The following is a 57,671-nucleotide window of genomic DNA, read 5'->3' on the forward strand; positions in this document are numbered from 1 at the left end:
TTCTTAAAAACCGATTGATCAATAAAATCAAAGAAGCTCAGTCCTGTCAGCGGTGTCGGCCGGTTGTCCAGTAAGGCATCGACCTGCTCGTTTGCAAGTTTGATTGTCCCTTTCCGGTCCGTGATAATCAAAGGAACCGGGGCTGCGTTAAAGAGCTTTTCATACATTGATTCCAGCATCATTGCAATTTAAGAATTGCCGTGGGTTTGGGCAATGCGGCCATCGTCCTGATGTGTTTCATCCGTTCCGGGATTCACCATCGTTGGGCATCTGCAATGTTCACCGGGCATTATTTCAATTCCATCAGTTTACGGGTGGCAGTTTTTTTTGATAACGGACAGCGGTCGCCCGATAGGATTGACGTCCTTAGTTTCATTTCGAAGTGAAAAGGCGACAGCTTTATTCGTTGCGTACTGCCGGGCCGGCTGGGCTGCGTAACGGCGGGCTATTGTGGGCACGGATGACTGTTGGCAGCGGTGCTGTTCCGTTTTATTTTCAGCTCAGCGCAGGGGGCGGCCGGAAAGAACGTTTATCTTTAAAGAGATCTTTAATCCGCCCCGTTGAACAAAACGGCCGTGCCCGGAAACGCTTGTTGTGGCTTGTATTTTTTTAACCTTAAATCAATAGAGCTATGCGCACGCTATTAAAGGTCACTATGGACACCAACGCCGGTAACGCCGCGCTCGCCGACGGTTCGCTGCAACGGATCATCGAGCAGACAATCGATCGCCTGAATCCCGAGTGTGCCTTCTTCTACCCCGACCATGGCTATCGCGCCTGCTTCATGGTCTTCGATCTGAAAGATGCTTCTGATATCCCTTCCATCGCCGAGCCGCTGTTTACCAAACTGGGGGCCCAGGTGGATTTCTGCCCCGTGATGAACCGGGATGACCTGCAAAAAGGGCTGAAGGCCGCTTACAGCTCGCGGCTGGAAACCGCCTCATTATAACCGTCCAACGTTCCATCAAGAGGGCCGCGCTCCACCCGGGCGCGGCCCTTCTTTTATCGTCTTCTGTTGTACGATAAGGTTTGTCGCGAAGCGGCAACGCCAAAGCGGCGTCGCCTTCCGGCACCGGCCTGCAAAAGCCGAGGCCTTACAGGGACGCTTCAAGGCGGAGCAGGTCTTCCATCGAGTCTTTCAGCTGTCCCGACGCGTCGTCAAAGAGGTCGTCTTTTGCCTTCTTGGAATGCTTGGCGTGATTGGATTCCTTGATCGTCCTTCGGATCGGGTCGAGCGCTTCGAAGTAGCCGGCGATCACCGGCTCCAGCTGCGGGTTGGACTCGAGCTGCCGCAGGACGTCTTCGTATTCGTCCACGATGCTGTTGATCTCTTTTACGTTGTCGGCATTATGCCGGCGCGGCACCCGCTCGAGGAGGTCGCGCACCTTCTGGAAACTTTCGTTCATGGGTGATGATTGAAGTGCTATAAAGCTACGGCGCGCCCGCTGCGGAAGTTCGCCTTTGATCTGGCATATCGCGGCAGCCTTCACCAGTGCAATAAAAAGGCCGGCACTGGTGGTGCCGGCCTTTTTGTCTTTATCGGGTTTGCTTATTCTTTTACGAGGCGGATGGTCTGCCCGCTGTTGTCGTCGAAGCGGATGCCGAGGTAGTACACACCGGCCGCCAGCGGGGCTGTGGGCAGGGTGAGCGTCTGGCTGCCGGCGCCGAGGGCCTGGCTGCTGCTCCATACGATGCGGCCGCTGCCGTCGTGCAGGGTGAGCGCCGCGCGGGTGGCCGCGGGCACCTGCAACTGCAGGCTGGCGTTGCCACGCACCGGGTTGGCAGCGAGGCGGATGCTTCCGTTACCTGCATCGTCGTTGAGGCGTATCCCGTTCGTGTAGGTGTAGCGGCCGTCGAGGTCCACCTGGCGGATGCGGTAGTAGTGCGTGCCCTGCACGCCGTTGTTGCTGTAGCTATAGTTGCGCAGCGTGCTGCTGTAGCCCGCCGCGGCCACCGTGCCGATAACGCGGAAGCTGCGCCCGTCGCTGCTCTCTTCGATCTCGAAGCGATCGCTGTTGCTTTCGGAGGCCGTGCTCCAGCTAAGCGCGTCGTTGCCGCCGCGGCGCTGGCCGGTGAAAGAAATAAAGGTGACGGGGAGCACCGCGTTGTTCATCCGCACCGAGAAGGGCGAAAAGGAAGTGAAGCCCGTACGGGTTACTGAATAGGGGTCGGTGCCCGAGGCGCTGAGGCCTGCGCTGCCATACTCCCAGGCGCCTCCGGTATAGTGGGCGAGGCGGCAGGTGCTGCGCGAGAAGTTGGGCAGCTCGAGGGAGGCAGGCCACTGGAGCGTTACGGCGGCGTTGGAGCCGCCAGCCACTTTTTCGTCGATGATCCAGCTGGCATTGACTGCGTAGTTGGTCAGCGCCGTGCCGGTTTCGCCGTTGTTGTAAGTGGATCCCAGCACCCGCACGCTGATGGAGTCGGCCGTGGAGCCGGCGGCAAAGGCTACCGTGGCCGGGATATAGCTGGACGCGGTACCCACCGGGAAGAACTTGCTGGCGCTGGCCGCGAGCGGCTGGCGCAGCACACCGCTGCCGATGGCTACGATATACTTCGCGGCACTATAGTTGGTGATGCTGCCGGGAAGGATGTCGTTGCTGCCCAGTACCAGCTTGCCGGCGGTGAAGTCGAGTACGCCGTTCACTTTCACCAGCGTGCCGAGGCTGACGTTGCTCACGTTGTTGATGGTAATGTTGTTGAAGGCATCCGTGGCGGATACCGTCTGCGGGCCGGCGCCGTTGAAGGCGATGGTGCCGGTGCCCGGTGTGAAGGTGCCGCCGGTCTGCGTCCAGTTGCCGCCCACAAGGTGGGTGAAGTTGCCCGCCGTGAAGGTGCCTGCTGAGAGCAGCACATTCTTCTGGATGGTAAGCGCGGCGCTGGTGGTTTTGGTGCCGGCGTTGATCTCGAGGTTGCCGTAAATGGCCGTCGGCGTAAGTGCCTGCGTGCCGCTGCCGTAGTACTCGACGGTGCTGAGACTGTCGAGAGCAAATACATCGTAGCCGGGCAACGCGTTGGTGCCGCCGATGCGAAGGCGTGCATTGTCGGAGATCGACAGCACGTTGTTTGGCGCGTTCGAGGCGTCGGGGGTGATGGTGTTGGCGCTGAGGTCGAGCGTGCCAGCCGAGATGGTCACCGATTGTGAGCCGGTGATGGGCTTCAGCAGGCTGACGGTGGCATTGGTCTTGGCTACTTCGAAGTCGATAAGAGCCAGCGTCGCCGGTGTGCCGGTAAGGTTGGCGGCCGTGCTGCCGGTCATCACAAAGGAGGCGGTGTTGGCGTCGATGGTACCGTTCATATTCATGTGGCGGCTCACGTTGAATTCGGAGCTGATCACGAGCGCCGTGCCGGTGTTGACCGTAACGTCGTAGAAGGTGGTGTTGGGGCTGCCCACGATCTGGGGCGCCGAACCGTTGAAGATGAAGTGGGAGGTGCCGGGGTTGATGCGGCCGTTGCTTTCCAGGTCGCCGCTGAGCGTGTAGGTGTTGGCGCCTGCGTTGAACACCGCCGTGTCGGCCACGGTAAACGTGCCCAGCACGGTCGACCAGTTGGCGGAGGGGCTGACGCCGTTGGAGTTGCCGATAGATACGTTGGTCAGCTTCGTGGGCGTGCCGTTCACCGTGAGGGCGCCGGTGCCGCTGAAGGTAACGGTGCCGTCGCTGCTGAAGGTGTTGCCGGTAGTATTGGCGCCGAGGCTGACGGTAGCGCTGCTGCGGGGCGCGAACACGAGGCCGCCGGTGCTCGTCACCACACCGTTGTTGGTGAAGTTACCCAGGATCGTATGCGTGGAGGCGCCGCCGTTGAAGGTGGCTCCGGAGCCGATGTTGAGTGCCACTACAACGAGCCAGTTAACGCTCGGTGAGATGCCTGCAGTGTTGTTGATGTTGAGCGTGGCATAGGTGGGCGTGGTGGTGGAGTTGAGTACCGGCGCTACCGAGCCGTTGAAGTTGATGATGCCGGTGGAGGTGGAGTTGATGGCATTCAGCAGCTGGATCGTCTGCACCTGCGTGCCCATGAAGGTGGTGGTGCCGGAGCTGGTAAGCGAGCCGCTGTTGGTGAGGTTGCCGTAAAGCACGGCGGTGCCGCCGCCCGCGTCATAGGAGCCGCCGGATACAATGGTAAGTGAACCGTTATAGGTGATGTTGGTATTGTTGATGACACTGTAGGAGCCGTATACAGTGAGCTTGTTGAAGGTGGTGGTGCCGGTGATGGTCTTGCCGGTGCCGGTGGCCAGCACGGCGCCCGTGGAAGGCGTGAAGGTGCCGTTGTTTACCCAGTTGCCGGCGATGGTGAGGTTATGCTGGTAGCCGTCGAGGTTGGCGCCGCTGTTGATGGTGAGGTCGCCGCCGACGGTGGCGGGCGCCGCCAGCGTTTTAACGCCACCGTTGCTCATTACGAGGTGACCATAGGTGATGCCGCCCACGTTCTGGGCGATCGTACCGTTGTAGGTTGTGGTGCTCGTTGCACCGAAGGTGTAGTAGGTATAGTTCGCCGGGAAGATGCTTCCGCCTACGAGCAGCGACGCGCCGTTATCGAGCTGGAAGGTGCCGCCGATGGTGTTTCGGTTGGCGGTAAAGGAGCCCAGGTTTACCGTACCGGCATTGATGATAAAGTCGCTGTTGAGCGTGATGTTGCCGGTGAGCGTCAGGGTGCCGGAGCTTTTGTTGACGATGATCTTGTTGAACGCTGTCGCCGAAAGGTTTTGTGCCCCCGTGCCGTTAAAGGTGGCGGCGCCGCCGTTGGGGAGGTAGGTGCCGTTGTTGTTCCAGTTGCCGCCCACGGTGATGGTGGTGCGGTTGGTGGCGAAGGCACCGGCGTCGATGGTGACGTCGCCCGCGATGACGGTAGGACCGGAGAAGTCGAAGGTGCCGCTTTTTACGCTCAGGTTGCCCGATACGGTGGTAGTGGCCAGCGGGTTGGTGGTAGCCGTGGCTGCCGTTTTGTCGATCACCAGCTGGTTGTACGTAACACCGCCTACCGACTGGAAGTTGCCACCGTTGTACGTCACCGTGCCGCTGCCCGCGGAGAAGGTGCCGCTGGTATAGGTGAAGTCGCCGCCGATCTTGAGGTTGCCCGCGCCGCTGAAGGTTACGTTGGCGCCGCCGCTTTGTGTGAGCGAGCCGGTGAGGGCCACGGTGCCCGTGCCGATATTGAGGTTGATGGCATGGCCGCTGGTGCCGTCGCTGAGTACAAGGCCGCCGTTCACCGTCAGGTTCTGCCCGCCGGTGTTGATGCTGTGTGTGGCGTTGGCGGACCAGGTGCCGCTGATATTACCCTGCGTGGTGAGCGAGCCGCCCGTGCCGAGGGTGAGCGTGGCCGATTGTGCGCTGCCGAACTGGATGCTTTTGGCCACCGCCGCATTGGTAACCAGGGGGTGATTGCTGCCATAGGCTACGGTGCCGATCTGCACGATGTCGTTGGCGGTGGGAACGGCATTGCCACCACCGGAGGAGCTCCAGTTGCCGGCTGTATTCCAGTCGTTGGTGCCGGCGGCCGCGGTCCAGGTGAGGATGGTAGACGTGGTGGAGAGTGTCCAGGTGCCGGCCACTTCGGGCGTGGCAACGGTCTGCTCGGCGTAGTTGCTCGTCGTATTGTTTCCCGAAGCGCCTTTGTCGGTCCAGCTGCTGCCGTTATAGCGATACAGTTTCAGGAGGCTTTCGTCGTTGCCGTTCTTTTCCGCGTCTTCATAATGCAGCCGCAGCAGGGCGGAAGTATAAGTGCCCGCGGCCAGCGAGATGGTATAGGAACGGTTGATCGCCGCACCGTTGGGAAAAGAGGAAACGGAGCCCTGGTTCACCACCACCGTTACACCCGTGATGCCGGAAGCACCGGTAAAGTTGATGTAGTTGTCGGGGCCTTCGAAGGCATAATTGGTGCCCGGATTAAAAGCATGATTGCGCTCGATGGTGCCGTAGATCAGGCCGCTGCCGGTGCGTGCCGAGGTGATGGTGACCTTGCTGGTGCCGGTGCGCAGGATGCCGTTGGTCATGTTCAGCGTCGGGGTCGTGACGTTGTTCGACAGGAACACCGAGTTGGTGTTGCTGCTTTTGTTGATGGTGAGTGTCGCGAAGGTGGTGGCGCCGGTAATGGTGGCATCATTCGCACCCGCGAACGCGATGGTGCTCGTGCCTGCGTTGAAAGTGCCGTTATTGTTCCAGTTGCCTTTTATCGAATCGGTGAATGTACCCGCTGCGAAGGTAGTGCCCGAGGCGATCGTAAGGTCAGTTTTGGTGATGAACGCTCCGGAAGCGGTCTTGGTGTTGCCGCCCGACAGCACGAGGTTGTCGTAGGTGACGCCGGTCACGTTCTGAGCACCGGTGCTGTTATAGGTAACCGTAGTCGGCGTGGTGGTGGTGGCGTTGAAGGTGGCGCCTGCCGGAACCGACAGGGCACCGCCGATACCCAGCGACGAGTTGGCCGCCAGCTGGAGCGAGGAGGTGCTGCCGAGCGTTACATTGAACAGGCTGGTGCTGCCGTTGAACAGCGTGGTGCCGCTGAAGGTGGCCGTGCCGGCGCTTGCGCTGAGGCTGCCGGTAACCTCGAGCGTGTTGGTAATGGTGAAATTGCTGGCAGTGCTGAGGCTGCCGGTGGCCGAGAGCGTGGCAAAGGAAATCGCACCGCTACCCGAGATCGTTTTGCCGGCGCCGTTCATGACCAGGATACCCGAGGTGGTAAGGCCGCCGCTCACCGCGAGGTTGCCGGCCAGTGTCATAGCGCCGGCGGTAGTGCCGGTGCCATTCACGGTAAGGTTGTTCAGTGTAAGACCCGTACCCGAGATGGACTTGCCGGTTCCGGTCATGACAATGGTGCCGCCGGTGTGCGTAAACACACCCGAGCCGCTTGTGCTCAGGTTGCCCGCCACGTTGATGGTTGCCACCGCGGTGTTGGTGCCGGAAGCGAGGATCGCCAGGTTGTTGAAGTTGAACACACCGCTGCCGCTTACCGTGGCACCCGCTCCCGCGAGGTTGAACGTGCCGGCGCCGCCGTTGATGGTGCCGTCGTTAACGAGGTTGTTGCCTGTTTGTAAGGTATAGGTGGAGGCGGAGGCATAGCCCGCGAGCGTGGTGCCGGCAGAGAGGGTCGTGAGGCCGGAGACGGTGAAGTTGGCCGCGCTTTGCTGGGCGGTTACCGAGCCGTTCAGGGTGAGGGCGCCGGCCACTGTGGTGGCGCTTGCCGGCAGCGTTTTAATGCCGCTGCCCGACAGAATCAGGTTGCCGTAGGAGAGGTTGCCATAGGTAGCGCCGCCGGCAACGGTCTGGTTGCCTGCCGCATTGTATTCTACGGTGCTGGTGAGGGCAAGGGAATAGGTAAGGAAGTTGAGCGGGAAATTAGATGTGCCGCCTGCTTTGAGGGTAGCCCCGTTAGAGACGGAAAAGGTGCCGGCGCCCGAAGCATTCCGGTTGAGTGTATTGACGCCGAGGTCGAGTGTGCCGGCGGTGACGTAAACGCTGCCGTAGGAGGAGCTGGCCGAGGATATCGTGGTACTGGCAGCCAGGGTTTTGGTGCCCGACCCGCTGATGCGGAGGATGGAATAGCTGAGGGCAGCCACATTCTGGCTGGCGCTGGCGCTGTAGTCTACGGTGCTGCCGGCGGCAAGCGTAACGGTGCCGGCGTAATTGTCGCCAAAGTTGGCGGCGTTCACCTTCAGGATGCCGGTCGATTTAAGCGCCAGTGTCGTGGGTGTGGGCTGCTGCGCCGTGCCGATGGTTACGCCGGCGGCAGGGTTGAGTGTGCCCGAAACGGAAAAGGTGTTGGTGGGTGCGAAGTTGCTGTTCACGGTCACCACGCTGTTGGCGTTGACAGTGATCTTGCGGAAGGTGCTGGCTACCGTGGTGAAGGTCTGCGCCGTGCCCGCAAAAATGATGTTCGCCGAGGTGCTGGTAGGTGTGTAGGTGCCGTTGATGGTGACGTTGCCGGTAACCGAGATGGATACCTTACCCTGGCTGATCACGCCGGCGCCGCCGCCGGCCGCGTTGTTAACAAGAAGGTTGCCCGAGATAGTCAGGTTGCGCGACAGCGTCAGCGTGCAGGGCTTGGCGCCGCCGAGTGTGAGGCCGGCGCAGGCCGCCGTGGTGCTGATCTTGGGCTGAAAGCTCCCGGTGAAGTTGGCGTCGCCGAGGATAGCGGCCTTGGTAGAGGAGGGAACGCCGTTAGTCCAGTTGGCGGAATTCGACCAGCTGGTGCTTGCGGTGCCTTTCCAGCTGGTTTGGCCGAAGGCGGAAACGAGGGCGAGGCAGAAGCCGGCAAGCAATAAGACTTTTTTCATAAGGGCAGTTTCGATGTTGAGGCGCTTTCGCATAAAGAATCGGGTGTAAAACTATTTCGGCCCGGAACGGTCTTAGCTGTAAATCGGTGAAAGCACTTATTCTGTCCCTAAACTACCCGAAAATGGCTATGGGAATACCGCGCATCCCGTCAGTTTACGCCGCAATGCCTATTTTAGACGGACGAGTCCATTTATATTATGTCGCAGCCCCGTGCCACCATCCGTCTCTTCGACTTTACCATGATCGTGATCTCGCTGGTGATCGGCATGGGCATTTTCCGGACGCCCGTCAACGTCGCCCGCGACGCGCCTTCGGTGGGCGCTTTTTTCCTGGTATGGGTCGCCGGCGGGCTTGTGGCGCTTTTCGGGGCGCTCACCTACGCCGAGATCGGATCGCGGCTCCCGGTGACGGGTGGCTACTATAAGGTGTTTTCCTACGCCTACCACCCGTCAATCGCCTTCGCCATCAACTGTGTCATCCTGGTTTCCAATGCCGCTTCGCTGGCCGGCGTGGCCCTCATCGGCGGCGAATACATTTCAGCGGTGCTCCTGCCGCTGTTTTTCGGCCCGGGTTACGTGGCGCCGGCGGGCACCGTCAAGGGCCTGCAGATGGGCGTGGCTTTCGGGGCCATCGCGCTCTTTTATGGTATCAACCTGCTGGGCCTCAAGCTGAGCGCGCGTACGCAAAGCGCGCTGATGATCATCAAGATCGTGCTCATCCTGCTGCTCATCACGCCGCTCTTTCTCGGTGGCCCGCCCCCGGGGCCGGCTACGGCGGCGGTGCGGCAGGTGCTGAGTCCCACCATGAACGATTACCTGCTGGCATTCGGCTCCGGCCTCGTAGCGGTGTCGTTTACCTATGGCGGCTACCAGCAAACCATCAACTTCGGCGCGGAGGTGCGCCACCCGGCGCGCAACCTGCCCCGCGGCATATTTATCGGCATCTTCACCATCATCGCCCTTTACCTCGCCATCAACTATGCCTACGTGCATGTGATCGGCTTCGACAACCTGAAGTCGATGGCGCGGATGGAGCAAAGTCCCAATATCGCCGCCATCATGGCGGCCCGCGTCTTCGGGCCGCAGGCGGAGCGGATCCTGTCGGGATTCCTGTTCCTGAGCGTGCTGGCCTACGTCAATGCGCTGCTGCTGAGCAACCCCCGCGTCATGTATGCCATGGCCGAAGACGGCATCCTGCCGGCGGCCTTCCTGCGCCGCCACCCGCGGACCGGTGTACTTACGGTTCCGCTTACTATCTTTGCCGCTCTTTGCATGGTCATCGTGTTCTGGGCGGAAGAGTTTGACAAGACCCTGAGCTTTTCCATCTTTCTCGATTGCTTTGGAATGATCCTTTCGGCCGGTTCCATTTTTCTCCTTCGGCCGCGCACCCAACACCTCAACGAAACAGGCATTTTTAAAATGAAGTGGTATCCGCTGCAACCGGTCCTGTTCATTTTAGCGTATACATTCGTAGCCATCAGCCTGCTGGTGCAGCAAACGGATGTAGCGGTGAAAGGACTGGGCGTTTTGTGTGGCTTTATCCTGCTTTATTTCCTGTTATTGAAAAAAAACCGTCGCACGGATGACCGAAGAACTGAATCAGCCCCAACAACAGCCTGAGCCCAGGCGCCGCCGCCATTCCTCCCGCAGCCGCCATTCGGGGCGGTCGGGGAGCTCGGGCCGCCGTCGCTCTTCTTCCTCCCGCTCCAGCTCCAAAAGCAAGATCACATTCGGACAGGTCCTGCTGCTGGTCTGGAGCGTGGTATCGATGTTCGCGTTTATCTACCTGCTGGAAGACGAGCAGCAGGCCCCGCTTGGCATCGCCGTTTTGCTGGGCCTGGCCACCCTCGTCGGGCTGCTCCTCTTCTTCCGTACCATCCCAAAGAAAAAATAAACCATGGACCTGTCGCAGATCCTCAACGAGCTGGGCGAGGAGCGCTCCGGGTATTTCAATGCCGTGGCGCCGCCGATCGTGCAAACGAGCAACTTCGCTTTCGATACCGTGGAAGACCTGCGCCGAGCCTTTGCCGACGAGATGGGCAGCTATATCTACTCGCGCGGCCTCAACCCCACCACCGACATTCTCCGCCGCAAGCTCGCCGCCCTCGACGGCGCCGGAGATGCGCTTGTCTTCGCAAACGGCGCCGCGGCCATCTACGCAGGCGTGGTGCCGCATGTAAAGGCAGGCGACCACGTCATCTCCGTGCGCAGCCCCTACTCCTGGGCACAGCGCACCTTCGACCAGATTCTGCCGCGCTGGAATATCAGCACCACCTATGTTGATGGTACCGACATCCGCCAGTTCGAGGAGGCGCTCCGGCCCAACACGAGCTTTATCTACCTCGAGTCGCCCAACTCCTGGAATTTCGCCATCCAGCCACTCGCCGAAGTAGCCGCGCTGGCGCGGAGCCGCGGCATCGTCACCCTGATCGACAACAGTTACTGCACCCCGCTGCACCAGCGCCCCCACGAGCTGGGCATCGACCTGTGCATGCAAACGGCCACCAAGTATATCGGTGGTCACAGCGATACCCTCGGCGGCGTGCTCACCGGTACCCCGGAACGCATCCGCCGCATCTTTGAGCTCGACTACCTGGCCGTCGGCTCGGGCATCGCGCCCTTTAACGCCTGGCTGCTGCTCCGTGGCCTCCGCACCCTGCCGGCACGCCTCGAGCGCATTGCCCGCACGGCGCAGGAGGTGATCGCCTGGCTGAAGCAACACCCGAAAGTGGCGCGGGTGCTCTATCCCCTCGACCCCGGCTTCCCGCAATACGAGCTTGCCCGCACACAAATGAGCGGTGCCGGCGGCCTGTTTACGATCACGCTGAAAGGCGGCAACCCCGAGCGCATCACCCGTTTTTGCGAAGCGCTGCAGCATTTCCTGATGGCTGTGAGCTGGGGCGGCTACGAGTCGCTGGTGCTGCCCAAATGCGCCGGCATCGATCCTGCCGCCTTCGATCCTGCCAACGAAGAACACCAGTACATCCGCCTCTACTGCGGGCTTGAGGATGCGGCCTACCTGATCAAGGACCTGGAGCAGGCACTTGAAAGGTTTTAAGGTTTTGGGGTTGGTTTCGCAATCCATCTAACCCTAACCTCAGAACCATAGAACCTCGGAACCCCAGAACCTCCAAAACGCCTATTTTTACGCTTATGAAAAGACCGATGAGCTGCCTGTTGGCGCTCCTGCTGGTGCTGTCGGCAGGTGCCCAGGAGAAATGGGACCTGCGCCGCTGCGTGGATTATGCGCTGGCGAATAATATTTCCGTAAAGCAGCAGGATGTTCAGGCGCGGCTCGCACGTCTTACTTACGACCAGGCGAAGCTCTCCCAGTATCCCAGCCTGAACCTTCAGAGCAATCTCGGCTACAACTTCGGGCGAAGCATCAACATCGCCACCAACCAGTTCACCGACGTTTCGTTTTTTTCAAACAACATTTCCCTGCAGACCGATGTCGAAGTGTTCAACTTCTTTTCGAAACGCAACGGTATTGCTTCTTATCGCTACGACTCGGAGGCCTACGCGGCGCTTACCGAGAAAGTGAAGAACGACGTCGCGCTCAATGTGGCACTGGCGTACCTGCAGGTGTTGCTGGCGCGCCAGCAGGTAGGCATCCTGCGCCTGAAGCAGGCCCAGTCGGAAGCGCAGTTGTCGGCAACGCGCAAGCAGGTGGATGCCGGCGTGCTTCCCGAGTTCAATGCCCTGCAGGTGGAAGCCCAGGTGGCGCGCGACAGCGCCAACGTGGTGAACCAGAAGACCGCCGAGATACAGGCGCTTTTCAGCCTGAAAGCCCTGCTGGCCCTCGACGCAGCCCAGCCCTTTGATGTGGCTACGCCGCCCGTTGAGCTCATCCCCGTGGAGCCGATCGGCAACCTGCAGCCGCAGCTTGTGTATGAGTCGGCGCTGCAAAACCTGCCCCAGCAGCGCTACAACCACCTGCGCATCCAGGCCGGCCGCTACGCGGTGGCAGCAGCCCGCGGCGCGATGTATCCCCGCCTTTCCTTCGGCGCCGGGCTGCAAACCCGCTACTCGAGCGCCCAGCAGCAGGCCGACTTCCTCGGCGATTCCTCGAAGACAATCGTGCCCATCGGCTTTGTGCAGACAACCAACCAGGCCGTACTCCGCGAGGTGACGCAACCCAATTTCAGCTCACCTTACACGCCCGGGTATTTCTCCCAGTTCAATAACAATATGAGCCGCTTCGTGGGCTTCACGGTAACGGTTCCGATCTTCAACGGTGGCCAGCAGCGTACCGCCTGGAAGCGGGCGCAGCTGAACCTGCAGACCTCCACGCTGGCGCAGCAGGCCGACAGCCTGACGCTGAAGCAGGACATTTACAAGGCACACGCCGATGCGCTTAATGCACAGGAGAAATTCAATGCCGCCAATAAGGCGCTTGAGATGAACCAGCGCGCGCTCGACCTCGCCTCGAAGCGTTACAATATAGGCCTGCTTTCCACGCTCGAGCTTTTGCTGGCGCAGACCAGCCTCACCACCTCCCAACTGGAACGCGCCTCGGCGCAGTTCGAATACGTGTTCCGGATGAAGCTGCTCGAATTCTACAAAGGACAGGGCCTCAAATTATGATGTACGATGTCTGATGTCAGATATCCGAATTAATACGAACCAAACCATGGTACAAACGAACGTAACAACTACGACCACGACTACCCGCAAAAAGAACAGCACCCTGAAGTGGCTGCTGATCGGCAGCGGCGTGCTGCTGCTCATCATCGTGCTGGCCAAGGTGGCCGGCGGCAACAAGGAAGAGGGGACACGCGTGGCGGTGGAGAAGACCGTTACCCGCAACATCACCGAGACGGTGAATGCGAGCGGCAAGATCTATCCCGAGGTGGAGGTAAAGGTGAGCCCCGATATTTCGGGTGAGATCACCGAGCTCAATGTGCAAGAGGGCGACAGCGTCGTGCGCGGCCAGGTGCTGGCCCGCATCTTCGCGGATATCTACTCTGCCCAGCGCGACCAGGCAGCGGCGCAGGTAGCACAGTCGCAGGCGCAGGTGGCGAATAGCTCCGCGGCCATCGCGGCGCAAAAGGCGCAGCTCGATCTCGATCGCGCCAACTACAACCGCAATAAGCAATTGTATGACGAAAAAGTGATCTCGAAATCGGAGCTGGAGCAGTTTGAGACGAAGCTTCGCTCTTCCGAGTCGCAATACAATGCCGCGCTGCAGGGCATCCGCGCCGGCCAGGCCGGGGTGCAGGGATCGCGCACGCAGCTGTCCATGGCCAACAAAAACCTGAACCGCGCCACCATCGTGGCCCCGATGAGCGGCATTGTATCGCAGCTCAATGTAAAAAAGGGCGAGCGCGTGGTGGGAACGGCGCAGATGGCCGGTACCGAAATGCTGCGCGTAGCCAATATGCATTCGCTCGAGGTACGCGTGGATGTGGGCGAGAACGACGTGGTAAAAGTGCATAATGGTGATTCGGCCGATGTGATGGTAGATGCCTACAATACCCGCAAATTCCACGGCATCGTTACCCAGATTGCCGCTTCCACCAACAAGACCGGCGGCGCAGCCGCGGGCGCCACCAACGACGTCACGAACTACGAAGTGCACATCCGCCTTGATCCCGCTTCTTATGCCGACCTGCTGGACCCGGCACGCCCGCGCGCCTTCCCGTTCCGCCCCGGTATGAATGCCTCGGCCGATATCAAGACGCGCCGCCGCAGCAACGTGCTGGCCGTGCCCATCACCGCTGTGGCCGCCCGTGTTAAAGGCAGCGACAAAAACCTCGACGACAAGAAGAAAGAAAACAAAAAGGAAGAAGACGCAGGCATCGACCAGGTCGAGGCACCGGCAAGCTCCGATGAAGTGGAGGAAGTTGTGTTTGTGGTAAAGGCCGACAAGACCGTGGAAAAGCGCGTGGTGAAAACCGGTATCCAGGATATCAACTACATTGAAGTACTCAGCGGCCTCAAGGCCGGCGAGCAGGTGGTGACGGCGCCTTTCAACGCCATCAGCAAATCGCTCAAGGATAAGGAAAAGGTAGCCATCGTAGACAAGGAAAAATTGTTCGAAAACAAAAAATAAGGCAGGCGAAGCATGCGTGAAGGGATGAAATACGGCGTGATCGGGAGCGGCAGCTGGGCCACGGCCCTGGTGAAGATCTTAACCGACAACGGGAATACAATTAACTGGTGGGTGCGCAACGACAAGCAGGGCGACTATATCCGCAAGCGGCGGCATAACCCGCAGTACCTGCCCACGGCCTACCTCGACGTGTCGAAGCTCCACGTGGCGCTCGACGTCAACGAGGTGGTGCGCGCTTCCGATATACTCGTGATGGCTGTGCCTTCGGCCTATGTGCGCGAGGTGCTGGAGCAGATCGACAAGGGGAGCCTCCGCGACAAAAAGATCGTGTCGGCCATGAAGGGGATCGTGCCCGGCCCCGACGTGCTGCTCAACGAATACCTGGAGCAGGAGTTTGGCCTGCCCATCCACAACTACTTCGCGGTGCTGGGCCCCTGCCATGCCGAGGAAGTGGCGGCGGAAAAGCTGTCCTACCTCACTTTTTCGGGCCTCGACGACACCCTGACGGCGCAGATTGCAACGGATTTCCAAACGCCTTACATCAATACCGTTACCAACCACGACATCCTGGGCGTGCAATACGCGGCGGTGCTCAAGAATATTTACGCACTCGGCGCGGGCATCGCGCATGGCCTCGAGTACGGCGATAACTTCCTCAGTGTTTACATCGCCAACAGTGCCGACGAAATGGCGAGCTTCCTGCAGAAGGCGGGCATCGAGCACATCGAGGTGGGTAAGCACAATACCGCCAACCCCGTTACGCATAAAAAAGACATCAACTACGCCGCGTCGGTTTACCTCGGCGACCTGCTGGTGACGTGCTATTCGCTGTACAGCCGTAACCGCACCTTCGGCAATATGATCGGCAAGGGATATACGGTGCAGTCGGCGCAGCTGGAAATGAATATGGTGGCCGAAGGCTACAACGCCTGCAAGTGCATGCACCACATCAACGAGCGTATCGGCGCCGATATGCCCATCGCGAGCACTATTTACCGTATTCTCTGGGAGCGGCTGGCGCCCGGCAAAGGCTTCGAGGAGATCGAGGCCGTGCTGGTGTAATGTTCCTTTGGTTTTCAGTAGCCTCAGGTAAACAGCTCCGCCGCCAGCCCGTCGGCACGCAGCATGCCCTCATCGGTGAGCGCGAATCCGGAACCGGTCTTTTTTACGAGGCCTTCCCGTAGAAATACGTTCAGCTGTTTTTCAATGCCCGAAGTTTCTCCGGCCGTGGCCTGCTCCTGCACGCGTGCAAGGTCGATGCCTTCCAGCGTTCGCAGCGAAATCATCAGGTATTCGTTGAGGCGCTGGTTGCGGGTAAGCGTTTCCGCCTCGGCGGGCAGGCTGCCTTCGGAAAGCGCGCGGATATAGGTGTTGTTGTTGGCGATGTTCCAGGATCGCTCGCGGCCATTGTAGCTGTGCGCCGACGGGCCGAGACCCAGGTAGGGGATACCCTTCCAATAGGCGGAATTGTGTTGGCTGCGGTACCCCGGCTTCGCGAAGTTGGACACCTCGTAATGTTCGTAGCCCCGCTCTTTCAGCCATTGCATCAGCAGCAGAAACTGCCTGGCCTGCTTGTCGTTGTCGACGTCCGTTTTTTCGCTCCGCGCAATCTGCTTGTGCAGCGGTGTGCGCTCTTCCACGGTGAGCGCGTAGCAGGAGAGGTGCGGGATGCCATAGCCCGTGGCGATGTCGACATTCGTTTTCCAGCCTTCGTCGGAGAGGAGCGGGGAGCCGTAAATGAGGTCGATGGTCATGTTGGAAAAGCCGGCAGCGAGGCTTTGCTCGATGCAGGACCGGGCATGCGCGGCACTATGGGCGCGGTTCATCCAGCGCAGTTCTTCTTCGAAGAAAGACTGCACCCCGATGGAAAGCCGGTTGACGCCCGAGCGTTTCCAGGCGGCAAGGCGGGCGGGGTCGATGTCGTCGGGGTTGGCTTCGAGGGTTATCTCGGCATCGGCTGTGATGGGGTAGTGGCGGCGAAGCGACTCCAGGATCGTATCGAGCTCGCGCTCCGAGAGCAGGCTCGGTGTGCCGCCGCCGAAGTATATGGTTTCCACCGGCGCCCCTTCGAGGTAGGGAGCGCGCAGCTCCGCCTCCCGCACCAGCGCATCCACCAGCTCCGGCTTATATCTTAAGGAAGTGGTAAAATGGAAGTTGCAATAGTGGCAGGCCTGCCTGCAAAAGGGGATATGCAAATAAATTCCGGCCAAAGGCGTTCGGGATTAAATATTTTTACAAACGTGCGGACGAAGGTACAGCAAACCATTGCGGGCATCCTGTTAATGCTGGTGGCAGGCGTTGCCCATGGCCAGTTTGCGATGCGCTACCGCGTCGTGGATTCAGCCGCGCACAACGCCCTGCCGCCGCTGGAAGCCCGCTTCACCGGCCGCAACGCGGCGCTTAATTACCTGGCACGCCTGCCGGAAAGCCTGCAGGCACAGGGTTATGTCAGCGCTTCGGTCGACAGTCTCGCACTCGATTCATCGTTTGCCGCGGTAAGCCTCTTCCTGGGGAGCCGCTACCAGTGGGCCCGTATTTATACAAGTGCCGGCGACGAAGATCTCTTCACCGCACTTCGCTGGAATGCCCGCTCTTTTGAGCGGCAGCCCGTGGACTTTGCCCGCCTCCATGCCCTGCAGGAACGGCTCCTGGCCCGCCTCGACGAGACCGGCTACCCCTTTGCCCGCGTAGGCCTCGACTCCATCAGCATCGACGGCGTCACGGTGGCGGCCCGCCTCCACATCGACCGGGGGATGCTCTATGCCATTGACTCTATCCGCGTCTATGGCGACCTGCGCATCTCCAACGAGCTCCTGCAAAAACACCTTAACCTGCCCAATGGGACACCGTACAGCAAGTCGAAGCTCCAGTCGGTTGACAAGCGGCTTGCGGAGCTGCCCTACCTGCAGGTGGAGCGGCCGTCGGACCTTACCATGCTCAACACCGGCTCGGTGCTGAACGTCTATCTCAAAAACAAAAAGAACAACCAGGTCAATGCCCTCGTAGGCTTCCTGCCCAACCCGGACGCGAATGCCACGAAGAAGCTGCTGGTGACCGGCGAGGCCAACCTGCTGCTGCGCAATGCCCTCGGCGGCGGCGAAAGCCTCGGCCTCAACTGGCAGCAGCTGCAGCAAAGCTCGCCGCGCCTGCACCTGCTCTTCGAGCAGCCCTATTTCCTGCGCAGCCCCATCGGCATCGCTGTTGACTTCGAGATGTTCCGCAAAGACACCACCTTTCTCAACCTGATCTTCGATGTGGCCGCCCGCTACCGGAGCGGAAACGGCATTGCTTCGGTTTTTTTCCAGCGGCGCTCCACGGTGGTCAATGGCATCAGCGAAGCGGCACTGCTGTCCACGCGCCGCCTGCCGGCCGAGGCCAACGTGCGCTCCAATAACCTGGGCGTAGGCTATGAATGGAACGGCACCGACTACCGGCCCAACCCGCGGCGGGGCACGGCCTGGCGCGCCAGCGGCTCGGCGGGGATCAAGAACATCCGGCAGAATGCGGCCATCCTCGCACTGAAAGACCCGAACGATCCTTCCTTTTCCTTTGCCCGGCTTTACGACACGGTGCAGCAGCGCACCTACCAGTTCCGCGCTTCCGGGGCCATCGAGCATTTCATTCCCGTAGGCCGGCAGGGCACCTTCCGCACGGCACTCTCCGCCGGCGCCTTTTTCAGCGGCAACGTCTTCCGCAACGAGCTTTTCCAGGTGGGCGGCTACAAGCTGCTTCGTGGCTTCGACGAGGAAAGCGAATACCTCCAGCATTTCGCGGTGGGCACGGTGGAATACCGCATCCTGCTCGACCAGAACTCCAATTTTTTCACCTTTCTCGATGCCGCCTGGGGACACCAGCCCGCGCCCGTGAACGCCGATCGATTTTACCTGGGAACAGGCCTCGGGATCTCTTTTGAAACGAAGGCCGGCGTGTTCAACCTGGCGCTGGCCCTCGGCCGCCGCGACGATATCCCTTTCAACCTGAGAAGAAGCAAGGTGCATATCGGGTTTGTGAGCTATTTCTAATGCGTGAATCGGGAATCGTGAATGCTTACGTCTGACAAAAGAATGTGCCGCCAAAAAGCGGACGCTCTTTGTTGCCGCGCATTGCGGATTCACGTTTCACGATTCACGATTGACGATTACATTTGTGCATCCATGAAAAGCTGTCGCGTATTCTTAGTTCTGCTCCTGGTGCTTTCCGGCCTCGTGGTCGGGGCTCAGCGCGACAGCAGCCCGGTACGCGCCCGCACCGACAGTTCGATCAACGCACTTCGCGGCGGCACTGCCGGGGTCTTGTTGCCCGGCGATACCGTCCGCCGCGATACGTTTTTATTTCCGCCCTTGCGGATTGTACCGCGCCGTTTCGACAGCCTCGCCGAGGCGGCGCATCCCTTCCTGCGCTTTCGCGGCGGGGTGCGGCTGCGCGAATCGGTGCACCGCCCGGAGGGTAAGGAAGCAATTTTTTACAGCACCATGGGGCTGCTTCTCCTGTTTGCACTGGCCCGCAACGTATTTGCACGTTACCTGCAGGACCTTTTCCGGATCTTTTTCCACGCCAACCTGAAGCAGCGGCAGGCAAAGGAGGGGTTGCCGCAATCGCCGTTGCCATCGATCTTCCTCAATTTTCTCTTTGTGCTCAGCGGGGCGCTCTTTGCGGTGCTGCTGATTCAGCATTTCGGGCTCGGTACGCGTATCCCCTTCTGGCAGCTGCTCGGCTATGTCGCGGCCGCGCTGGCCGTCATCTACCTGGCCAAGTTCCTGGTGCTGCTGGTGGTGGGCTGGGTGTTCCGGGTGCCGGTGGCGGCCGAGTCGTACCTGTTTATCATTTTTACCGCCAACAAGATTATCGGGATGGTGCTGCTGCCATTTATTGTGTTGCTGGCCTTCAGCTCGGGTGGTCTCAGCACGGTCGCGCTTACGTTGAGTCTCATCCTCTTAGGTGGTATTTATGCGTACCGCTATTTCCTTTCCTGGGTTACCGTACAGCGCCTGGTGCGGCTTGGCTTTTTTCATTTCGTTCTTTACTTCCTGGCCTTTGAACTCGCCCCGTTGCTGCTGATTAACAAACTGTTGTTCCGCTTTTTAGGGTAAATACGTACCTTCGCCGTACTTTAGGTAACCTACTTTATGGTAAAACACGAGGTTTCAAAGGCTGGTGCGAAGGCCAACAACGGAATGCGCATCCTGATCACCCAGCCGCGGCCGGAAAGCGAAAAATCGCCCTATTTTGAGCTTGGCCGCAAATACGGCGTCGAGCTTGACTTCCAGCCCTTCATCCAGCTTGAGCCCATCTCTGCCAAGGAGTTCCGCAAGCAGAAGATCGACATCGCGGCCCACAGCGCGGTGATCCTGACGAGCCGGAACGCCATCGACCACTTCTTCCGCACCTGCGAGGAAATGCGGATCGCGGTGTCGCAGGATACCAAGTACTTCTGCATCACCGAAGCGGTGGCCCTCTACCTCCAGAAATTCATCCTCTACCGCAAGCGCAAGGTCTTTTATGGCGCCGACGGCTCCAACAAGAGCCTGCTCGACGTTATCAACAAGCACAAAAGCAACGAAAAGTTCCTGTATGTATGCTCCGAAAACCAGCAGGATTCGGAGATCACCGGTTGGCTGAAGACCAATGGCTGCGACTTTTCGCTCGCCTTTATGTACCGTACGGTAAGCCGCGACGTAAAGGAATTGCTGAGCTCCACGTCCTTCGACGTGATCTGTTTCTTTACGCCCAGCGCCGTTAAAAGCCTTTTCGACAACCAGCCGGGCTTCAAGCAGAACGGCACGGTCATCGGGGCCTTTGGCTCCAATACCTCGAAAGCGGTGGAAGAGTCGGGGCTGACCCTCGGGATCAAAGCTCCGCAGCCACAGGCGCCCTCCATGGTAGCGGCGCTCGAACAGTTCCTGGCAGGATCGCTGAAAAAGAAATAAAGCAGGCGGGACCGTAAGGTCCCGTTTTCATTTCAACTCTGATTTTGCCCGTTTCAACGGGTTTGGTGTTAATATTTTTCGGGGAAAATGCAATATTCGCCATGGCGGCCCGTTAAAGACGGTACGACAAAAGAGGCTTGCAAATGCAAAAAATTAGTTGTAACCTTGTCCCGTCAATTTTCACAAAAGCTTATATTTGCCCAATACCCTCGTGTATGACAATGAAAAACCAATACTTGGCTCTTATGGCCGCGGCCTCTTTCGCAATGGCCGGATGTGGCGCCGGGAAAAAAAGCGGCGGACCGCTGCCGAATGACGGCCAGGTCCACGGCGTAGCGATGGGAACACGCTATACGCTGCCCAAACCTCCCGGAATGGTCTACATCCCCCAGGGGACCTTCCACATGGGTCCTTCCGACGAAGATCCCGCCTACGCATTCAGCGCCCGTAACCGATCCGTATCCATCAGTGGCTTCTGGATGGACGCCACGGAAGTTACCAACAACATGTACCGCCAGTTTGCCTACTGGGTTCGTGACTCCATCGTAGCCAAGAAAATGGGCTACGTGAAGAGCGGCACCGACGGCAACGAGTACGTTGACTGGGCGAAAATGAAAACCTTCAAATGGGGTGATCCCAAGGTTGCCGAGCAACTCGGTCAGACCGACATCATCCTCTCCCCCGAAGACCGCATCAACGGGAAGAAGGAAATCGACGCCACCAAAATCGTTTACCACTCCGAGACCTTCGACTACGGCGAGGCCACCAAGCGTGAGAACGCCGGCAAGCCCCGCTCGCAGTTCATCGTAAAGAAGGACGTTCGCGTTTACCCCGACACCCTGGTGTGGATCCGCGACTTCTCCTACTCGTACAACGAGCCGATGGCGAAGCGTTATTTCTCGCACCCGGCCTTCGGCAACTACCCGCTGGTAGGTGTCAGCTGGAAGCAGGCAACCGCCTTCTGCGAGTGGCGCACCCATTACCTCAACTCCTTCCTCGAGTCGAAGAAGCGGGCGCAGGAGTCCGACTTCCGCCTGCCTACCGAAGCCCAGTGGGAATATGCTTCCCGCGGCGGCCGCTCGCAGTCGATGTTCCCCTGGGGTAACTACTATCTCCGTAACAAAAAAGGCTGTCTCCTGGCCAACTTCAAGCCGGGTCGTGGTAACTACCCCGAAGACGGCGGTTTCTACACCGTACGTGCCGATGCTTACTGGCCCAACGATTTCGGCCTGTATAATATGTCGGGCAACGTAGCCGAGTGGACTTCCTCCATTTACTACGAGGGCGGCTACACCTTCCAGCACGATATGAACCCCGACGTTCGTTTCAATGCAAAGGACACCGATCCCCCGAAGATGAAGCGTAAGGTGATCCGCGGTGGTTCCTGGAAAGACGTAGGTTACTACCTGCAAACTTCCACCCGCACGTACGAGTACCAGGATTCTGCAAAATCCTACATCGGCTTCCGCAGCGTAATCGACCTGCCGGCTCAGCAAGGCCGTGGCCGTAAATAATCCCATCAGTTTTTTTCAAACTCATTCAATAAACAGGAGGTGGCTTTCGTTAGTAAAGCCGCCTCCTGTTTCAACACGCTCTACTAACTTTTTAACCAACCATTTCTAAACGTTCAATTTTATGGCAGCTGCTATCCCCCCTAAAGTAAGCAAGTACGTTGACGTAGTCGTTTCAATCGCTGCGGCACTTGTAATCTATGGTGCCCTCCAAAAGATCCTGCACTCTCCCACAGCCGACCTCTGGCTGAAGATCGGTCTGTACACGGAAGCCGTGGTATTCCTTATCTACGGTGTCCTCTATATTATTTATCCCGCGGTTGGTGACGCGTCGCACAGCGAAGAGCTGCTGGTGGAGACTTCCGCCGGTACCAAGGCTGCCCCCGGTACCGTTCACGCGCTTGACAAGGCAATGGCCCAGGCCGACATCACGCCCCAGAACCTCAACCTGCTGGGCGAGAACTTCAAGAAGCTGAACACGACCCTGACGAATATGAACCAGATCGCCGACGTAGTAAAGGTTACCGGCGACTACACTACCCGCACCGCCGAAGTTACCCAGGCCCTCTCCAAAGTGAAGGATGCCTACCTCGGCGCCGCCAACTCCGTAAGCGCGTTCAACCAGTCGACCGAAGGCGCCAAGGTGTTCAACGAGCAGATGCAGGTGCTGACGAAGAACCTCTCTTCGCTCAACACGATGTACGAGCTGGAGCTGAAAGCCGGCAACAACAACATCCAGGCCCTGAATGGTTACTATGCAAAACTGGCTGAAAACGCCAAGTCGATGACCAACAGCGCTGAAGACGCCAAGAAGGTTCAGGAGCAGATCGGCGCCCTGGCCGGCAACCTGACCCGCCTCAACACGGTGTACGGCAACATGCTGAGCGCCATGCAGGGTCGTTAATCGCCGACCGCAGAAAACCTAATTCAGAACCGACTTTTAAATATTTGACCCGATATGGCACTACCTAAAGAGCCACGGCAAAAGATGATCAACCTGATGTACCTGGTGCTGACAGCCCTGCTTGCACTGAACGTCTCGGCTGAGATTCTGAACGCTTTCCGAACTGTAGACAACAGTTTACAAAAGACAAATGCGACCGTCAATGCATCGACGGAGCAGATCATCGCTTCCCTGCAGGAGAAGATCAGCGATCCTTCTTCGCGTGCCAAAGCAGAAATCTGGCTGCCCAAAGCCCAGAACGCCCAGGCTATGTCGAAGGATATGTTCAACTACATCCAGCAGCTGCGCGCCAAGATCCTCACAGCAGCCGACTTCGATCCTAAGCGCATCAAAGACGGCAAGCCCGATTCTTCCTTCCGCGCAGATAACCTCGATATCGCTACCCGCATCATGGTGGAAGAAGGCGAAGGCAAAAAGCTTTTTGCCAAGCTGAGAGAGTACCGTGACCGCCTGCTGGCCATCGACCCGTTGATCGCCAAAGAATTCGCAAACAGCCTCCAGATCGACCTGAACATGCCGGTAACGCAGGACAAGTCGAACAAGACCCTGGAAGCCGCTTATTTCCACATGGTTCCCACGGTGGCTGCCATCACGATCCTGAGCAAGTTCCAGAATGACGTTAAGACTTCAGAGAACAAGGTGGTTGCTTTCTGCCACGAGCAGGTAGGTAAAGTAACGGTTCGTTACGACACCTTTGCTGCCATCGTTGGCCAGAACACCAACTATGTGATGCCGGGCCAGGAAATTGAGATCAATGCGGGTGTAGGTGCGTTTTCGAAAGCTGCCGCCCCCCAGATCACGATCAACGGCCAGGGTGCTCCGCTCGGCGCTGACGGCCAGGCTACCCTCAAGGTTGCCGGCGGCGGCCTGGGCAAGCACAGCGTGCCCGTTGTGATCCGTTTCCAGGATCAGGATGGTAAAATGCAGACCGTAACAAAGAACATTGAATACACCGTGGGCCAGGCAAATGCCTCGATCGCCCTCGACAAGATGAACGTTCTGTATATCGGTGTAGACAACCCGGTAACCATTGCCGCCTCGGGTGGTGGTGACGACCGCATCTCTGCTTCGATCTCAAACGGCTCGATCACCAAGGTTTCTGCTGGCAAGTACAACGTTCGCGTAAACAACCAGTCGGACGATACCAAAATCACCGTAACCGTTGACGGTAAAGTGGCCGGTATCTCTTCCTTCCGTGTTCGTAACATTCCCGACCCGATCGCGCAGGTGGGTAGCTATCCTTCCGGTGAAAACGTAAACGCCGGCGCCTTCAAGGCCCAGGCCGGTGTTGCCGCTTACATCAAGGACTTCCCCTTCGATATCAAGTACCAGGTAACTTCTTTCACACTCACCGCCGACAATGCCGAAGGTGACATTGAGGAAGCTCCCTGCACGGGCAACACCTGGAGCCCCAAAGCACAATCCATCATCCGCGGCCTCGCTGCCGGGCGTACGGTAACCATCGACGGTATCCGTGCCATCGGACCTGACGGCCGTACCCGCAAGCTGCCTTCACTCGTTTACTACATTAAATAACCGTTGAATATGAAAAACCTTGTCATTAAGGGTGGTTTATTCCTGATGCTGTTTACGCTGGCCTTCAACCAGGCCGACGCGCAGCGTTCGGGTCGCAAGCGCGCCACTACGCCTGCTGCCGGTTCCGGCAATACGCAGTCGGCAAGCGGCGACGTTCAGGAAAACACGAATGTGGCCAAGCCCCCGTCGGGTTACAACCCTTACGGCAATATTCCGATCGTCGTCGATTCTACCGGCAACTCGGACACCGCTACGAAAAAGTCAATGCGCAACGACAACGCCTACGACAAGACGGCACTGAACGAGCGTACCCCGCTGAGCTACGAGCACCTGCGCTGGGACGATGCCCTTTTCGCCGAGAAAGTTTGGCGCGAGCTGGACCTCCGCGAGAAGATGAACCAGAGCTTCCGCTTCGATGGCACAGAGGATAATGGCTCGCAGCTGTTCATCAACATCCTGCTGAAGGCTGTGAACAGCGGCCAGATCACCGCTTTCGAAGACGACCGCTTCACGACACCGAAAACCCTCGCCGACCTGTCGCAGCTCACTATGGGCTCCGCCGATACGGCAGCTGTAACCGACATCAACGATCCCTCCAAGATCGTTCGGTATACCGTTACGCGGGCCTCTTTCGATGCCAAAAGTGTCAATAAGCTCCGTATGAAAGAGGAGTGGGTGTTCGACCGCGAAGCCAGCCGCATGTTCGTGCGGATCCTCGGTATCGCCCCGCTGAAGACTTCATACGATCCGAGCGGTAAAGAGCGCGGCCAGTCGGTCATGTTCTGGGTATACTATCCCGACCTTCGCCCCCTGCTTGCCCGCTATGAAGTGTACAACCCCAAGAACATGGGCGCCAGCCGCATGACCTGGGAAGAGCTTTTCGAAGCCCGCATGTTCAGCTCCTACATCACCAAATCCACGCTCGACAACCCCGGTAACAAGAACATCCGCCAGATGATCAAGGACCCGATCCTGGCGCTGCTGGAAGGTGACAATGTAAAAGAACGCATCTTCAACTACGAGCAGGATCTCTGGTCGTACTAAGAAGACCGCATCATATCAAAAGCCCCGACGGTAACGCCGGGGCTTTTTCGTGCAGGCATATGCGCAGAAAAAAGCAAAATATTTCCGGTCCTTTACGAAAAAATATCGGAAAAATTATTGTACTTTTACCTCGGTTTTTCATAGGATATTGGATTTTAAAACGGGGCCGGATTTCCATCCAGCCCTTTTCTTTTGCCCAAAGCGCAGCAAAGAGAAAGAACGCTGATCCCGGAGGCGGGATACGCAGATTGGTTATGATTTACGCGGATATTAATAACGGCATCTGTGTAAATCCTAACAGATCATAATAAATCTGCGTTGCTGCTCTTATTCCGTTGCGGATTCAGCCTGTTCATCATCCCTATTGAAATAGGCCTTCACGATTTTCGCTTTACCGATGCCGATCACTTTTGCGAGTTCTTCGAGTGAAGACCGCCGCACCCCGGCTACGCTGCGAAAGGATTTGAGCAGCGTTTGTGCCGTGTTGGTGCCGATGCCTTTGATGTCTTCAAGCTCGTTCTTAAACGTGCCCTTGCTGCGCTTGTTGCGATGACTGGACACACCATGGTTGTGTACTTCGTCGCGGATGCGGCGGATCAGTAAGAGGCTCTCACTGTTGTAGGGAAGCTTCAGTGATTCCTTGTCGCCGACGAAGAACAGTTCTTCCTCATTCTTCGCAAGTCCCACAAGCGTCATACGGCCCTGCAGGCCCAACTCCTCAATTGCTTCATGGGCAGCACCCAACTGGCCCTTGCCGCCATCGATGATGACCAGTTGCGGAAGGTCTTCTCCCTCGTTCACAAGGCGCCTGTAGCGGCGGAATACGCCTTCCTTCATGGAGGCGAAGTCATTGTTCTTCCCCTCCGTCGTCTTCAGGTTGAAGATGCGGTAGTCCTTGCGGCTGGGCTCGCCATGGCGGAAGCAAACCATTGCCGACACAGGGAAAGACCCGTGGAAGTGCGAGTTATCGAAGCATTCGATGTGCACCGGCACCTCGGGCAGGTTGAGGTCGTTTCGGATGCCTTCGAGCACCGGGTATTTATCTTTCTTAACGCCGACGTTGAGCCGCTCCTTGCTGCGTTGCTCGCCCACGAAATACAGTACATTCTTTTCGGAAAGCTCCAGGAGCTTCTTCTTTTCACCAGCCTTCGGGATCGTCAGGTGAACGCCGGGTTCGTCGTACTCGATCGGGAAAGGCGCTACGATCTCTTTGGCGCTGCTGTTGAAGGTGGAGCGGAGCTGCCCGATGGCAAAGCCGAGGATCTCCTCCACGGGCTCGTCGAGGTGGGTTTCGAGGCGCAGTGTTTTCGTTTGCACGATCGCGCCATTCTCCAGCATCAGGTAATTGACGTAAGCCACATCGCCTTCCTTCTGGATGGAGAACACGTCGAGACCGTCCACCTGGTTGTTGACCACAATGGAGCGTGCCTGGTAATTCTCCAGGAAGCGGATCTTCTTATGCACCTGCTCGGCCTTCTCGAACTCGAGTGCTTCGGCATGTGCCTTCATTTCTTTTTTGAAGTGCTGGAAAACCGGTCCCAGCTGGCCTTTTAGCAGGTTCTTCACCTGGGCGATGTTCTCGTCGTAGTCTTCCATCGACTGGCGCGCCTCGCAGGGTCCTTTGCAGTTGCCGAGGTGAAACTCAAGGCATACCTTGAACTTTCCTTTTTCGATATTCCGCGGTGTGAGGTTGAGCGGGCAGGTGCGTAAGGGAATCGTTTGCTTGATGAAGTTGAGCAGGTCGCGCACTTTGCCTACGGAAGTATAGGGACCGAAATACTGCGAGCCGTCCTCGATCCGCTGGCGGGTGAGAAACACGCGCGGGAAGGGCTCGTTCTTGATCACGATCCAAGGATAGGTCTTGTCGTCCTTCAGGTTGATATTGAAAAGCGGCTGAAACTGCTTGATGAGCGAATTTTCGAGCAGGAAGGCGTCCTGCTCCGAGCCGACAATGGTAAACTCGATGCGCCGGATGCGGCGCACCAGCTCGTGAGTTTTGTAGCTGTGGTCGCTTTTGGTAAAGTAGGACGACACCCGCTTGCGGATGTGCTTGGCCTTGCCCACGTAGAGCAGGTTGCCATTGACATCGTAGTATTTATAGATCCCCGGTTCCTGGGGCAGGGTAGAGGCGATCTTCGAAAATTCTTCTGCCGTCATGTGCTATTGCTTCGTTATTGCCGCGAAAAATCATTCCATACCACGCGGGTGTGCCGGATGCGCTCCGTGCCGCCCGGGCCGGGCAGGCTTTCGGTGATCTGGAACTGTTGGTTCACGTCCCACATCAGGTTTTTGTGGCTCGAGCCGCCATTTTTCTCCTCGTACAGGTCAACGATGATCGTGCTTACCTCGCCGCCGGCGCCTTTATCGGGGTCGATGAGCACCTGTTCGCGCTGGATCGGCGCTTCCGGGTCTTTGGCGGTATAAAACAGAACGACGCGCTTCAGCGTTTCGTCGTAGAGCTTCGTTTCGGTGTAGTCATCCCGCCACTTCCGCGTGGTGATGTCGGGGAGGGCCAGGAAAGGAGCGGCTTCCTCGCGGAACTGGCTCCGGTGCAGGGGCGTTGTGTCGGACCTGCCTTCGAAGGTCACGATCTTGTTGATTGCATAAAGCGAGGTATCGACATCGCGCACCTGGCTTTTGATAAAGGATAGTACCGGGAAGGTGCCCGACTCGTCGGTATTTTCTTCTTTTCCCTTGCAGGAAAGCGCCAACAGCGGCAGGGCTAGCAGGAGCCAGAATTTCATAGCGGTAAAGTTAATCCGCGAGCGGTATCGCGTATCCAGATAACGTACGGATGGGCTCGCGGCGTATAAAAAATCCCGCCGGCGGGCGGGATCTCAGGAATTTCGAAAAAATGGATCAGCGCTTCGGGTTCAGCGACACGCCTACGCGGAGGCCGAAATCGAACAGGTTTTCTTTAACCGGGTACTTGCTGACAAAGCTGGAAAACAACTGGTAGCGTACCTGTGGGCCGATCTGCCAGTTCAGTTTGCCGGTGCTGTAACCCACATAGGTTGAAAATGCCGTGTTGAGGTTCCAGCGGCGGATGAGCCAGGGCACTTCCGCGTAGCTTTTGTAATCGGTGGAAAGCATGTATACGCGGTCGCTGATGATATAGGTAGGCTGCACCGTGCCGGCGATGCCGAATTGCGTGTTTTCGTTGCCGGCCAGCTTCAGCTCGATACCGATCGGTGCCGATACCTGGAGGTACATATTCTGCAGCCAGTCTTTCTGGGCACTGGTGCCTTCGAAGTTGGTGTAGTTCGTCTGGCTCGTTTGCACGCCGCCACCGATAAAGGCCATCGTGGCCGGCTGGGGCTGGGCGTTGTTGAAGGCCTGAACGTCGTAGCGGCTCATGTTGAACTGGACGCCGCCCTGCAGGCGAACGATGCGCGATACCGGCACCTTGGCCGAGAGGCCGAGCTCGACGCCGATATTGGGCTTGTGGGTCACTACGTCGTTGATATTATACAGGGCCGCGGCGTTCGGATCGACCGCATTGCGGGGCACGGAAGACGTATAGTCCTTGTTTTCCGAAAGCGAGCGGTAGCTCACCGTCGGGGTGAAGAAGAACTGCAGGCTCATCCGCCGGGCGCCGGCAATCGGCTTCTGTACTTCGGGCTTTGGCGTGCTTTCAATTGCCGGCAAGGGAGCAAGGGCCGGTGTGCTTACCGGTACCGGCTTCTCCAGCGAAGCCTCGGTGAGGTACTGGTCGTCGGGTGCCAGCGCCAGGTCGGTCAGCAGGCTGGTCACCTCGGTGCTTGCCGTTACCGTGCTATTGCGGGTGTCGTTGCCAGGGCGGGAGGTATGCGCCTGCACCGGCCCGTTGTTGCTGCTGCCTGCCCGGGTGGCGGACAATGCTCGTTGGGCGGCACCCTGAGTTGAAAGGAAGCTCCCGGTTGTGTTGCTGCGGGCTGCGGCTGCCGGAGTTCCGGAAGTGCCGGCAAGCTTGAGGTCGGTTGCGGCCGAACCGTTCGACCCGTTTATTCCGGTTGCGGCAGCCGTACCGTTTTGCTGCTCGCGCGCGGTGCGGGTGCTGCTTCCGGGTACGGAACGCTGGTTAGAAAAAGTAGTTTCGGAAAGTAGGGCCCCGTTCCGGTTCTTGCCGGCAGCCGCGGTAGTGCCTGTGCCGACGGCGGCGGTGCCGCTTCCGGGGGTGCCGGGATGGGTCAGGAGCCAGGCGCCGGCGGAGGTGCAAAGGAGGAACAGGCTGGTGAACCAGCCCATCCGGCGACGGCGGCGTTTGAGGTTGTCCTCGATGCCCTTCCAAACCTTGTCGGATGGACGCATCTGGAACCTTTCTGAATTGCTCTTCAGAAAGTCCTCCATGGAATCATCTGTAAAATAGCGCCTCATGATATCTTCAAAGCAAGCTGATGTGGTTATTGGTTAACGTCTGCCGGCCACGGCCATCCATTCGGAGGATCGGGGCAGGAGGATGTTTTTCTTTCTTAAAATGTCTTCCAGCATTCCCTTGGCACGGGTATACTGGCTGCGGCTGGTGCTTTCCTCGATATCGAGCATCTGCCCGATCTCGCGGTGCGAAAACCCTTCCAGCGCGTAAAGGTTGAGCACCGTGCGGTAGCCAATGGGCAGGAGCCGGATGCACTCCACCACTTCCTTGGCCTGCATGATCGAGGGGATCGCGTCTTCCCGCACCTGCAGCGTGGTGGCGTGGATGAGGTCGACGCTTTCGTTGAACTTCTTGTTTTTTTTCAGGATATTGATGCAGGTGTGCACCATGATGCGGCGGATCCAACCTTCCAGCGACCCGCGGTTCTCAAAGGAGCGGATCTGCGAAAAGACCTTGATGAACCCTTCCTGCAACATGTCCTCGGCATCCTCCCGGTTATGGGCATACCGGTAGCACACCCCGAGCATCTTGGAGCTGAACCTCAGGTACAGTTCCTTCTGCGCGGAGGGCTTGTTTTGTAAGCAGCCTTGTAAGAGGGCTTCTTCTGTCATATTCGTTCAGGTGGTATGCCTGTAAGTTAAGACAATTGCGCGCGGGAAATGCTGCACGGCAGCCGGAAAAAATCCGGAATCTGTTGATCTGGAATCTTTTGAACCCGGATTCCAGATTCTCAGATTTCAGATCCTATTGGTTTTCGGGTCGCTGGCTGGCAACGGCCTTGCCTACGCTGTCGGCCCAGGCGGTGAGGGCCTGCCGCTCGCCGGCATCCAGCTTCGCGTCCTTGTGGATCCACGTATAGGAGTCCAGGGGCATCTCGCCCTTTTTCACCAGTTCAACGGTCTCTTCCATCTTCTTCACCTGCTTGCGGGTGTTGTAGGTTCGGAATTCGTCGAAATTGAGCTTGCGCTTGCCTTCGTCCACATGGTGCTGCATCCACCAGCCCACGGGCTGGATGTTGGTATACCACGGGTAGTGGGTGTTGTTGGAATGGCAGTCGAAACAGGCCTTTTTCAGTATACCCGTTACCTGCGGCGAAGCCGGGTAGCCATTGAGGATGCTTCCGGGCTGCTGTGCCGTGCTTTCGTTGCGCTCCGGGCGGATAAACTGGAGAATGACCAGGATGGCCAGGAGAATCAGGAGAATTCGTTTACGCATGGACGTAGATTGGTTAATTGATCTATTGGTTAACTGGTAAAAATATGCGCTTAGCGTCGTCTCGCTCCGCTTCCCGCAATTATTGTAGGTACTACTTGAGACATCCGATATCGGAGATCAGGCATCCTGCACCAAAATCTTTCCCGTCATCTCGCCCGGTATCGGCAGGCCCATCATATAAAGGATGGTCGGGGCGAGATCGCCGAGCTTGCCGGGCCGGATGCTGCCGCGCCATTCCTTATCGATGATGAAGAAAGGTACCGGGTTGGTGGTGTGCGCCGTATTGGGAGAGCCGTCGGCGTTGATCATCATGTCGGCGTTGCCGTGGTCGGCGGTGAGGAACACGGTGTAGCCATGCTCCAGCGCCGTCGTTACCACGCGGGCCACGCAGCTGTCGACCGTCTCCACGGCTTTGATAACGGCGTCCCACACACCGGTATGGCCTACCATGTCGGCATTGGCATAGTTGAGGCACACAAAGGATGCTTCCTCGCGGCCGAGCTCCGCCACGATGGCGTCGGTGATGGGCAGGGCGCTCATCTCGGGCTGCAGGTCGTAGGTGGCCACCTTCGGCGAAGGCACCATGATGCGCTGCTCGCCCTCGAAGGGCTGCTCACGGCCGCCGCTGAAGAAGAAGGTCACGTGGGGGTACTTTTCCGTCTCCGCGATGCGGATCTGCTTCAGGCCCTCGTTGGCGATGATCTCGCCGAGGGTGTTATTGAGGTTGTCGTTGTGAAAAAGCACGTGCACCTCCCTGAAGGTGGCATCGTACTCGGTCATGGTGGCGTAATAGAGCTTCAGCGGGCTCATGCCGTAGGTCGGGAACTCGGTCTGCGTGAGGGCCCGGGTGATTTCGCGGCAGCGGTCGGTGCGGAAGTTGAAGCACAGCACCGCGTCGCCTTCTTTAATGGTCGCCACGGGCGTGCCGTCGCGCAGGATGGCGGTGGGCAGGATGAACTCGTCGGTGACGTTATTGTGGTAAGCGCCGGCGATCGCCTCGAGGGCGGAGTTGGCGCTTCCCCCGCGGCCATGTACCAGCACATCGTAGGCTTTCTGCACGCGTTCCCAGCGGTTGTCGCGGTCCATGGCATAGTAACGGCCGCTCACAGAGGCGATCGTGCCAACAGATCCTTGCAGGTGTTTCTCCAACTCGGTTACGTAGCCATAGCCGCCTTTGGGGTCGGTATCGCGGCCATCGGTAAAGACGTGTATATAGACTTCCGACAGCCCGTTTTCCTTACAGATATCGGTCAGCGCCATCAGGTGCTGCGTATGCGAATGCACGCCGCCATCGCTCACCAGGCCCATCAGGTGGAGGGGCTTGCCGTTCGTTTTTGCGTAGGCAATGAGTTCATGCAGGGTTGGGTTCCGGGCCAGCTCGCCGGAGCGGACGGCCACGTTGATGCGCTGCAGCTCCTGGTACACGATACGGCCGGCGCCGAGGTTGAGGTGACCCACCTCGGAGTTGCCCATCTGGCCTTCGGGGAGACCCACTTCTTCGCCGCAGGTAGTAAGGGTGGTATTGGGATATTGGCGGTAAAGCGAGTCGACAAAAGGCGTATTGGCGGCACGGATGGCGTCGGCGGCCGGCACCTTTCCGAGGCCCCAGCCGTCCATGATAACGAGGATGACTTTGTGTTGCAGCATAAGCTTGTTTTGCGGGTAACGGGGCAAAGCTACCGAATCGCAAAGGTTTTGTTTATTTTAGTCGCGCCATCGGGGCCCTGCGGAAATGGCACCATTTTCGACAAGAGGGCCTCGAAAACAAGCATCTATGAAAAAAATACTACTCGGCTTCCTGGCTTTTATCACCCTCGCCGCCTTTACGGCGCTCAGCGGGCTCGACGACGTCATCGGCGCCCTGCGCGCGGGTAATGCCAGCGAACTGGCCAAATACATCGACGACAATGTGGAGATCACCCTGCCGGAAAAGTCGGACCGCTACAGCCGTGCCCAGGCTACGGCGGTGCTGCAGGACTTCTTCAACAACCGCGGCGTGAAGAGCTTTGAGCTCAAGCACAAGGGCGATAACGGCGGCTCGCAGTTTGCCATCGGCACCCTGCAGACCCGCGCCGGCGCCTTCCGCACCACCGTATATATGACCACCCGCAATGGCAGGCAGCTCGTTCGCGAGATCCGCTTCCAGTAGAAATAACAGTCACACCATCCCTTCGGGCCCCGGCGGAAGCGTCGGGGCTTTTTTTTTGCCCCCACCCCCGGCCTCTTCCCAAGGGGAAGGGGAGGCCTGCTCTTCGCCAGTTGTTGTTCCTGGGGCTGAAGCCCCGGGTTGACCTGTAGCGCCGCTATGCGGCGCAATGTATCGGGAGGAGTATGGAATTGGGATTCCGCACCTCTTATTGCGTAAGGTCATAGCCTGACTTTTTAAACTGCCATCCTGCGGTGCGTAGGATGGCAGTACCGGCTTTTATACCGGCATCCTACGGGGCGTAGAGTGCCGGTACGGATTTTCACACTACCATCTTACGGTGTGTAGCATGCCGGTTAGCGTTTTCAAACTACCATCCCACGGAGCGTAGGAGGGCAGTACCGGTTTTTATACTGCCATGCTACGGGCTTTTCTGCCCGTAGGTATTGATTGTCAGTAATTTGCGCCTCTGGCCTCACCCCTCCCCCTGTTGGACGTTCCTTACTAATTGATACTTGATGCTGATTGTACTTCTGGTATTATTAGCACCAAACAGGAGACGGGTGCAAACAATAATAATTTGCCCGGGAGTCACCCCTTCCCCTTGGGAAGGTGCCGGGGGATGGGCCGGGGGCTGAGGTCAAAGCGGCGGGTTCGCCGGGCTGGGGTCCTGGCACGCCTTTCCCTTACTTTCGCCTTATGATCCCGGATTTCGATAATCGTTTATACCAGCTCATAGAAGCCGCCCTGCGCGAGGACGTGGGCGACGGCGACCATTCCACCCTTTGCTGCATCCCGGCTGATGCGCGGGGCAAGGCCGTGCTGAAGATCAAGCAGGCCGGCGTGCTGGCCGGCGTGGACGTGGCCGAGAAGATCTTTCGCCACCAGAGTCCCAATGTGGTGTTTCACCGCCATAAGGCCGACGGCGAAGCGATGGCCGTGGGCGAGGCCGCCTTCGAGGTGGAAACCGGCGTGCATACCATCCTGCAGTGCGAGCGCCTCGTGCTCAACATCATGCAGCGGATGAGCGGCATCGCCACCCTCACGAAGCAGTATGCCGACCTGTTGCAGGGTTATAAAACACGCCTGCTGGATACGCGGAAAACGACGCCCAATTTCCGCCTCCTCGAAAAAGAGGCGGTGCGCATCGGCGGCGGCGTCAACCACCGCTTCGGGCTCTTTGATATGATCATGCTCAAAGACAACCACATCGACTATGCCGGCGGCATCGAGGCCGCCGTTAGCCGTGCCTGGGACTATGTGCAGGCCTATCGCCCCGACCTGAAGATCGAGGTCGAAACGCGCTCGCTCGATGATGTAAAAACGGTAATGAAAATCGGACCGGGCAAAGTGCTGCGCGTAATGCTCGACAACTTCCAGCCCGCACAGGTAAAGGAGGCGGTAGACCTGATCGGCGGCGCCTTTGAAACGGAAGCTTCCGGTGGTATCGACCTCGAAACGATCCGTAGTTATGCGGATGCCGGCGTCGACTACGTGAGTGTCGGCGGCCTTATTCACCAGGCCCGCAGCCTGGACCTGAGCCTCAAAGCAGTAATTGTAAAATAGTTAATTCGTTAATTGGTTAATCGGGCCGGTGCGCGGCAGGAGTGCTTACGTAGACCTGCCAATTAACCATTTAACTGTTTAACCAATCAACTTCCATGTCGAAAAAGAACAAGCCCGATAAAGGCGGATTCGTATACAGTACCGATCCCAACTTCCAGTACCAGCCGCACGACGATGAGGCTGCGGAGACGCTGCCGCCACAGCAGCAGAAGCTGCGCGTGATGCTTGAAAAGCGTGGCGGAAAACCCACTACGGTCGTCTATGGCTTTGTGGGCAAGCCGGCAGATCTCGAAGCCCTCGGTAAAAGCCTCAAGAATCATTGCGGCACCGGCGGCTCCGTTAAAGACGGCGAGGCGCTTATACAGGGCGATCAGCGGGAAAAGGTGATCGGGTACCTGGTGAAGCAGGGGTTTACTGGAACGAAGAAGAGTGGTGGTTGACGGAGAAATGCGGTAATGTGATAATGCGGTAATCGGGCACTCTTTCGGTCAGCAGATCCAAAGAAAGCTATTAAGTAAAAGGCCCGGATCGCCAAGCGATCCGGGCCTTTCATTATCACATTACCGCATTACCGGATTACCGCATTCATCATTGGCCTTGGGCCAACGAGTAAGAACGCTTCCCATCCCACTCGTTCAGCAGCTCGGTGGAGCAGATCTTGAAGTCCTGGGTGAGGCGTTTTTGCAGCTCCAGCAGGTCGATTTGGGTCACCCCCTGGTCGCCGACGCTCTCGAAGCGGCAGGTGTACTGGTTGACGAGGTTGGTGAATACCGATCCTTTGGGCCATACCTGGGTGCCGCGGTTGGAGATGGTTACGAGCTTGAACAGGTCGGTGGTGTGCTGGAGGCACTTGCGGGCAACCGCGTCGTGGTTCTCGGAGCTTTCGATGAACACGTCGATGCCCACGATCTTCTCCTCGCTGGTTTCCTTGCTCACCATCATGGTGTTTTTTTCGAGGCGGCACACCGCGAGGTTTTCCACCGTGTTTTCCATCATGGGGCGCATGCCCTGCTCGGGCACGCGGCCGAAGTTGGCGATGATAGCCTGGGCAAACTCCGTGGTGTTCACAGCGGGCTTCGATTTGTCGCCGAAGTCGCCGGTGTGGATGCCCTGCTCGAGGGTGTAGAGGAGCGCGTTTTCGATGACGGCGGCGTTTTCGCGGAAGCCCAGGTGGCGCAGCATGCCGAGGCCCGAAAGCAGCAGGGCGGTGGGGTTGGCGATGTTTTTCCCGGCGATGTCCGGCGCAGTGCCGTGCACGGCCTCGAAGATGGAGATGTGGTCGCCGATATTGGCCGAAGGCGCGAAGCCGAGGCCGCCCACGAGGCCGGCGCAGAGGTCGGAGATGATGTCGCCCTGGAGGTTGGTCATCACCACCACGTCAAACTGGTCGGGCTTTACCACCAGCTGCATGGCGAGGTCGTCCACGATTTTGTCGTCGGCGTTGAGGTTGGGATATTCCTTTGCCACTTCATAGAAGCACTCCAGGAAGAGACCGTCGGTGAGCTTCATGATATTGGCCTTGTGGCCGCAGGTAATGCGGCGGGCGCCCTTTTTCTGGGCCATATCGAAGGCATAGCGGATCACCTGCATGGAGCCGGGGCGGGTGATGAAGCGGCGGGAGAGGGCCACGTCGTGGGTGAGCATGTGCTCGATGCCGCCGTAGGTGTCTTCGATGTTTTCGCGTACGATGGTGATATCGATGGGGATGCCGGCCTTCGAGAAAACCGTGTCAACGCCGTGAAGGGTCTGGAAGGTGCGCTTGTTCGCATAGGTGTTCCAGGTTTTGCGGGCGGTGACGTTGACGCTCTTCACGCCCTTGCCTTTCGGTGTTTCCATGGGGCCTTTGAAGAGGATGCCCAGGCGCTCGATGGCCGCCTGCGCCTCGGGGGTCATCCCGTTGGAGTAGCCTTTATCGAAGACCCATTTACCCATTTCCACAAACTCATATTCCAGGTCTACCTTATTTGCGGCGAAGATGCTCAGAACGGCGTCCATAATTTCAGGACCGATCCCGTCCCCTTTGGCTACGGCGATTTTCATTGATAAACGTTTGGTTTTTAACGGGAAGCATCACCGTGAATCCAGTGTAACCGGCCCCGACCGGGCACTAACAGTGTTTTGCAAGGCGATCGTTCCCCGTTTGATGGGTAAAAATACTGCCCGCAAAAGTAGGTGTGTGGAATCTATTGTACGGTGCGAACCCGTATTAATTCTTGGCGGGTTCTTTGAATAACACTTATTAAACTTGTAGTATGGTATCCAAAATATCAGAAGGGGTGAAGATCAGCGTGGAGACATTCTACCAACAGGATTATTCCAATCCGCTGCAGAGCGAATTCATGTTTGCCTACCGCATCACCATAGAAAACAACAACAGCTTCCCGGTGAAGCTGCTCAGCCGTCACTGGTACATTTTCGACTCCGACGGTGAGTACCGCGAGGTGGAAGGCGAAGGCGTGGTGGGCATGCAGCCCGTAATCAACGCGCACGACGAATACCAGTACGTGAGCGGTTGCAACCTGCATACGGAGATGGGCCGGATGCACGGCACCTACCTGATGGAGAACCTCCACACCAAGCAGTTGTTCGAGGTGAATATCCCGGCCTTCGAGATGATCACCCCGTTCAAGTACAACTAATCTTCCCCCTCCCTATATATACGTATCGTGAACTGTGTTCCTTTGGCCCTGCTAACGGCTCCGGATCACGATAGAGCCCCCGCCACAGGCGGGGGCTCTTCTTTAGAGAATGTGTTGATGGCGGATGTCGGATGTCTGATCTGGCTGCGCCATGCACGGTTTTAGACCTAAGATCAGACATCGGGCATCAGAGATCGGAGATCTTATTTCGGTTTGTACTTGCTTCCCTCATACACCGCCCGGGCCGGCGTTTTCAGCACTTCGGGCAGCGGCTTGCCCGAGCGGCGGGCGTATTCCTGCACGATGCGCCAGCCCAGCCATTGGCCGATATTTCCCGGCGAAACCTCCGGAAGGCCCTGCGTAAAGGGCGACTCGCCGAGGTAGGTCTGGATGACATTGGGCTCGATGCTGTAGAGATTTTCGTTTTTCAGGATATAGCCCCAGGCGTTGCCCTCGTTTTTGCGGAGCCACTCCAGCTGCGCGCCGGTATAGCCGGTCTTGGTGCTGTCGGGGGCGTCGGGCAGCAGGTGATCGAGCAGGTACCACTGCTTGCCGCCCTCCACGAACTGCTCGATGAGGGGGCGCCCCACGCTCTGGTTGGGATAAATATCATCGGCCACAGCCGCCATGGCACGGGCAGCTATGTATTCCTTGTCGAATCGGCGCGCGATATAGTCGGGGTACATCTGGTGGATCTCCTCCTCCTGGTAGGCGGGAAAGTCCTTGCCGGCAAACTGCTGCAGGCCGATGCCCAGGTAGGCCGGCGCCACCACCACCGGCGGGGCGTCGAAGGTGGCAATGAAGGTGAGGAGCTTCGGCACGGGGTAGTCGGGGTAATAATACCTGGTATATCGGAAGCCCGTGGTCAATTCCTCCTGCAGCCAGCCGAGGTCGGGGTATTTTTTCTGGATGGCTGCGTTCACCGGCGCATAGTCGCGGAGCATATAGCGGATCACGAGCTGCCCGCTGGAGTCGGCCGGGTTGATACCGATAATGTTATTCATAAAGATCCCGTAGAAATCGGGGTAGGCATTGCGCAGGTGGGCGAGGCCGCCACTGATATTATTGGAGTCGATGCGGAAGAAGTCCCGCTCGAAGCGCTCCAGCTTCAGGTCGACCTTGATCTTGGAGATGTCGGGGTGACGGTCGTCGCGGCGGCAGGCCGCCAACAGCACAATTATTGCCACGTAGAGGTATCGCTTCATCGTGTTTTCCGGAACTTTGCGCCAAAATACGTTCGGATGTCCGATCTCCGATCTCCGAGGTCGGATGTGTTGGCAGATTTGTGATTTCCCTTTGAAGCTGCCGACTCCCCTCCGGCCGTCATTGCGAGGCCTGTAACGAAGTGGAAGGCCGAAGCAATCCCCCGCGGTGCACACTGCCTTTGTTTGGCGCAATAGAGCAGTGCCATAGAACAGGGGATTGCTTCGCTACGCTCGCAATGACGGCATTGATGGCAGGTGTAACGGCGTTGAGGATTACCAATTAACCAATAGACGAATAGACCAATAGACATGAAGATTTTTCTCGCACAACAGAACTACCATATCGGCAACTTCGAAGCTAACGTGGCCCGCATCCTCGACGGCATCGACCGCGGGCGGGCCGCCGGCGCCGAGCTGGTGGTATTTTCGGAGCTCTGCATCTGTGGCTACCCGCCGCGCGACTTCCTCGACTTCGCCGATTTTATCCGCGAATGCTACGCCGCCCTCGACCGCATCAAGGCCCATGCGCCGGAGATCGGGGTGCTGGTAGGCGCGCCGGCACGCAACCCGCAGAAAGAAGGCAAGGAGCTCTTCAACGCGTCCTACCTGCTTTATGGCGGCGAAGTAAAAGCCGAGATCCACAAGACCCTGCTGCCCACCTACGATGTGTTTGACGAGAACCGCTACTTCGAGCCGGCTTTCCGGTGGCGCTGCGTCGACTTCAAAGGAAAGAAACTGGCCGTGACCATCTGCGAGGATATCTGGAACCTGGGCGATAACCCGCTCTACCGCGTGACGCCGATGGAGCACCTCATAAAAGAAGGTCCCGATGTGATGATCAACCTATCTGCTTCCCCCTACAACTACGCCGCCGACACGGTGCGCCGCTCCATCGTGGAAGCGCATACCGCCAAGTACGGCATCCCGATGCTCTATTGCAACACCGTGGGCGCGCAGACGGAGATCGTGTTCGACGGCGGTTCGCTGGTATACGATATCAACGCGCAGCTGGTGAAGGAGATGGCCTACTTCCGCGAAGACTACGCCCTCTTCGACCTGGAGGAGCTGACACGCAAAAAAGAAGTTCCGGCGGCGGATCACAAATACTATTATTCCGCCACGCAGGTGGGGCGTGACACCGACACGCTCGTTTACCTCACCGATGATAAGAATATCCAGGAGATCCACGATGCGCTCATCCTGGGCATCCGCGATTACTTTGGTAAAATGGGTTTCGGCAAGGCCACGCTGGGTGCTTCCGGCGGTATCGATTCGGCCGTGGTGCAGGCGCTGGCGGTGGAAGCTTTGGGCAAAGACGCCGTGCACGTGCTGCTGCTTCCCTCGCCCTATTCGTCCGATCACTCGGTAGACGATGCCGTGAAGCTGAGTGAAAACCTCGGCAACCGGCACGATATCGTGCACATTGAAAAGGTATACAATGCGCTACTCGAAACACTGAAGCCGCTCTTCGGCGACCTTCCATTCAACATTGCCGAGGAAAACCTGCAAAGCCGCACGCGCGGCAACCTGCTGATGGGGCTCGCCAACAAGTTTGGTTACATCCTGCTCAATACATCGAACAAAAGCGAGCTGGCAACCGGCTACGGCACGCTCTATGGTGATATGGCCGGCGGCCTCGGCGTACTCGGCGATCTGTACAAGATGCAGGTCTATGCCCTCGCCCGCTACATCAACCGGGAGCGGGAGATCATTCCCAACAATATTCTCGTCAAAGCGCCATCAGCGGAACTGCGTCCCGGCCAAAAGGACTCCGATTCGCTTCCCGATTACGAAGTGCTTGACCGCATCCTGTACCAATACATCGAGCTGTCGCAAGGGCCGCAGGAGATCGTGGCCCAGGGCTATGACGAAGCCCTCGTAACCCGTATCCTCCGCATGGTGAACCGCAACGAATACAAGCGCAACCAGTTCTGTCCCATCATCCGCGTGTCGTCGAAGGCTTTTGGTGTGGGAAGAAGACTGCCGATCGTGGCTAAGTACCTCGGGTAAGAAGGAATTGAAGAAAAAGAAGAGTTTTTCACCGCGAAGAAAGGAAGTTGAATAAGCGTCACGCTAAGGAATACAATTGAAAAGGTCCCGCTATCGGCGGGCCCTTTTACATAACAGCTTAGCGTATCAACTTCTTTTTTTATTCTCTTCGCGGTGAAAAACTCTTTTTCACCTTCTAAACCTTACAACCGGTACCGGACAAGTTTCGCCGAAGAAACCAGGCCTGTGGAATCTGCCGCATTCATTTCGATGAGGCCGATGTTTCCGGCAAAGTAAAAGTCGACCTGTCCTTCCACGTCGGGAATGGTCAGCGGCAGCTGGCCCGCGCTCGCGCCGGCAAGGCCGATCTTCGGTTTGCCCTGAACGCGCTGCACATTGGTGTAATTAGTGCCCAGTACGCTGTAGCTGATATCCTTTCCAAGATAGGTGTACTCGATGCCGGCAAAGAGACGCAGGTTGACCGTTGTGGTGCCCTGGGTAAACGGTACGTTGACCGTCACCAGGGTGTCGAGCCAGGTGGTGCCGGCGCCCTGGCCAGCCTTGAGGATGGTGGCGTAAAAGGTATTGGGAATATTGATCCCGGCGCCCGGCACGGGCAGCAGCGAGTCAAGGGCCGGCTGCAGCAGCGCGCGGAGCGTGTCGGGGTTCAGCCCGAACTGCGATAGGGGCAGCGCCAGCTTGTATTCCTGGTTGGCGCAGCTATACATGATACCGCCGTTGAAGGCTGCAAAGCCACCTACGCGGCTAAATGTCTGCCCGTTGACTACGGTATCGGTACCGAGATGGATGATGCCGGTGCTCGTGTCGGTGCCGTCGAGCAGGTAGGTGAATTCCGAGGAGTCGCAAAGCGGCAGGAAGGTACACGACACGCAGCGGCGGTTGGCGGGCAGGGCAGGGTTGCCGTTGCCGCTCCCGGGCACCGTCGCAAGGCCTTCGGTGCTGATCTCTTTCTGGCAACTAACAATAAGCAGGACCAGGAGGACGGCCGACGCCAGGGCAGCGATTCTTTTCTTCAGGGCCATGTCAGTGGTGATTGAGGTTGATGATTACAGAGCCGTTCACCGGCTGCGGGAATTGAGGGAGGCTAAGTACGGTGTCGCGGGCCACCATCAGCGCGGTGTCGTTGAGCAGGTGCACCTTGAAGCGGCCCGAGAACCCGAAAAAGGCGGCGCCCGAAAGGTCGATGCTTTGCTCGTTGTTGGCAAAAGCCCAGGTAAAAGGACGCTTTTGCGGCAAGGTGTCACAGCGCAGGGTACTGTCGTTGGCACTGCCGGAGCCGTCGCCATTAAACGTATAGGTGTTGTCGAGGGCGCAGGCCGGAAGCGTGCCGGTGGGCAGCACATTGTCGGTGGTGCCGTCGCGGTCGAAGTCGATGCCCGCGTCGCGGAAATACCAGGTGCGGGCGCTCAGGCGGGCGGTCTGCCCCGAATCGGCGCCTGGCACCGAACTGCTCTTGGAGCAGGCAAGCAGCAATAAAGCAAGACCCAGGGTGGTGAAAAGGTGGTGGCGGTGTGGTGTCATGGAAGGTTAAAGATAATAATTTAGGCCCGCTCGGCGCGGGTTTGCGCCCTTCCGGCCCTTCACGGTCCGGGTGCGGCCCCTTATTTGCTGAGTGCCCCTTCGTAATTTGGCACCATGGTACAAACCCAGGAAGAGATCCGGCAGCTCAATGAGCGCATCGCGTACACCGGCCGCTTTGTCGGCACCCTTCGCCAGGAGGTGGGCAAGGTCATTATCGGCCAGCCCTATATGCTCGACCGCCTGCTGATCGGCATGCTGGCCAACGGCCACGTGCTGCTCGAAGGCGTTCCCGGTCTGGCAAAGACCCTTACCATCAAGTCGCTGGCCCAGGCCATCCACGCCCAGTTCAGCCGCATCCAGTTCACCCCCGACCTGCTGCCCGCCGACGTGATCGGCACCATGATCTACAACCAGCAGCGGGCCGACTTCGTGGTGCGGAAAGGCCCGATCTTCGCCAACCTCATCCTGGCCGATGAGATCAACCGCGCCCCCGCCAAGGTGCAGAGCGCCTTGCTGGAAGCCATGCAGGAGCGGCAGGTGACGATCGGCGACCACACCTACAAGCTCGAAGAGCCCTTCCTGGTGCTGGCAACCCAAAACCCGCTGGAGCAGGAGGGTACCTACCCGCTGCCGGAAGCACAGGTAGACCGCTTCATCATGAAGGTGATCGTCGGCTATCCTACCCGCGAGGAGGAGCAGCTCATCATCCGCCAGCAGGTAACCGGCTCGCGTCCGCCCGAGGTGCAGCCCGTGGTGGCGATGCAGGAAGTGATCGAGGCACGCAAGCTGGTACGCCAGATCTACCTCGACGAAAAAGTGGAGCAATATATCCTCGACATCGTCTTCGCCACCCGCGACCCCAAGGCCGTTGGCATCCAGAGCCTCGACGGGCTTATTTCCTACGGCTCCTCGCCGCGCGGGTCCATCAACCTGGCCATCGCCGCCAAGGCACAGGCCTTCCTCAACGGCCGCGGCTACGTGGTGCCGGAAGACGTTCGCTCCATTTGCCCCGACGTGCTCCGCCACCGCATCGGCATCACCTATGAAGCGGAAGCCGAAAACATTACTTCCGAAATGGTGATCGAGCAGATCCTCAAAACCGTTCCTTTGCCTTAGGCTGCGGCTCCCCTCAGCCTGACAAGGCTTGGGCTTCGCTTGGCCTGACATTGTCGTCCTGAGCTTGCCGAAGGACCAATTAACGAATAGACGAATTAACTAATCAACGTTGCTGACGACAGCCGACATACTCAAAAAGGTCCGCGCCCTGGAGATCAAAAGCAAGAAGCTTTCCTCAGATCTTTTTACGGGTGAATACCACAGTGCCTTCAAGGGACGCGGAATGTCGTTCAAGGAAGTGCGCGAATATGCGCCGGGCGATGATGTGCGTTTTATCGACTGGAACGTGTCGGCGCGCTTCGGCCATACCTTCAGCAAGTTGTTTGAAGAAGAGCGCGAGCTGACGGTGATGCTGTTGATCGATGTGAGCGCTTCGTCGCTCTTTGGCTCGGTGAATGCGTCGAAGCGCGAGATCGCCACCGAGATCGCGGCGGTGCTGGCCTTTTCGGCCATCAACAACGGCGACAAGGTGGGCGCTATCCTCTACAGCGACCGCATTGAGAAATTCATCCCGCCCAAGAAGGGCCGCGACCAGGTGCTCTTCCTCGTGCGGCAGTTGCTTACTATCGAGCCGAAGGGGCGCGCCACGGAGCTCGATAAGGCACTGCGTTATTTCAACAACACGCGTCGCCAGAGCAGCATCTCCTTTGTGCTGAGCGATTTTCTCGACACCGGTTACGAAGACGCCCTGCGCGTGGTGGCCCGCCGCCATGATGTAGTCGGCATCAAGCTCTACGACCGCCTCGACCAGCAGTTGCCCAAGGCGGGGCTGCTGGAGGTGGAAGACCTCGAAACAGGCCGCCGCCAGCTGGTGGACACCAACAATTCTTTTGTGCGCTATCAATACGAGCAGGAATTTTTCCGTGTCACCGAATACGCCAACACCGTTTTTCGTAAAGCCGGCAGCGACCTGCTGCACCTGCGCACCGACGAAGATTACGTTAAGGTGCTGCAGCGTTTCTTCATCAGCCGCGTCCGCCCATGATCCGCTACCTGCTCCTGCTTATATCGTCCTTGTTCTTCCTGGCCGCTTCGGCGCAGGCGCCGCAGTTTTCTGCCAGCGTCGATAAAAACCGGATCCTGATCGGCGAGCCCTTGCAGCTCGATCTGAAGCTTACCGGTCCGCAGTTGCCGCCGCACGGGGTGACGGTCGACAGCCTGCCTTTTTTCGAGATACTCGAGCAGCGCAGCGATACGCTCCGCGAAGCCGGTAACTATATCGTTCGCCTTCAGCTGAAGATCACGAGCTGGGACAGCGGCCGCCGCGTTATCCCACCGATCATCTATGAAGGCAGCACGGCGTCGAAGCCCATACCGATATCGGTTGTGTTTTCTTCGCCTTTCGATCCGAAGCAGCCTTATCATGATGAAAAGGATATCCTGGATATCACACCGCAGGCACAGAGCACCTGGCAATGGTACCTCGTGCTGGCGCTTGTGATCCTGCTGCTGGTGCTGCTGCTTTTCCCGAAGAAAAAAGGCGATGCGCCGGTGGCGGTGAAGCTGGATGTGAATTATTATAAGAAAGTGCTGCAGCAGCTCGGCGCCCTTCAGGAAGACCGCGACCGGCGCGCCGAGCCCCGGCTGTTTTATACCGACCTGGTGCAGATCTTCCGGCAGTATATCTACAAGCGCAAGGGATACTATTCGGATGCCGACACATCGTCCGACCTGGTAGCGCGCCTTGGCGGCTGGCGGGTGCCCGCGGGCCTTCAGGGCGACCTGCGCCGCGCACTGGAAAATGCCGACCTGGCGAAGTTTGCCAAGTATCGCCCCGGTGCCGCGCAGATGGACGAAGACATACAAACCCTAAAAAAGGCGGTGATCGCCATCGAGGAGAATAGCTGATGTTGTACGATTGGCTGCAACAGGTACGATTTGCGCACGTGTGGGTGCTGCCCTTCCTGGGGCTGCTGCCGGTGCTCGCCTACCTGTGGGTGCGCGGCCAGCGCACGCGCCGCGCCGCCTTCCAGGTATCTACCGCCGCCCTGTTTACCGTACGCTCGGGGCGCCAGCGCTGGCTCTTCCTGCTGCCGCTGCTGCGCCTGCTTGCAGGCGCCGGGCTCGTGCTCGCGCTTGCCCGCCCGCAGGTGAGCGACGTACAGAAAAAGAACAAGGGCGAAGGCATCGCCATCGTACTGTGCATCGACGTGAGCGGATCGATGATGACGCCCGACTTCGTACCCAACCGCCTGGCGGTGGCCAAGGAGGTGGCTGCTGATTTCGTGCGGGCCCGCCAGGTCGACCAGATCGGGCTCGTAGTGTTTTCCGGGGAGGCGTTTACGCAGGCGCCGATCTCCACCGACTACGAATCGCTGCTCGAGCAGATCCGTTCCATTCGAAGCGATATGCTGCAGCCGGGCACGCTCATCGGAGAGGGACTGGCCACCTCGGTGGCGCGTCTTGCCGATGTGCCCGCGAAAAGCAAGGTGGTGGTGCTGCTCACCGACGGCCGCGAGGAAGCGCCGCCCACACGCATCATCGACCCCGAGACCGCATTGGGTATCGCCCGCGCCAAAGGCGTGAAGGTGTACACGATCGGCATGGCCTCGGATCGCTTTGCGGCCTACACCGAAGGTGGTGGCAAGGGCAACGTCCAGGTAGATGAACAGCTCTTGCAGCGGATCGCGCAGTCGACGGGCGGCGCCTACTTCCGCGCCAAGGACAAGGGCAGCCTGCAGGGCGTGTATGCGCGGATCAACCAGCTGGAGCGCTCCAACGTTCAGGTGGTGACCAAAACACGCTACCACGAAGAGTTTCATTGGTTTGTTGCCGCGGCCGCGCTGTTTTTGCTGCTTGAGCTGCTGCTGCGCTATACATTATTCCGTACTTTGCCCTGATCATGGAAGGCCTGGTGTATAAATCGACGGGAAGCTGGTATTCGGTAAAAGACACCGAAGGACGGTGGTGGAACGCACGTATCAAGGGCACGTTCCGGCAGGACGGGCTGACGTCAACCAACCCCCTCGCGGTGGGCGACATTGTCGATATTGTTTCCGAATACGAAGGTGAGAACACGGCCACCATCACCGGCATCCATGAGCGCCGCAATTATATCAACCGCCTGTCGCCGAAAGGCCGCCACCAGCAGCACATTGTGGCCGCCAACCTCGATCAGTCGCTGCTTATCGCCACGCTCCGCGACCCCCGTACTTCTACGGGATTCATCGACCGCTTTCTTGTTACCTGCGAAATGTACCACGTGCCGGCCATCCTGCTGTTCAACAAGGCCGACCTGTACCGCGACAAGGAGTGGGACCTCTATGCCGAACTGGAAGAGATCTATACCAATGTCGGTTACCAGGTGCAGCTCGTATCACTGCTCGAAGGCAAGGGCATTGAAGAAGTATCGCAGCTGCTGCACCATAAGACGACGCTCGTGAGCGGACACAGCGGCGTGGGTAAATCATCTTTTATTAACCGCATTCTGCCGGGTAAAGGCATCAAGACGCAGGATGTAAGCGGCTGGAGCGGCAAAGGGCAACACACCACGACCTTTGCGGAGATGTATGACCTTCCGTCAGCCGAAGGCGGGCGCATAATCGATACCCCCGGTCTTAAGGAGTTTGGCCTGGTAAACATCTCGAAGTCCGAGTTGAGCGGGTATTTCCCGGAGATGCGCGAGCGGCTCAACGGCTGCCAGTTCAATAACTGTCTTCACATGAACGAGCCGGGCTGCGCCATTAAGGAAGCCGTCCGTAACGGGGAAATATCCGAGGAGCGCTATGTGAATTACGCGACCATTCTCGATACCATCGACGAGAAGAAGTATTGAGGAGCCCGGCTGTTTCCGCTCATCCTTTCGGTTTTCCTTCCTGAATGCAGGCCGCAGTACGTTTCATCCGGCAGACTTCCGGCACGTGCTCGTCGGCACTTGCCAGAATGGGCCGGCACAGTAAGCGAACCGCAGGGTTTATGGCATTCCCCATCAGTATATTTATTTTTTGAAACGCGCGCACCCTGTCTGGCAATAATTTAAATTTAATAAGCTCCATACCCGTTGAAAACGTTTATCCTGCCCGGTTATTTTTTCTTCACCTAAAACCTGTTTTATGGCTTTCAACCTGCTGGATTCGGTACGTTCGCTTTTCAACCATGAAGTTGTAAGTAAAGTAGCCCCGTCGCTTGGCGAAAGCGAAGGTGGAGTAGGTAAGGCGCTCGCTGCGATCATTCCTTTGCTCTTTGGTGGCGTACTGTCGCGCGTGCATGCCGGCGAGGCTGCTTCGATGCTTGACGTTTCGCGAAACGTTGCGGCGGGCGGTCCGGCGAATGCGCTCCGGGGCCTTGCCACGGGCGATACGCAGTCGCTCATTTCCCGGGGCACCGACCTGGTGCGTAACCTGTTTGGCACGCACCACGACGCCGTTGGCAGCGTCGTGGCCCGGCACGCCGGTGTCCATGAAAATTCGGCCCGTTCGCTGTTGGCGCTGGCTGCGCCCGTTGCCTTGGGAAGACTGGGCGAGCACGCCGAAGAAAATCATATGCGCGTGCCGGAATTTTCTTCCTTCCTGGAAAGCCAGCGGGTACATATAGAACAGGCATTGCCTTCGGGCCTGAGCCTGTCGGCCATCCCGGGACTAAGCGGTCTTACCGCCCGCGATGCCAGCGTAACGGGTGTGCCGGTGGAACGCACCCACCGGACCGTATCCGATTCCGGCAGGGTGACACCGGAGCACAAGCCCGGCGGATCGAAATGGTTACTGCCCGTAATCATCATCCTGGCGATCCTCGCACTACTGTATCTGTTCAGCAGGGGGTGCAACCGGCGGGACACGGATACGAATACGGGGAACACAACGATGACTACGCCGGTACCTGTCCAGACCGATACCAGCACGATACGGACGCCGGGCGCGGGCGCGCGCACGTATACAAAAGTGCGGCTGGCTAATGGTACGGAGCTGAACGCTTATGCCGGCGGAGTGGAAGAGCAACTGGTCAACTGCATCAACGATGCTTCCTGCAAAGCAGGAAAGGACAAATGGTTTGATTTCGACAACATCAATTTCGAGGTGGGAAGCGCAAGGCTTACGCCTGAAAGCCGCGACCAGGTCAATAATATTGTTGCAATTCTGAACGCCTATCCCGCTGTTCGGATCAAGGTCGGTGGTTACACGGATAAAACGGGTAACGATGCCGCAAACAAAAAGCTTAGCCAGGAGCGGGCCGACGCGGTGATGAACGCGATCAGGTCAGCGGGTGGAAAAGCGGGGCAACTTACCGGCGCGGAAGGCTATGGTTCCGAATTCGCAAAGGTACCCGCAACAGCCTCCGATGAGGAACGCAAGAAAGACCGCCGTATTGCCTTGCAGCTTAACAGCAAATAACCGCAGGCGTGACGGGAAAGGCATTGTGAACGACATGCTATCACGACAGATCCCGGCAGCCAGCCGGGATCTGTCGTTTTCAATATGTGCTTTGCAATCCCGGGGCGCGGGGCGAAACCTCAGTTCCGCAGGTCCACCGACATCAGCTTTCCTTCCAGCACCGACGCCAGTTCCACCACGGCCTCGTTGGCGCGCTTGGAAGCTTCGTGCAATTGTGTTGGAAAAAGTGAGATGCCGTTGTAGATGCTGTAGCAAAGCGTCAGCAGGTGCTTGCCGAATGAAAAGCTCCAGTTGATGGAGTCGAATTCGTCTTCCTTGCGCGAAAAATCCACGTTCAGGTCGGTGGAAAGAATGTCGGCAACGAGGTAGAAACGTTTAAGGCCGCCATCATCGTCGATTACGGCTTCGGTGCATCCGAGTGCATTTCGTAGGGTCAGACTCATGTGAAACGGTTTAGTATAGGTAAGACGCCTTTGTGACGTCAATCGCTGCATCCGTCGCAAACTTTGTGCCTCGCCACTGCCATGACCGGGGCGCTGTGGATAAATTACTGCTGCACCCGGTATTTGGGGGTTTTCTTCGGCGGCTCGCTCAGGAGCTTCTCCGCGCCCACGTTGCGTCCATCGCTCGGGCACCCTTCCTTATTCTTCTTGAAAACACTGCACGAAGCAGTAAAGCCCACCAGGGCAATCAGAACGGCAATGCGGGTAACGTTTTTCATAAGACGGCGTTTAGACAACCCTAAGTTCGGGATAATTCCCCAAACAGGATGTCGGATCTCAGGTGTCAGAGCTCAGATCGCAGTATGATGATTGCAAAATATTGACAACGATCACTTTACAGGTAACTGCCAAACTCTAGATCGGAGATCCGAGATCTAAGATCTGAGATTCTCCTCCCGCTTCGTTCACCGCGTCGAACCAGCGCGCATAACGTCCGTAATTCTGCGCGATGCGGTGGATTTCGCCCGACAGCAGCTCCTCGGGCAGCGCTTTTACTTTTTTTGCCGGAACACCCGCGTAGATGGAGCCGCCCTCGCAGACGGAGTTCTCAAGCACCACGGCGCCCGCCGCGATGATGGTGTTGGAATGCACCACGGCGTTGTCCATAACGATGGCGCCCATCCCGATCAGCACGTGGTTGTGGATGGTGCAGCCGTGAACGATGGCGTTGTGCCCGATGGAAACGTCGTCGCCCACCAGCACCTTCGTTTTCTGGTAAGTGGCGTGGATGACGGCGCCATCCTGCACGTTCACCCGGTCGCCGAGGCGGATGCTGTTCACGTCGCCGCGGATCACCGCATTGAACCATACGCTGCAGCCTTCACCCATCATCACATCACCCACTATGGTGCAGTTGGGCGCGATGAAGCAGTTGGGGCCCCAGGCGGGGAATTTATCTTCTACAGGGAGGAGCAGAGCCATAAGAATATCGAGTAACGAATGTTGAATATCGGATAACGAATATCGATAAATGCCGGTTGCGGCGGTCAGACAGATTGGGTCCGGTTGCGAAACACCCGATATTCTGCGGTTCGATGTTCGGTATTCGGTATTTCTTTGCGCTATGAATCTCCGCCAGCTTTTCCTGCAGCACGTAGCCCAGACCTCCACCGCACCGCTTGCCCTTGAGATCGTGAAGGCGGAAGGCTGCACGCTTTACGATGCTTCGGGCCGGGAATACATCGACCTGATCGGGGGTATTTCGGTGGCCAACGTGGGGCACCGCCATCCCGCGGTGCTGGAGGCGGTGCGCGCCCAGCTCGACGCTTACCTGCACGTGATGGTGTACGGCGAATTCGTGCAAAGCCCGCAGGTGCGCTATGCAGAAGCGCTTGTGCAGACATTGCCGGCGCCGCTCCGCTCGGTGTATTTTACCAACTCGGGCGCCGAAGCGGTGGAGGGCGCCATGAAGCTGGCCAAGCGCGTCACCGGGCGCACCGGAATCATTGCATTCCAGAACTCCTACCATGGCTCCACCCAGGGCGCACTCAGCATCATCGGCTCCGAATACTGGCGCAACGCCTACCGGCCTTTGCTGCCCGGCGTGCAGCACCTGGTATACAACGACTTTGCCTCCATCGACCGTATTACTACGGATACCGCCTGCGTCGTTGCCGAAACGGTACAGGCCGAAGCGGGCGTGCTGCCTCCGTCGCGGGAGTGGCTGCAGGCCCTGCGTGCGCGCTGCACGCAAACAGGCACCCTGCTCGTGCTCGACGAGATCCAGGCGGGCTTTGGCCGCACCGGACGGCTCTGGGGCTTTGAGCACTTTGATGTTGTGCCCGACGTGCTGCTGCTGGGCAAAGCCCTCGGCGGCGGTATGCCCCTCGGTGCCTTTGTGGCCTCCAAAGAGCTGATGGATCATTTCACGGATGGCCCGGTGCTTGGGCATATCACCACCTTCGGCGGGCACCCGGTGTGTTGCGCGGCCGGCCTTGCCGCCTTCAGCGCGCTTCAATCGGAAGGCATGATAACGGATGTGGCCCGAAAGGCGGAACTATTCCGTACACTTCTCGTGCATCCCGCCATCCGGTCCGTAGCGCACTTCGGGTTGTGGATGGCCGTGCGTTTCGAATCCTTCGATGTGTGCAAGGCCGTCATCGACCGCTGCATTGCGCGCGGCGTGCTCTCCGACTGGTTTCTCTTCGCTTCGGACTGCCTGCGTATTTCGCCGCCGCTGACCATCAGCGAAGCAGAGATCGAAGCCGCGGCAACCATAATTCTCGAATCGATCTGAGCAAGCACCGGGCGATCCGAAAATTTTTTTCGGGACCGGTGAGCGGGAATTGAATAAATGAGTTTACTTTGTATCGCAAAGTGCTTTTTATGAATGAGCAAACGCAATCCCTCGAGACCTTGCAGGACATCCGCCGGATGATGAACCGGTCGAGCCGCTTCTTATCGCTGAGCGGGCTGAGCGGCATTGCGGCCGGCATCTGGGGCCTTGCCGGCAGCTGGGCCGCCGGGCGCCGCATCGGTGCTTATTATGATGACTATACCCGGGGCGGCTACACCAACCACGACTTTGCCGAGCTGAAGCTGCACCTGATGGTGCTGGCAGCGATCGTGCTGGTGCTCGCGGTTGCTTCGGCCTTTTTCTTCACCTGGCGCCGCGCACGCCGCCAGCGTCTCCCGCTGTGGGACCGCACCTCGCGCACCCTGGCCATCAATATGCTGATACCGCTGGTAACCGGCGGCCTGCTGATCCTCTCCCTGCTCATGGGTTATAACGACTGGCGCTTTGTTGCTCCGCTCAGTCTCATCTTCTATGGCCTTGCGCTGGTGAATGGAAGCAAATACACCGTTAACGACATCCGCTACCTGGGTGTGCTTGAGATCCTGCTTGGCCTCATTGCAACGCGCTATGTAGGCTACGGCCTGTATTTCTGGGCCATCGGTTTCGGCGTGCTGCACATCATCTGGGGCTTTTTTATGTGGTGGAAGAATGAGCGCGGGGAGGCGCCGGAAAAAGCGTGAGCCAGAAAAACCCCATAGCAGGCCTCAACAAACTGTTCGACAACCGCATCCGCCTTGGCGTCATGAGCATTCTTGCCGCCAACGAGGAGGTAAGCTTCAACGACCTGAAGCAGATGCTGGAAGTAACGGACGGCAACCTGGCCACGCACCTCGTGAACCTGGAGGAGAACAGCCTCATTAAGGTGCACAAGGGCTTTATCGGGCGCAAGACCAACACCACGTATTCCATCACCCGTGCCGGCGAAAAGGCCTTCAACGACCATATCCAGGCACTCGAACGCATGATCCGGGGTACCAAGTAATTTTTTTTTTCCCTCCACTTTGAAATACAAAGTACTTTTTACGAGAGAATATCAACGCCTCCGCACCGTCCGCCGCCTCCTGGGAATCTTTATCATCGCGCTGCTGCTGAGCGGACTTACCGTTTGGCCCGCCGATGCCGAGCTGCGCTTCGCGCTCCGCATTACCGGCACGGAAGGAGCGGTGGGACAATGGCTGCAACGCGTGCACAGCGCCTACACACGTGTGGGCAGCGAAAGCGGCTTCCTGTTTTACGGGTACGACTGGCTCGCATTCGCACACGTGATCCTCGCCGGCCTCTTCGTCGGTCCCTGGCTCGACCCGGTGCGCAACCGTTGGGTGATCCAGTTCGGTCTGGGCGCCTGCGCCGCCATCCTGCCACTGGCCTTTATCTGCGGCACCCTGCGCGGCATTCCCTTCTGGTGGCAACTGGTCGACTGCAGCTTCGGTGTCTTCGGTGCTGCACTGCTCTGTCCCTGTCACCGCCTCGCGCTGCAGCTCGAGCGCGACAACTTCCAACCACAAAATCAAATCGCATGAAACGCAACCTGTCCCTTGTACTTGTAAGCGCTTTTCTGATCATCAGCATCGTGCACCTGCTTGTATTCGCGGTGGTGCAGCAGGTGCACCGGCAGGCTGCCAACGAAGGGCCGCGCCTGCTGGCCGGGCGCCTAAGTGTGCTTGCAGCTTCCGGCCGCCTTGGCACCGATACCCTGGATGCGGAAACCCGGTCGATCATCGTTTCGCGTGGCCTGTTCTACCTTCTTGCGGATGCTGATGGCCTCATCCGCGCCACCAACCTGCCGGGCTACGACGGGCCCGTGCGCCGCTTGCCGGTGGGGCTGCTCGGGCAGGCACGTGGCCGCGGCTCGTATGCCATCACCTGGGCGCCGCAGGGCGTGCGCTACGCGCTGGTGCTCTGCCGCGCAGGCAATACCGGCACCTATGTGGGCGGCTGTCAGCCCCTGTTGTATTCCGAATCGAACGTGCTTAAGCTATGGGAAATGGTGCTCCTTTCCTGGATCGGCTGCAGCGTGTCGCTGGCATTCGCGGGCGCCGTGCTCTTCCGCCGATTTGGGGTGCTGGTTGCCGCGCAACGCAACGTGCTGGCTGCATAGTCAACAAAAAACCGAATACCATGCGTATCAAGATGATCCTCCCGGCGCTCACCGAGGCCAAGAGCCCGTTCTGGCGCCCCATCAAGTATTCGCTCTTCCCGCCGCTGGGGCTCGCAACGCTGGCTGCCTTTTGCGCACCCGACGACGAGGTGGAGCTGCAGGACGAGCATGTGGAAGTGCTCCGCACCGACGACTGCCCCGACGTCGTGGTGATCCAGGTGTATATCACCAATGCGTGGCGCGCCTACGAGCTGGCCGATTCATACCGTGCAAAAGGGTGTCACGTTTGTCTCGGCGGACTACATGTAACGTCGCTGCCCCTGGAGGCCGGCGCTCATGCGGATTCGGTATTCATCGGGCCTGGTGAAGACACCTTCCCGGAGTTCCTTGCCGACTTCCGGCGCGGCGCGCCCAGGCGGGTTTATACCAACAAGGAGCGCAGCCTCGCCACGCTGCCGCCGGTTCGCCGCGACCTTATCCGCCGCGAGCGTTACCTCGTGCCCAACTCCATCGTGGTGTCGCGGGGGTGTCCGCATCACTGCGACTTCTGCTACAAGGACGCGTTTTTCGAAGGAGGCAAATCCTTTTATACACAGCAGGTGGATGCGGCGCTGTTCGAGATCGATCGCCTGCCCGGCAGGCACCTGTATTTTCTCGACGACCACCTGTTGGGGCAGCAGCGATTCGCTACCGCGCTTTTTGACGGGATGCAGGGCATGGGCCGCCTGTTCCAGGGTGCGTCCACCATCGATGCCATCCTCCGCGGCGACCTGATTGAGCGCGCAGCGAAGGCCGGCCTGCGCAGCATCTTCGTCGGCTTCGAAACGCTTAATCCCAACAATCTCGTGCAAAGCAACAAGCGGCAGAACCTGGGCCGCGATTACGAGGCCGCCATTCGTCGTCTTCACGACCTCGGGATCATGATGAACGGCTCCTTTGTTTTTGGCCTGGATGATGACGACAAGGACGTGTTCAAGCGAACCGTTGACTGGGCGGTGCGAAATGGGCTTACCACCGCTACGTTTCATATCCTAACGCCTTACCCCGGCACGCGGCTGTATCAGCAGATGGAGACCGAAGGGCGGATCCTGCACCGCGACTGGAGCCGCTACGATACGCGCCAGGTAGTGTACAAAACCAAAGGGCTTACGGCCGACGAGCTGAAGCGCGGCTACGATCGTGCCTATAACGATTTTTATTCCTGGGGCAACGTGTTGCAGGCTTCACTCCGGCACGAGCACCTCCGCGACCAGCTTCGGCATTTCACCTACGCCGGTGGCTGGAAAAAGTTTGAGCCGCTCTGGAACTTCATGATCAAGACGCGCGGCCTCAACAAGATGCTGCCTTTATTGGAGCGCATCCTGTCAACCGACAAGGGTCGTAGAAATACAGGCGCGACTTCACCCTTTCCCGCCATTGCTTAAAACGAAGAACTATGCCTGCCTTCTGGAAACTTTTTCGTTTCGTTGCGCTCACCTGGCTGCTCACGAATGTGTTCCTTCCGCTTTGCCTGATCTGCGGGCTGGGAGGAAGCCTGTCGGGCCTCAGCTTAAAAGGATGGTATGCACTTTTCGGTTACAGCCTTGTCTTCAGCGCTCCCAGCCTGCTGCTCGGGTGGCTTGCGTTAGCACTGCTTTTCCGGCTCCGCGTGAGGCCCATTTCCCGTTACCTGCTCTGGCTGTCTGTCCTGGTCGTATTGGTTTATATCATGACCAATGTCTGGCTCGCCGGATTCTTCGATGAAGCAAAAACGGCCTGGCTGGTATTTTCTGTGGCGCCGGTCCTGGCGCTCCTGCTGCGACTTCCCGCATATCAAATCCTGCTCTCCGCTTCTAAACCCTGATCACATATGAACACTTTTCGCTTCGTACTCTACACCTGGGGGTGTAGCGTGCTTCTCTATCCCTTTTCCGTGATGTGCAGCGACATTTTTACGCGCAGCAATACAGAGTTGCACCTGTTTCTGCCGCTGCTGTCGGGCGCCTTTGTGCTGGGGCTGCCGGGATTGCTGACCGGTACCATCAGCCTGCAGCGCCTGTTGCAGCCGGGGCGGCGCCCGCATCTTGTGAAGTACCTGTTGTGGTGTGCCATTGTTCTTGCAACGGCGGCCTTGCCACTCTGGATGCTGGCCCGCCCCACACTCACCGCCACGGGCGAGGATTCCCGTTTCGTCGTGCCGCTTTTTATCGACATGATCCTGGTACTCCTGCTCCGCTACCCTTATTACCGTCATTTACCGATTACTCAATACTAAAAACCATGAATGCAAAAGAAGTGACCCAGGAAGCCTGGGGCAAGACCAAACTGCTCGTAAAAGTTGCCGTTATAGCCGGCATCATCGGGCTCCTGATGATTCCTACCTGCCAGGTGCAGCAGCTGATCTCCGAGCGCGAAAGCCGCCAGAAGGAGGCGGTAAACGAGGTGAGCGCCAAATGGGCCGGGCGCCAGCTGGTAACGGCGCCGGTGCTGGTGCTGCCTTACCGGGCTGGCAGCACTAATGGGCGCGATGATACCTTGCCGACCGTTGCCAATGCCATCATCCTGCCGGATACCGTGGAAATACGGGCGGTCGCCGACCCGCGCGAGAAACACCGCGGCATGTACCAGGTGATGTTGTATTCGGCCCGCGCCGAAGTGACCGCGCGCTTTGCGGCACCCAACCTGGCGGCGCTGCACATCGATCCTGCCAGCGTTCTGTGGGATCGCGCCTACCTGCGCCTGCAGCTCGGCGACCTGCGCGGGTTGAACGAAGAAGTGGACGCGCGCTGGAACGGGACCTCCACCCAATTCGCGCCGCAGGCGGTCGAAGGCGATGACACCGCGACCCTTGTAGCAGCACTTGCGCTCAAAGGTGCCGAAGACCTGCAGTCGGGCAGCTTTACCGCTACCCTCGCCCTCAATGGCTCACAGCAATTGCTTTTTGCGCCGCTCGGGCGAAAGTCTACGGTCACCGTGCGTTCGCCCTGGCCGCACCCGAGCTTTACGGGCGAAGGCCTTCCCGTGGAATCAAAAGTGGCTTCCGGCGGATTCGATGCTACGTGGCGCATGGGCGCCAACCGGCGGGCTGTGCCGCAACAGTATACCGAAGCCGGCGGGCCGCGCTACGACCTTGCGCGCACCGCGGTTGGTGTCGACCTCTTTGTGCCGGTGAATGCTTACCAGAAAACGATGCGCTCCATCAAGTATGCACTGCTCTGCATCGTGCTCACCTTCGCCGCTTTTTTCCTTATTGAAATGGTCAACAAACGCTCGGTGCATCCCTTCCAGTATGGGCTGATCGGACTGGCGCTGGTGTTGTTTTACGCGCTCCTGCTTTCGTTTTCCGAATACATCGGTTTCAACCCGGCATACGCCATTGCTTCGATTGCTACCATCGGTCTTATCGGCTGGTTTGTACGCGGGCTGCTGCAGTCGGGACGCCTCAGTACCCTGCTGTCGGTGGTGCTTGTGCTGCTGTATGGCTTTGTGTTTACCACGCTGCAACTGCAAGACTATTCGCTGTTGCTGGGCAGTGTCGCGCTCTTCCTCACCCTTGGTGTGATCATGTATTTCTCACGCCGTATCAACTGGTAATTTATGATTTCGTCCCTTCGTCACCTCACCAACTGGTACCGCCGGCAGGAGCCCTCAGAGCAGGTGCTCCTCGCCTCGGCGGCATTCAGCAGCGGGCTGTCGGCCTTCCGGCTCCTGTACTCAGGAACGCCCGTGCTCCTGTTTCTCAACTGGAATCTCTGGCTCGCCTTTGTGCCCTACTATATCAGCCGGCAGCTGGTACGCAACGTCGGCTGGATCGAACAGTCGCTGCTCTTCCGCCCGCTCTTCGTGTGCTGGCTGCTGTTTCTGCCCAACACCTTTTACATCACCACCGACCTGTTTCACCTGCGCCTGCGCCCGGGTGTGCCGCTCTGGTTCGACCTCGCCCTGCTGTTCTCCTTCGCCTGGAACGGCCTGCTGCTCGGGCTGCTTTCGCTCCAGCGCATGGAACTGGTGGTAGCGGCCCGCTGGCAACTGCGGCGGGGCAGCCACTTTACCGTGCCGGCCCTGGTGCTGTGCGGCCTCGGGATCTATATCGGCCGCTACCTGCGCTACAACAGCTGGGACGTGTTGCTGGCGCCGGGCGAGCTCGCGCGCGACATTGCGGCGCTCTTCCTGCACCCGGTGCAGGCCCGCTTCGACTGGAGCATGATCGTGCTGTTCAGCGCGCTGCTGATCCTGATCTATGAATCGCTGCGCAGGCTGGCAGCCGTCATGGGCCGATAGGAAAGGAGGGAGGAGCAAATGATCACAGAATACCTGATCATAGAGGTGCTATCCCTCATGTAATCATTTGCTCATTTGTTCTGTGCTCATGTAATCTGCAATCCTTTAAAGTCAG

52 protein-coding genes (1 of these 52 only partly in view) are annotated in these 57,671 nt (G+C 58.4%); 35 read left to right on the forward strand and 17 right to left on the reverse strand.

The annotated features are described in order from the left end of the window. Positions 1–182, reverse strand: the beginning of a protein-coding gene (locus EPD60_RS09640) for a sensor histidine kinase (protein WP_131449201.1). Its footprint begins 1,207 nt before the window's first position; the window shows 182 of its 1,389 coding nt (coding positions 1–182); it begins with the start codon at positions 180–182; its stop codon lies off the left edge, out of view. Positions 183–631: 449 nt separating this feature from the next. Here EPD60_RS09640 and EPD60_RS09645 point away from each other — a divergent pair, with 449 nt between their 5' ends. Then, positions 632–949: a hypothetical protein gene (locus EPD60_RS09645; RefSeq protein ID WP_131449203.1), complete on the forward strand. Its 318-nt coding sequence runs from the start codon at positions 632–634 to the stop codon at positions 947–949. 145 nt (positions 950–1,094) lie between these two features. Here EPD60_RS09645 and EPD60_RS09650 read toward each other — a convergent pair whose 3' ends face one another. Then, complete coding sequence (locus EPD60_RS09650) at positions 1,095–1,406, reverse strand: hypothetical protein (protein WP_131449205.1); 312 nt, start codon at positions 1,404–1,406, stop codon at positions 1,095–1,097. 143 nt (positions 1,407–1,549) lie between these two features. Then, complete coding sequence (locus EPD60_RS09655; RefSeq protein WP_131449207.1) at positions 1,550–8,263, reverse strand: hypothetical protein; 6,714 nt, start codon at positions 8,261–8,263, stop codon at positions 1,550–1,552. Positions 8,264–8,461: 198 nt separating this feature from the next. Here EPD60_RS09655 and EPD60_RS09660 point away from each other — a divergent pair, with 198 nt between their 5' ends. From EPD60_RS09660 to EPD60_RS09685, 6 genes are all read left to right on the forward strand, one after another. After that, the gene (locus EPD60_RS09660; RefSeq protein WP_131449209.1) at positions 8,462–9,883 is read left to right on the forward strand and encodes an APC family permease; all 1,422 of its coding nucleotides are present in this window, start codon (positions 8,462–8,464) and stop codon (positions 9,881–9,883) included. After that, on the forward strand, positions 9,846–10,157 hold the full coding sequence (locus EPD60_RS09665; RefSeq protein WP_131449211.1) for a hypothetical protein: 312 nt from the start codon (positions 9,846–9,848) through the stop codon (positions 10,155–10,157). The genes EPD60_RS09660 and EPD60_RS09665 overlap by 38 nt, the downstream gene beginning before the upstream one ends. Positions 10,158–10,160: 3 nt before the next feature. Continuing rightward, entirely contained in the window at positions 10,161–11,321 is a 1,161-nt protein-coding gene (locus tag EPD60_RS09670) for a trans-sulfuration enzyme family protein (protein ID WP_131449213.1), read from the forward strand. A 95-nt stretch (positions 11,322–11,416) separates the two neighbouring features. Then, positions 11,417–12,850 carry a TolC family protein gene (locus EPD60_RS09675; RefSeq protein ID WP_131449215.1) on the forward strand — a complete coding sequence of 478 codons (1,434 nt, stop codon included), beginning with the start codon at positions 11,417–11,419 and terminating at the stop codon, positions 12,848–12,850. 46 nt (positions 12,851–12,896) lie between these two features. Continuing rightward, the gene (locus EPD60_RS09680) at positions 12,897–14,318 is read left to right on the forward strand and encodes an efflux RND transporter periplasmic adaptor subunit (RefSeq protein ID WP_131449217.1); all 1,422 of its coding nucleotides are present in this window, start codon (positions 12,897–12,899) and stop codon (positions 14,316–14,318) included. Between the two features lie 12 nt (positions 14,319–14,330). After that, entirely contained in the window at positions 14,331–15,380 is a 1,050-nt protein-coding gene (locus EPD60_RS09685; RefSeq protein WP_243647797.1) for an NAD(P)H-dependent glycerol-3-phosphate dehydrogenase, read from the forward strand. 23 nt (positions 15,381–15,403) lie between these two features. Here EPD60_RS09685 and hemW read toward each other — a convergent pair whose 3' ends face one another. Next, positions 15,404–16,513 carry a radical SAM family heme chaperone HemW gene (gene hemW, locus EPD60_RS09690; protein WP_243647798.1) on the reverse strand — a complete coding sequence of 370 codons (1,110 nt, stop codon included), beginning with the start codon at positions 16,511–16,513 and terminating at the stop codon, positions 15,404–15,406. A 45-nt stretch (positions 16,514–16,558) separates the two neighbouring features. On the opposite strand from hemW, the gene EPD60_RS09695 reads away from it, so the two are divergent. From EPD60_RS09695 to porN, 7 genes are all read left to right on the forward strand, one after another. Next, positions 16,559–18,340: a BamA/TamA family outer membrane protein gene (locus EPD60_RS09695; protein WP_165871494.1), complete on the forward strand. Its 1,782-nt coding sequence runs from the start codon at positions 16,559–16,561 to the stop codon at positions 18,338–18,340. A gap of 132 nt (positions 18,341–18,472) precedes the next feature. Beyond that, positions 18,473–19,408: a DUF4271 domain-containing protein gene (locus EPD60_RS09700; protein WP_165871495.1), complete on the forward strand. Its 936-nt coding sequence runs from the start codon at positions 18,473–18,475 to the stop codon at positions 19,406–19,408. A 36-nt stretch (positions 19,409–19,444) separates the two neighbouring features. Continuing rightward, positions 19,445–20,245, forward strand: coding sequence for a uroporphyrinogen-III synthase (locus EPD60_RS09705; protein WP_207896594.1), 801 nt, complete (start codon positions 19,445–19,447; stop codon positions 20,243–20,245). 266 nt (positions 20,246–20,511) lie between these two features. After that, positions 20,512–21,759, forward strand: coding sequence for a T9SS ring complex lipoprotein PorK/GldK (gene porK, locus EPD60_RS09710; protein ID WP_484488973.1), 1,248 nt, complete (start codon positions 20,512–20,514; stop codon positions 21,757–21,759). Between the two features lie 121 nt (positions 21,760–21,880). Beyond that, the gene (gene porL / locus EPD60_RS09715; protein ID WP_131449227.1) at positions 21,881–22,660 is read left to right on the forward strand and encodes a type IX secretion system motor protein PorL/GldL; all 780 of its coding nucleotides are present in this window, start codon (positions 21,881–21,883) and stop codon (positions 22,658–22,660) included. A gap of 54 nt (positions 22,661–22,714) precedes the next feature. Continuing rightward, entirely contained in the window at positions 22,715–24,256 is a 1,542-nt protein-coding gene (gene porM, locus EPD60_RS09720; RefSeq protein ID WP_131449229.1) for a type IX secretion system motor protein PorM/GldM, read from the forward strand. 9 nt (positions 24,257–24,265) lie between these two features. Next, entirely contained in the window at positions 24,266–25,300 is a 1,035-nt protein-coding gene (porN, locus tag EPD60_RS09725) for a type IX secretion system ring subunit PorN/GldN (RefSeq protein ID WP_131449231.1), read from the forward strand. Between the two features lie 327 nt (positions 25,301–25,627). On the opposite strand, the gene uvrC is transcribed toward porN, so the two are convergent. The 6 genes from uvrC to gpmI form a co-directional block, all read right to left on the reverse strand. Beyond that, positions 25,628–27,457, reverse strand: coding sequence for an excinuclease ABC subunit UvrC (gene uvrC / locus EPD60_RS09730; protein WP_131449233.1), 1,830 nt, complete (start codon positions 27,455–27,457; stop codon positions 25,628–25,630). Between the two features lie 14 nt (positions 27,458–27,471). Continuing rightward, a complete protein-coding gene (locus EPD60_RS09735; RefSeq protein WP_131449235.1) occupies positions 27,472–28,044 on the reverse strand; it encodes a hypothetical protein in 573 nt (190 codons plus the stop codon). 115 nt (positions 28,045–28,159) lie between these two features. Next, the gene (locus tag EPD60_RS09740) at positions 28,160–29,629 is read right to left on the reverse strand and encodes a hypothetical protein (protein WP_131449237.1); all 1,470 of its coding nucleotides are present in this window, start codon (positions 29,627–29,629) and stop codon (positions 28,160–28,162) included. A 60-nt stretch (positions 29,630–29,689) separates the two neighbouring features. Further along, positions 29,690–30,265, reverse strand: a complete 576-nt coding sequence (locus EPD60_RS09745; protein ID WP_131449239.1) for an RNA polymerase sigma factor — start codon at positions 30,263–30,265, stop codon at positions 29,690–29,692. A 133-nt stretch (positions 30,266–30,398) separates the two neighbouring features. Further along, positions 30,399–30,869, reverse strand: a complete 471-nt coding sequence (locus tag EPD60_RS09750; RefSeq protein ID WP_131449241.1) for a heme-binding domain-containing protein — start codon at positions 30,867–30,869, stop codon at positions 30,399–30,401. A 117-nt stretch (positions 30,870–30,986) separates the two neighbouring features. Beyond that, complete coding sequence (gpmI, locus tag EPD60_RS09755) at positions 30,987–32,516, reverse strand: 2,3-bisphosphoglycerate-independent phosphoglycerate mutase (protein WP_131449243.1); 1,530 nt, start codon at positions 32,514–32,516, stop codon at positions 30,987–30,989. 127 nt (positions 32,517–32,643) lie between these two features. Here gpmI and EPD60_RS09760 point away from each other — a divergent pair, with 127 nt between their 5' ends. The 3 genes from EPD60_RS09760 to EPD60_RS09770 all read left to right on the forward strand — a co-directional run bounded on the left by EPD60_RS09760 (position 32,644) and on the right by EPD60_RS09770 (position 35,021). Beyond that, entirely contained in the window at positions 32,644–33,018 is a 375-nt protein-coding gene (locus EPD60_RS09760) for a DUF4783 domain-containing protein (RefSeq protein WP_165871496.1), read from the forward strand. 696 nt (positions 33,019–33,714) lie between these two features. Then, entirely contained in the window at positions 33,715–34,581 is an 867-nt protein-coding gene (nadC, locus tag EPD60_RS09765) for a carboxylating nicotinate-nucleotide diphosphorylase (protein WP_131449247.1), read from the forward strand. A gap of 95 nt (positions 34,582–34,676) precedes the next feature. Further along, positions 34,677–35,021 (forward strand): translation initiation factor, encoded by a 345-nt coding sequence (locus EPD60_RS09770; RefSeq protein ID WP_131449249.1) that lies wholly within the window; start codon positions 34,677–34,679, stop codon positions 35,019–35,021. 148 nt (positions 35,022–35,169) lie between these two features. Here EPD60_RS09770 and EPD60_RS09775 read toward each other — a convergent pair whose 3' ends face one another. Continuing rightward, positions 35,170–36,621, reverse strand: a complete 1,452-nt coding sequence (locus EPD60_RS09775; protein ID WP_131449251.1) for an NADP-dependent isocitrate dehydrogenase — start codon at positions 36,619–36,621, stop codon at positions 35,170–35,172. Positions 36,622–36,833: 212 nt separating this feature from the next. Here EPD60_RS09775 and apaG point away from each other — a divergent pair, with 212 nt between their 5' ends. Further along, positions 36,834–37,220, forward strand: a complete 387-nt coding sequence (gene apaG, locus EPD60_RS09780) for a Co2+/Mg2+ efflux protein ApaG (RefSeq protein WP_131449253.1) — start codon at positions 36,834–36,836, stop codon at positions 37,218–37,220. Between the two features lie 203 nt (positions 37,221–37,423). On the opposite strand, the gene gldB is transcribed toward apaG, so the two are convergent. Continuing rightward, a complete protein-coding gene (gene gldB / locus EPD60_RS09785; RefSeq protein ID WP_131449255.1) occupies positions 37,424–38,425 on the reverse strand; it encodes a gliding motility lipoprotein GldB in 1,002 nt (333 codons plus the stop codon). Positions 38,426–38,734: 309 nt separating this feature from the next. On the opposite strand from gldB, the gene EPD60_RS09790 reads away from it, so the two are divergent. Beyond that, a complete protein-coding gene (locus EPD60_RS09790) occupies positions 38,735–40,435 on the forward strand; it encodes an NAD+ synthase (protein WP_131449257.1) in 1,701 nt (566 codons plus the stop codon). Between the two features lie 182 nt (positions 40,436–40,617). Here EPD60_RS09790 and EPD60_RS09795 read toward each other — a convergent pair whose 3' ends face one another. Both EPD60_RS09795 and EPD60_RS09800 read right to left on the reverse strand, forming a co-directional pair. Next, positions 40,618–41,457: a hypothetical protein gene (locus EPD60_RS09795; protein WP_131449259.1), complete on the reverse strand. Its 840-nt coding sequence runs from the start codon at positions 41,455–41,457 to the stop codon at positions 40,618–40,620. A gap of 1 nt (position 41,458) precedes the next feature. Further along, a complete protein-coding gene (locus EPD60_RS09800; RefSeq protein WP_131449261.1) occupies positions 41,459–41,956 on the reverse strand; it encodes a hypothetical protein in 498 nt (165 codons plus the stop codon). A gap of 114 nt (positions 41,957–42,070) precedes the next feature. On the opposite strand from EPD60_RS09800, the gene EPD60_RS09805 reads away from it, so the two are divergent. The 6 genes from EPD60_RS09805 (at position 42,071) to EPD60_RS09830 (ending at position 48,399) form a co-directional block, all read left to right on the forward strand. Beyond that, entirely contained in the window at positions 42,071–43,072 is a 1,002-nt protein-coding gene (locus tag EPD60_RS09805) for an AAA family ATPase (RefSeq protein WP_131449263.1), read from the forward strand. A 109-nt stretch (positions 43,073–43,181) separates the two neighbouring features. Beyond that, positions 43,182–44,057: a DUF58 domain-containing protein gene (locus EPD60_RS09810; protein WP_131449265.1), complete on the forward strand. Its 876-nt coding sequence runs from the start codon at positions 43,182–43,184 to the stop codon at positions 44,055–44,057. Next, positions 44,054–44,920, forward strand: coding sequence for a BatD family protein (locus EPD60_RS09815; protein WP_131449267.1), 867 nt, complete (start codon positions 44,054–44,056; stop codon positions 44,918–44,920). The genes EPD60_RS09810 and EPD60_RS09815 overlap by 4 nt, the downstream gene beginning before the upstream one ends. Further along, positions 44,920–45,912 (forward strand): VWA domain-containing protein, encoded by a 993-nt coding sequence (locus EPD60_RS09820; RefSeq protein ID WP_131449269.1) that lies wholly within the window; start codon positions 44,920–44,922, stop codon positions 45,910–45,912. The genes EPD60_RS09815 and EPD60_RS09820 overlap by 1 nt, the downstream gene beginning before the upstream one ends. 2 nt (positions 45,913–45,914) lie before the next feature. After that, a complete protein-coding gene (gene rsgA / locus EPD60_RS09825) occupies positions 45,915–46,847 on the forward strand; it encodes a ribosome small subunit-dependent GTPase A (RefSeq protein ID WP_131449271.1) in 933 nt (310 codons plus the stop codon). Positions 46,848–47,124: 277 nt separating this feature from the next. After that, a complete protein-coding gene (locus EPD60_RS09830) occupies positions 47,125–48,399 on the forward strand; it encodes an OmpA family protein (protein ID WP_131449273.1) in 1,275 nt (424 codons plus the stop codon). A 119-nt stretch (positions 48,400–48,518) separates the two neighbouring features. On the opposite strand, the gene EPD60_RS09835 is transcribed toward EPD60_RS09830, so the two are convergent. From EPD60_RS09835 to EPD60_RS09840, 3 genes are all read right to left on the reverse strand, one after another. Then, on the reverse strand, positions 48,519–48,842 hold the full coding sequence (locus EPD60_RS09835) for a hypothetical protein (protein ID WP_131449275.1): 324 nt from the start codon (positions 48,840–48,842) through the stop codon (positions 48,519–48,521). A gap of 104 nt (positions 48,843–48,946) precedes the next feature. After that, complete coding sequence (locus EPD60_RS16970; RefSeq protein ID WP_165871497.1) at positions 48,947–49,120, reverse strand: hypothetical protein; 174 nt, start codon at positions 49,118–49,120, stop codon at positions 48,947–48,949. Positions 49,121–49,256: 136 nt separating this feature from the next. Beyond that, complete coding sequence (locus EPD60_RS09840) at positions 49,257–49,823, reverse strand: gamma carbonic anhydrase family protein (protein ID WP_131449277.1); 567 nt, start codon at positions 49,821–49,823, stop codon at positions 49,257–49,259. 142 nt (positions 49,824–49,965) lie between these two features. Here EPD60_RS09840 and EPD60_RS09845 point away from each other — a divergent pair, with 142 nt between their 5' ends. The 10 genes from EPD60_RS09845 to EPD60_RS09890 all read left to right on the forward strand — a co-directional run bounded on the left by EPD60_RS09845 (position 49,966) and on the right by EPD60_RS09890 (position 57,556). Continuing rightward, a complete protein-coding gene (locus tag EPD60_RS09845) occupies positions 49,966–51,138 on the forward strand; it encodes an aspartate aminotransferase family protein (protein ID WP_131449279.1) in 1,173 nt (390 codons plus the stop codon). Between the two features lie 89 nt (positions 51,139–51,227). Next, positions 51,228–51,878, forward strand: coding sequence for a hypothetical protein (locus tag EPD60_RS09850; protein ID WP_131449281.1), 651 nt, complete (start codon positions 51,228–51,230; stop codon positions 51,876–51,878). Continuing rightward, positions 51,875–52,180: a winged helix-turn-helix domain-containing protein gene (locus EPD60_RS09855; protein WP_243647800.1), complete on the forward strand. Its 306-nt coding sequence runs from the start codon at positions 51,875–51,877 to the stop codon at positions 52,178–52,180. The genes EPD60_RS09850 and EPD60_RS09855 overlap by 4 nt, the downstream gene beginning before the upstream one ends. 19 nt (positions 52,181–52,199) lie before the next feature. Continuing rightward, on the forward strand, positions 52,200–52,718 hold the full coding sequence (locus EPD60_RS09860; protein WP_131449283.1) for a hypothetical protein: 519 nt from the start codon (positions 52,200–52,202) through the stop codon (positions 52,716–52,718). Beyond that, positions 52,715–53,296 carry a hypothetical protein gene (locus EPD60_RS09865; RefSeq protein WP_131449285.1) on the forward strand — a complete coding sequence of 194 codons (582 nt, stop codon included), beginning with the start codon at positions 52,715–52,717 and terminating at the stop codon, positions 53,294–53,296. Before EPD60_RS09860 ends, EPD60_RS09865 begins: the two co-directional genes overlap by 4 nt. A 20-nt stretch (positions 53,297–53,316) precedes the next feature. Next, positions 53,317–54,720 carry a B12-binding domain-containing radical SAM protein gene (locus EPD60_RS09870; RefSeq protein WP_131449287.1) on the forward strand — a complete coding sequence of 468 codons (1,404 nt, stop codon included), beginning with the start codon at positions 53,317–53,319 and terminating at the stop codon, positions 54,718–54,720. Positions 54,721–54,731: 11 nt separating this feature from the next. After that, the gene (locus EPD60_RS09875; protein WP_131449289.1) at positions 54,732–55,139 is read left to right on the forward strand and encodes a hypothetical protein; all 408 of its coding nucleotides are present in this window, start codon (positions 54,732–54,734) and stop codon (positions 55,137–55,139) included. A 6-nt stretch (positions 55,140–55,145) separates the two neighbouring features. Further along, complete coding sequence (locus tag EPD60_RS09880; RefSeq protein WP_131449290.1) at positions 55,146–55,550, forward strand: hypothetical protein; 405 nt, start codon at positions 55,146–55,148, stop codon at positions 55,548–55,550. Positions 55,551–55,555: 5 nt separating this feature from the next. After that, entirely contained in the window at positions 55,556–56,869 is a 1,314-nt protein-coding gene (gene creD / locus EPD60_RS09885) for a cell envelope integrity protein CreD (RefSeq protein ID WP_131449291.1), read from the forward strand. 3 nt (positions 56,870–56,872) lie between these two features. Further along, on the forward strand, positions 56,873–57,556 hold the full coding sequence (locus tag EPD60_RS09890; RefSeq protein WP_131449292.1) for a DUF1361 domain-containing protein: 684 nt from the start codon (positions 56,873–56,875) through the stop codon (positions 57,554–57,556). Positions 57,557–57,671: the final 115 nt, after the last annotated feature.

Origin of the sequence: Flaviaestuariibacter flavus (assembly GCF_004337505.1) — a bacterium.
Lineage (GTDB): Bacteria > Bacteroidota > Bacteroidia > Chitinophagales > Chitinophagaceae > Flavisolibacter > Flavisolibacter flavus.

Coding starts and splice junctions, on each gene's coding strand:
- EPD60_RS09645 (WP_131449203.1), top strand. CDS start 632: ATGCGCACGCTATTAAAGGTCACTATGGACACCAACGCCGGTAACGCC.
- EPD60_RS09650 (WP_131449205.1), bottom strand. CDS start 1,406: ATGAACGAAAGTTTCCAGAAGGTGCGCGACCTCCTCGAGCGGGTGCCG.
- EPD60_RS09655 (WP_131449207.1), bottom strand. CDS start 8,263: ATGAAAAAAGTCTTATTGCTTGCCGGCTTCTGCCTCGCCCTCGTTTCC.
- EPD60_RS09660 (WP_131449209.1), top strand. CDS start 8,462: ATGTCGCAGCCCCGTGCCACCATCCGTCTCTTCGACTTTACCATGATC.
- EPD60_RS09665 (WP_131449211.1), top strand. CDS start 9,846: ATGACCGAAGAACTGAATCAGCCCCAACAACAGCCTGAGCCCAGGCGC.
- EPD60_RS09670 (WP_131449213.1), top strand. CDS start 10,161: ATGGACCTGTCGCAGATCCTCAACGAGCTGGGCGAGGAGCGCTCCGGG.
- EPD60_RS09675 (WP_131449215.1), top strand. CDS start 11,417: ATGAAAAGACCGATGAGCTGCCTGTTGGCGCTCCTGCTGGTGCTGTCG.
- EPD60_RS09680 (WP_131449217.1), top strand. CDS start 12,897: ATGGTACAAACGAACGTAACAACTACGACCACGACTACCCGCAAAAAG.
- EPD60_RS09685 (WP_243647797.1), top strand. CDS start 14,331: ATGCGTGAAGGGATGAAATACGGCGTGATCGGGAGCGGCAGCTGGGCC.
- EPD60_RS09700 (WP_165871495.1), top strand. CDS start 18,473: ATGAAAAGCTGTCGCGTATTCTTAGTTCTGCTCCTGGTGCTTTCCGGC.
- EPD60_RS09705 (WP_207896594.1), top strand. CDS start 19,445: ATGGTAAAACACGAGGTTTCAAAGGCTGGTGCGAAGGCCAACAACGGA.
- porK (WP_484488973.1), top strand. CDS start 20,512: ATGGCCGGATGTGGCGCCGGGAAAAAAAGCGGCGGACCGCTGCCGAAT.
- porL (WP_131449227.1), top strand. CDS start 21,881: ATGGCAGCTGCTATCCCCCCTAAAGTAAGCAAGTACGTTGACGTAGTC.
- porM (WP_131449229.1), top strand. CDS start 22,715: ATGGCACTACCTAAAGAGCCACGGCAAAAGATGATCAACCTGATGTAC.
- porN (WP_131449231.1), top strand. CDS start 24,266: ATGAAAAACCTTGTCATTAAGGGTGGTTTATTCCTGATGCTGTTTACG.
- uvrC (WP_131449233.1), bottom strand. CDS start 27,457: ATGACGGCAGAAGAATTTTCGAAGATCGCCTCTACCCTGCCCCAGGAA.
- EPD60_RS09735 (WP_131449235.1), bottom strand. CDS start 28,044: ATGAAATTCTGGCTCCTGCTAGCCCTGCCGCTGTTGGCGCTTTCCTGC.
- EPD60_RS09740 (WP_131449237.1), bottom strand. CDS start 29,629: ATGGAGGACTTTCTGAAGAGCAATTCAGAAAGGTTCCAGATGCGTCCA.
- EPD60_RS09745 (WP_131449239.1), bottom strand. CDS start 30,265: ATGACAGAAGAAGCCCTCTTACAAGGCTGCTTACAAAACAAGCCCTCC.
- EPD60_RS09750 (WP_131449241.1), bottom strand. CDS start 30,869: ATGCGTAAACGAATTCTCCTGATTCTCCTGGCCATCCTGGTCATTCTC.
- gpmI (WP_131449243.1), bottom strand. CDS start 32,516: ATGCTGCAACACAAAGTCATCCTCGTTATCATGGACGGCTGGGGCCTC.
- EPD60_RS09760 (WP_165871496.1), top strand. CDS start 32,644: ATGAAAAAAATACTACTCGGCTTCCTGGCTTTTATCACCCTCGCCGCC.
- nadC (WP_131449247.1), top strand. CDS start 33,715: ATGATCCCGGATTTCGATAATCGTTTATACCAGCTCATAGAAGCCGCC.
- EPD60_RS09770 (WP_131449249.1), top strand. CDS start 34,677: ATGTCGAAAAAGAACAAGCCCGATAAAGGCGGATTCGTATACAGTACC.
- EPD60_RS09775 (WP_131449251.1), bottom strand. CDS start 36,621: ATGAAAATCGCCGTAGCCAAAGGGGACGGGATCGGTCCTGAAATTATG.
- apaG (WP_131449253.1), top strand. CDS start 36,834: ATGGTATCCAAAATATCAGAAGGGGTGAAGATCAGCGTGGAGACATTC.
- gldB (WP_131449255.1), bottom strand. CDS start 38,425: ATGAAGCGATACCTCTACGTGGCAATAATTGTGCTGTTGGCGGCCTGC.
- EPD60_RS09790 (WP_131449257.1), top strand. CDS start 38,735: ATGAAGATTTTTCTCGCACAACAGAACTACCATATCGGCAACTTCGAA.
- EPD60_RS09795 (WP_131449259.1), bottom strand. CDS start 41,457: ATGGCCCTGAAGAAAAGAATCGCTGCCCTGGCGTCGGCCGTCCTCCTG.
- EPD60_RS09800 (WP_131449261.1), bottom strand. CDS start 41,956: ATGACACCACACCGCCACCACCTTTTCACCACCCTGGGTCTTGCTTTA.
- EPD60_RS09805 (WP_131449263.1), top strand. CDS start 42,071: ATGGTACAAACCCAGGAAGAGATCCGGCAGCTCAATGAGCGCATCGCG.
- EPD60_RS09815 (WP_131449267.1), top strand. CDS start 44,054: ATGATCCGCTACCTGCTCCTGCTTATATCGTCCTTGTTCTTCCTGGCC.
- EPD60_RS09820 (WP_131449269.1), top strand. CDS start 44,920: ATGTTGTACGATTGGCTGCAACAGGTACGATTTGCGCACGTGTGGGTG.
- rsgA (WP_131449271.1), top strand. CDS start 45,915: ATGGAAGGCCTGGTGTATAAATCGACGGGAAGCTGGTATTCGGTAAAA.
- EPD60_RS09830 (WP_131449273.1), top strand. CDS start 47,125: ATGGCTTTCAACCTGCTGGATTCGGTACGTTCGCTTTTCAACCATGAA.
- EPD60_RS09835 (WP_131449275.1), bottom strand. CDS start 48,842: ATGAGTCTGACCCTACGAAATGCACTCGGATGCACCGAAGCCGTAATC.
- EPD60_RS16970 (WP_165871497.1), bottom strand. CDS start 49,120: ATGAAAAACGTTACCCGCATTGCCGTTCTGATTGCCCTGGTGGGCTTT.
- EPD60_RS09840 (WP_131449277.1), bottom strand. CDS start 49,823: ATGGCTCTGCTCCTCCCTGTAGAAGATAAATTCCCCGCCTGGGGCCCC.
- EPD60_RS09845 (WP_131449279.1), top strand. CDS start 49,966: ATGAATCTCCGCCAGCTTTTCCTGCAGCACGTAGCCCAGACCTCCACC.
- EPD60_RS09850 (WP_131449281.1), top strand. CDS start 51,228: ATGAATGAGCAAACGCAATCCCTCGAGACCTTGCAGGACATCCGCCGG.
- EPD60_RS09865 (WP_131449285.1), top strand. CDS start 52,715: ATGAAACGCAACCTGTCCCTTGTACTTGTAAGCGCTTTTCTGATCATC.
- EPD60_RS09870 (WP_131449287.1), top strand. CDS start 53,317: ATGCGTATCAAGATGATCCTCCCGGCGCTCACCGAGGCCAAGAGCCCG.
- EPD60_RS09875 (WP_131449289.1), top strand. CDS start 54,732: ATGCCTGCCTTCTGGAAACTTTTTCGTTTCGTTGCGCTCACCTGGCTG.
- EPD60_RS09880 (WP_131449290.1), top strand. CDS start 55,146: ATGAACACTTTTCGCTTCGTACTCTACACCTGGGGGTGTAGCGTGCTT.
- creD (WP_131449291.1), top strand. CDS start 55,556: ATGAATGCAAAAGAAGTGACCCAGGAAGCCTGGGGCAAGACCAAACTG.
- EPD60_RS09890 (WP_131449292.1), top strand. CDS start 56,873: ATGATTTCGTCCCTTCGTCACCTCACCAACTGGTACCGCCGGCAGGAG.